This is a genomic window from Janthinobacterium breve (genome assembly GCF_051380895.1).
Taxonomy (GTDB): Bacteria; Pseudomonadota; Gammaproteobacteria; order Burkholderiales; family Burkholderiaceae_D; genus Janthinobacterium.
This window is the reverse complement of sequence record NZ_JBNYXY010000002.1, coordinates 1-57,671: the sequence shown is the minus strand read 5'-3', so window position 1 is coordinate 57,671 and position 57,671 is coordinate 1. Positions and strand designations below refer to the sequence as shown.

At 63.5% G+C, this 57,671-nt stretch carries 43 protein-coding genes, 1 tRNA gene and 1 pseudogene (1 of these 45 running past the window's edge); 43 read left to right on the top strand and 2 right to left on the bottom strand.

Annotation, left to right across the window (positions count from 1 at the left end; all coding sequences use genetic code 11):
- The 3 genes from ACQ4W0_RS03015 to ACQ4W0_RS03005 form a co-directional block, all read left to right on the top strand.
- On the top strand, positions 1 to 1,677 hold the 3' portion of the coding sequence (locus ACQ4W0_RS03015) for a sodium-translocating pyrophosphatase (RefSeq protein WP_436575434.1). The gene continues 447 nt to the left of window position 1, outside the view; the window shows 1,677 of its 2,124 coding nt (coding positions 448–2,124); its start codon lies beyond the left edge, outside the window; it ends in the stop codon at positions 1,675 to 1,677.
- 206 nt (positions 1,678 to 1,883) lie between these two features.
- Positions 1,884 to 2,264, top strand: a complete 381-nt coding sequence (locus ACQ4W0_RS03010; RefSeq protein WP_436575433.1) for a hypothetical protein — start codon at positions 1,884 to 1,886, stop codon at positions 2,262 to 2,264.
- Positions 2,265 to 2,279: 15 nt separating this feature from the next.
- Entirely contained in the window at positions 2,280 to 2,630 is a 351-nt protein-coding gene (locus ACQ4W0_RS03005) for a glycine zipper family protein (RefSeq protein ID WP_436575432.1), read from the top strand.
- Between the two features lie 3 nt (positions 2,631 to 2,633).
- Here the strand turns inward: ACQ4W0_RS03005 and ACQ4W0_RS03000 are convergent, their stop codons facing one another.
- Complete coding sequence (locus ACQ4W0_RS03000; protein ID WP_436575431.1) at positions 2,634 to 4,691, bottom strand: TonB-dependent receptor domain-containing protein; 2,058 nt, start codon at positions 4,689 to 4,691, stop codon at positions 2,634 to 2,636.
- A gap of 292 nt (positions 4,692 to 4,983) precedes the next feature.
- Between ACQ4W0_RS03000 and ACQ4W0_RS02995 the strand changes: the two genes are divergently transcribed.
- The 40 genes from ACQ4W0_RS02995 (at position 4,984) to ACQ4W0_RS02800 (ending at position 57,362) form a co-directional block, all read left to right on the top strand.
- Positions 4,984 to 5,427 carry a hypothetical protein gene (locus ACQ4W0_RS02995; protein WP_436575430.1) on the top strand — a complete coding sequence of 148 codons (444 nt, stop codon included), beginning with the start codon at positions 4,984 to 4,986 and terminating at the stop codon, positions 5,425 to 5,427.
- Positions 5,428 to 5,583: 156 nt separating this feature from the next.
- On the top strand, positions 5,584 to 6,342 hold the full coding sequence (locus ACQ4W0_RS02990; protein WP_071078915.1) for a 3-hydroxyacyl-CoA dehydrogenase: 759 nt from the start codon (positions 5,584 to 5,586) through the stop codon (positions 6,340 to 6,342).
- 84 nt (positions 6,343 to 6,426) lie between these two features.
- Positions 6,427 to 8,202 carry a gamma-glutamyltransferase gene (ggt, locus tag ACQ4W0_RS02985; RefSeq protein WP_436575429.1) on the top strand — a complete coding sequence of 592 codons (1,776 nt, stop codon included), beginning with the start codon at positions 6,427 to 6,429 and terminating at the stop codon, positions 8,200 to 8,202.
- A 51-nt stretch (positions 8,203 to 8,253) separates the two neighbouring features.
- Positions 8,254 to 9,423: a patatin-like phospholipase family protein gene (locus ACQ4W0_RS02980; protein WP_436575428.1), complete on the top strand. Its 1,170-nt coding sequence runs from the start codon at positions 8,254 to 8,256 to the stop codon at positions 9,421 to 9,423.
- 54 nt (positions 9,424 to 9,477) lie between these two features.
- Positions 9,478 to 13,710 carry a hybrid sensor histidine kinase/response regulator gene (locus ACQ4W0_RS02975; RefSeq protein WP_436575427.1) on the top strand — a complete coding sequence of 1,411 codons (4,233 nt, stop codon included), beginning with the start codon at positions 9,478 to 9,480 and terminating at the stop codon, positions 13,708 to 13,710.
- Between the two features lie 85 nt (positions 13,711 to 13,795).
- Complete coding sequence (locus tag ACQ4W0_RS02970) at positions 13,796 to 14,506, top strand: response regulator (protein ID WP_436575426.1); 711 nt, start codon at positions 13,796 to 13,798, stop codon at positions 14,504 to 14,506.
- Positions 14,507 to 14,599: 93 nt separating this feature from the next.
- A complete protein-coding gene (locus ACQ4W0_RS02965) occupies positions 14,600 to 16,219 on the top strand; it encodes an AMP-binding protein (protein ID WP_436575425.1) in 1,620 nt (539 codons plus the stop codon).
- Positions 16,216 to 18,597 (top strand): bifunctional salicylyl-CoA 5-hydroxylase/oxidoreductase, encoded by a 2,382-nt coding sequence (locus ACQ4W0_RS02960; RefSeq protein WP_436575424.1) that lies wholly within the window; start codon positions 16,216 to 16,218, stop codon positions 18,595 to 18,597. The genes ACQ4W0_RS02965 and ACQ4W0_RS02960 overlap by 4 nt, the downstream gene beginning before the upstream one ends.
- A 1-nt stretch (position 18,598) precedes the next feature.
- Positions 18,599 to 19,399, top strand: coding sequence for an SDR family NAD(P)-dependent oxidoreductase (locus ACQ4W0_RS02955; RefSeq protein ID WP_436575423.1), 801 nt, complete (start codon positions 18,599 to 18,601; stop codon positions 19,397 to 19,399).
- Between the two features lie 12 nt (positions 19,400 to 19,411).
- A complete protein-coding gene (locus tag ACQ4W0_RS02950; protein ID WP_436575422.1) occupies positions 19,412 to 19,924 on the top strand; it encodes a MarR family winged helix-turn-helix transcriptional regulator in 513 nt (170 codons plus the stop codon).
- 2 nt (positions 19,925 to 19,926) lie between these two features.
- Positions 19,927 to 20,781, top strand: a complete 855-nt coding sequence (locus ACQ4W0_RS02945) for an enoyl-CoA hydratase family protein (RefSeq protein WP_436575421.1) — start codon at positions 19,927 to 19,929, stop codon at positions 20,779 to 20,781.
- A gap of 4 nt (positions 20,782 to 20,785) precedes the next feature.
- Entirely contained in the window at positions 20,786 to 21,946 is a 1,161-nt protein-coding gene (locus tag ACQ4W0_RS02940; RefSeq protein ID WP_436575420.1) for an acyl-CoA dehydrogenase family protein, read from the top strand.
- A 35-nt stretch (positions 21,947 to 21,981) separates the two neighbouring features.
- Entirely contained in the window at positions 21,982 to 22,374 is a 393-nt protein-coding gene (locus ACQ4W0_RS02935; protein ID WP_436575828.1) for a RidA family protein, read from the top strand.
- A gap of 118 nt (positions 22,375 to 22,492) precedes the next feature.
- Positions 22,493 to 23,248 (top strand): PEP_CTERM-anchored TLD domain-containing protein, encoded by a 756-nt coding sequence (locus ACQ4W0_RS02930; protein WP_436575419.1) that lies wholly within the window; start codon positions 22,493 to 22,495, stop codon positions 23,246 to 23,248.
- A gap of 359 nt (positions 23,249 to 23,607) precedes the next feature.
- Positions 23,608 to 24,939, top strand: coding sequence for an MBOAT family O-acyltransferase (locus ACQ4W0_RS02925; RefSeq protein ID WP_436575418.1), 1,332 nt, complete (start codon positions 23,608 to 23,610; stop codon positions 24,937 to 24,939).
- 18 nt (positions 24,940 to 24,957) lie between these two features.
- Positions 24,958 to 26,001 (top strand): hypothetical protein, encoded by a 1,044-nt coding sequence (locus ACQ4W0_RS02920; RefSeq protein ID WP_436575417.1) that lies wholly within the window; start codon positions 24,958 to 24,960, stop codon positions 25,999 to 26,001.
- Positions 26,002 to 26,071: 70 nt separating this feature from the next.
- Positions 26,072 to 26,146 (top strand) — tRNA-Arg (locus ACQ4W0_RS02915).
- 172 nt (positions 26,147 to 26,318) lie between these two features.
- The gene (locus tag ACQ4W0_RS02910; RefSeq protein WP_436575416.1) at positions 26,319 to 28,211 is read left to right on the top strand and encodes an ATP-binding cassette domain-containing protein; all 1,893 of its coding nucleotides are present in this window, start codon (positions 26,319 to 26,321) and stop codon (positions 28,209 to 28,211) included.
- A 164-nt stretch (positions 28,212 to 28,375) separates the two neighbouring features.
- Complete coding sequence (locus ACQ4W0_RS02905) at positions 28,376 to 29,050, top strand: CAAX prenyl protease-related protein (protein WP_436575415.1); 675 nt, start codon at positions 28,376 to 28,378, stop codon at positions 29,048 to 29,050.
- Between the two features lie 40 nt (positions 29,051 to 29,090).
- Positions 29,091 to 30,329 carry an XrtB/PEP-CTERM-associated polysaccharide biosynthesis outer membrane protein EpsL gene (gene epsL, locus ACQ4W0_RS02900; protein WP_436575414.1) on the top strand — a complete coding sequence of 413 codons (1,239 nt, stop codon included), beginning with the start codon at positions 29,091 to 29,093 and terminating at the stop codon, positions 30,327 to 30,329.
- An 8-nt stretch (positions 30,330 to 30,337) separates the two neighbouring features.
- A complete protein-coding gene (locus ACQ4W0_RS02895) occupies positions 30,338 to 31,720 on the top strand; it encodes an undecaprenyl-phosphate glucose phosphotransferase (RefSeq protein WP_436575413.1) in 1,383 nt (460 codons plus the stop codon).
- Positions 31,721 to 32,286: 566 nt separating this feature from the next.
- Complete coding sequence (locus ACQ4W0_RS02890) at positions 32,287 to 33,243, top strand: EpsD family peptidyl-prolyl cis-trans isomerase (protein WP_436575412.1); 957 nt, start codon at positions 32,287 to 32,289, stop codon at positions 33,241 to 33,243.
- A 56-nt stretch (positions 33,244 to 33,299) separates the two neighbouring features.
- Entirely contained in the window at positions 33,300 to 34,088 is a 789-nt protein-coding gene (gene epsE, locus ACQ4W0_RS02885) for a polysaccharide export protein EpsE (protein WP_436575411.1), read from the top strand.
- Between the two features lie 41 nt (positions 34,089 to 34,129).
- Positions 34,130 to 35,527 (top strand): chain length determinant protein EpsF, encoded by a 1,398-nt coding sequence (gene epsF, locus ACQ4W0_RS02880; protein ID WP_436575410.1) that lies wholly within the window; start codon positions 34,130 to 34,132, stop codon positions 35,525 to 35,527.
- Positions 35,528 to 35,540: 13 nt separating this feature from the next.
- Complete coding sequence (gene epsG / locus ACQ4W0_RS02875) at positions 35,541 to 36,419, top strand: chain length determinant protein tyrosine kinase EpsG (RefSeq protein ID WP_436575409.1); 879 nt, start codon at positions 35,541 to 35,543, stop codon at positions 36,417 to 36,419.
- Positions 36,419 to 37,327, top strand: coding sequence for an exosortase B (gene xrtB / locus ACQ4W0_RS02870; protein WP_436575408.1), 909 nt, complete (start codon positions 36,419 to 36,421; stop codon positions 37,325 to 37,327). Before epsG ends, xrtB begins: the two co-directional genes overlap by 1 nt.
- Positions 37,324 to 38,010 carry an exosortase-associated protein EpsI, B-type gene (epsI, locus tag ACQ4W0_RS02865; RefSeq protein ID WP_436575407.1) on the top strand — a complete coding sequence of 229 codons (687 nt, stop codon included), beginning with the start codon at positions 37,324 to 37,326 and terminating at the stop codon, positions 38,008 to 38,010. The genes xrtB and epsI overlap by 4 nt, the downstream gene beginning before the upstream one ends.
- Before the next feature lie 49 nt (positions 38,011 to 38,059).
- Entirely contained in the window at positions 38,060 to 39,562 is a 1,503-nt protein-coding gene (locus ACQ4W0_RS02860; RefSeq protein WP_436575406.1) for a lipopolysaccharide biosynthesis protein, read from the top strand.
- A 76-nt stretch (positions 39,563 to 39,638) separates the two neighbouring features.
- Positions 39,639 to 41,054 (top strand): O-antigen ligase family protein, encoded by a 1,416-nt coding sequence (locus tag ACQ4W0_RS02855; protein WP_436575405.1) that lies wholly within the window; start codon positions 39,639 to 39,641, stop codon positions 41,052 to 41,054.
- Positions 41,054 to 41,998 carry a glycosyltransferase family 2 protein gene (locus ACQ4W0_RS02850; RefSeq protein WP_436575404.1) on the top strand — a complete coding sequence of 315 codons (945 nt, stop codon included), beginning with the start codon at positions 41,054 to 41,056 and terminating at the stop codon, positions 41,996 to 41,998. The genes ACQ4W0_RS02855 and ACQ4W0_RS02850 overlap by 1 nt, the downstream gene beginning before the upstream one ends.
- Positions 41,999 to 42,191: 193 nt before the next feature.
- Entirely contained in the window at positions 42,192 to 44,447 is a 2,256-nt protein-coding gene (locus tag ACQ4W0_RS02845) for a DUF4962 domain-containing protein (protein WP_436575403.1), read from the top strand.
- Positions 44,448 to 44,632: 185 nt separating this feature from the next.
- Complete coding sequence (locus tag ACQ4W0_RS02840) at positions 44,633 to 45,850, top strand: glycosyltransferase (protein WP_436575402.1); 1,218 nt, start codon at positions 44,633 to 44,635, stop codon at positions 45,848 to 45,850.
- Positions 45,851 to 46,022: 172 nt separating this feature from the next.
- On the top strand, positions 46,023 to 47,102 hold the full coding sequence (locus ACQ4W0_RS02835) for a glycosyltransferase family 4 protein (protein WP_436575401.1): 1,080 nt from the start codon (positions 46,023 to 46,025) through the stop codon (positions 47,100 to 47,102).
- Between the two features lie 26 nt (positions 47,103 to 47,128).
- Positions 47,129 to 49,003 (top strand): asparagine synthase (glutamine-hydrolyzing), encoded by a 1,875-nt coding sequence (gene asnB, locus ACQ4W0_RS02830; protein WP_436575400.1) that lies wholly within the window; start codon positions 47,129 to 47,131, stop codon positions 49,001 to 49,003.
- A gap of 7 nt (positions 49,004 to 49,010) precedes the next feature.
- Positions 49,011 to 51,026, top strand: coding sequence for a heparinase II/III family protein (locus ACQ4W0_RS02825; protein ID WP_436575399.1), 2,016 nt, complete (start codon positions 49,011 to 49,013; stop codon positions 51,024 to 51,026).
- A complete protein-coding gene (locus tag ACQ4W0_RS02820; protein WP_426072799.1) occupies positions 51,023 to 52,333 on the top strand; it encodes a nucleotide sugar dehydrogenase in 1,311 nt (436 codons plus the stop codon). The genes ACQ4W0_RS02825 and ACQ4W0_RS02820 overlap by 4 nt, the downstream gene beginning before the upstream one ends.
- A complete protein-coding gene (locus ACQ4W0_RS02815) occupies positions 52,314 to 53,576 on the top strand; it encodes a glycosyltransferase family 4 protein (RefSeq protein ID WP_436575398.1) in 1,263 nt (420 codons plus the stop codon). The genes ACQ4W0_RS02820 and ACQ4W0_RS02815 overlap by 20 nt, the downstream gene beginning before the upstream one ends.
- Positions 53,577 to 53,622: 46 nt before the next feature.
- A complete protein-coding gene (locus ACQ4W0_RS02810) occupies positions 53,623 to 54,777 on the top strand; it encodes a nucleotidyltransferase family protein (protein ID WP_436575397.1) in 1,155 nt (384 codons plus the stop codon).
- Between the two features lie 20 nt (positions 54,778 to 54,797).
- Positions 54,798 to 56,252: a mannose-1-phosphate guanylyltransferase/mannose-6-phosphate isomerase gene (locus ACQ4W0_RS02805; RefSeq protein ID WP_436575396.1), complete on the top strand. Its 1,455-nt coding sequence runs from the start codon at positions 54,798 to 54,800 to the stop codon at positions 56,250 to 56,252.
- A 72-nt stretch (positions 56,253 to 56,324) separates the two neighbouring features.
- On the top strand, positions 56,325 to 57,362 hold the full coding sequence (locus ACQ4W0_RS02800; protein ID WP_436575395.1) for a TIGR03790 family protein: 1,038 nt from the start codon (positions 56,325 to 56,327) through the stop codon (positions 57,360 to 57,362).
- 50 nt (positions 57,363 to 57,412) lie between these two features.
- On the opposite strand, the pseudogene ACQ4W0_RS02795 reads toward ACQ4W0_RS02800, so the two are convergent.
- Positions 57,413 to 57,671, bottom strand: a pseudogene (locus ACQ4W0_RS02795) (IS4 family transposase); the annotation flags it as partial.

Below are 57,671 nucleotides of genomic sequence, written 5' to 3'. Positions count from 1 at the left end.
ACGGGCGCGCCCGGCCTGACCCAGCATGACTTGATCAAGCCGCTGATCGGCCTGGCCTTCGGCGCCTCGCTCATTTCCATCTTCGCGCGGCTCGGTGGCGGCATCTTCACCAAGGGCGCCGACGTGGGCGCGGACCTGGTGGGCAAGGTCGAGGCGGGCATCCCCGAGGACGATCCGCGCAACCCGGCCGTCATCGCCGACAATGTGGGCGACAACGTGGGCGACTGCGCCGGCATGGCGGCCGACCTGTTCGAAACCTATGTCGTGACGCTGATCGCCACCATGCTGCTGGGCGCGTTGCTGATGGCCGAGGCCAGCAGCACGGCCATCATCTACCCGCTGCTGCTGGGCGCCGTCTCCATCCTTGCTTCCATCGTCGGCTGCTCGATGGTGAAAACCAAGCCGGGCGCGAAGATCATGTCGGCCCTGTACACGGGCCTGTGGTGGGCGGCTGGCCTGTCGCTGGTCGGCTTTGCCGTGGTGACGTGGCTGCTGTGGCCGGACGACGCCATGCGCTACAAGATGATGGGCGCCACCGTCGTCGGCATCGTCCTCACGGGCCTGATGGTCTACATCACCGAGTACTACACGGGCACGGACTTCAAGCCCGTGCGCCACATCGCCGAAGCGTCGACGACGGGCCACGGCACGAATATCATCGCCGGCCTGGGCGTGTCGATGAAGTCCACCGCCTACCCGGTGCTGGCCGTCTGCGTCGCCATCCTTGTGTCGTATCAGTTGGCCGGCCTGTATGGCATCGCCATCGCGGCGACCTCCATGCTGTCGATGGCGGGCATCATCGTCGCGCTCGACGCGTATGGCCCCATCACCGACAATGCGGGCGGCATCGCGGAAATGTCCGGCTTGCCCGATTCCGTGCGCGCCATCACCGACCCGCTCGACGCCGTCGGCAACACCACCAAGGCCGTCACCAAGGGCTATGCCATCGGCTCGGCCGGGCTGGCCGCGCTGGTGCTGTTTGCCGACTACACGCATGCGCTCGAATCGGTGGGGCAGCACATTACGTTCGATTTGTCGAACCCCATGGTCATCGTCGGCCTCTTCATCGGCGGCCTGATTCCTTACCTGTTCGGCGCCATGGCGATGGAAGCCGTGGGCCGCGCGGCGGGCGCCGTGGTGGTCGAGGTGCGCCGGCAGTTCCGCGACATCAAGGGCATCATGGAAGGCACGGCCAAGCCCGAATACGACAAGGCCGTTGATATGCTGACGGCGTCCGCCATCCGTGAAATGATCGTGCCGTCCCTGCTGCCCGTGGTGGTGCCCATCGTCGTGGGCATGCTGCTGGGGCCAGCGGCGCTCGGTGGCCTCTTGATGGGCACCATCGTCACGGGCCTGTTCGTGGCCATTTCCATGACCACGGGCGGCGGCGCCTGGGACAATGCCAAGAAATACATCGAGGATGGCCACTTCGGCGGCAAGGGTTCCGACGCGCACAAGGCGGCCGTCACGGGCGACACGGTGGGCGACCCGTACAAGGACACGGCGGGACCTGCCGTGAACCCCTTGATCAAGATCATCAATATCGTGGCCCTGCTGCTGGTGCCGCTGTTGCCGGCCACGGGTTGGCTGGCTGTCAAGGCGCCTGCGCCCATCCACGCGCCCGCACCGCCCATCCTGGCGCCAGCGACACCCGTGCAAAGCTTGCCCGCGCAATAAGACGGCGCCATCCCTGCAGCCCCGTGGCCCGCGCCGCGGGGCTGTTTGCGTTGTATGCAGGTGAAACTTGCCTGCTGTCCATATCCTTGGCGTATCAAAGGTGAGCAATTGTTACGGTGCCTTTTATTGCTCTGTATCTCTGCCAATAATGAATGGCGCTCCACGCTCGGGCAGGTGGGGTAAATACGGCTAGGTAGGAGGATGTCATGAACAGCATCAACAGGAAGGGCGGCGCATTGCTGGCGTTGCTGATATTGGTGGGCGCGGCAGGGTTGGTCCAGGCGGCGCCTGGCCGGCATGGCGGCTTTCACGGCGGGCATGGGAATTTTCATGGCCACTCGCATGTGGGCGTGTGGATAGGCTCGCCATGGTTGTATGGGTACGGGCCGGGCTGGTATGGCGACCCCTGGTACGGCTACCCGTACGGACGCACGGTCATCCTGCAGCAACCCCCGGTGTATGTAGAACAGGGCGGCGAACCGACGGCGCAGATGTGGTACTACTGCCGTAATCCGCAAGGCTATTATCCCTATGTGAAAAGTTGCGCGCTACCATGGCGCGCCGTGGCGCCTGTCAGCGTGCAATGATGAGCGAGGTGTGACATGAACACGATCTTATGGAGGCGGGCGGCATTGCTGGCGCCCCTCTTGCTGGCGGCGTGCACGGTGATGCCCGATGGGCCGTCGGCCACGGTCTTGCCTGGCACAGGCAAGAGTTTCGCGCAATTTCGCAGTGACGACATGCAGTGCCGCAGTTACGCGCAGGCGCAAATGGGAGACGGTACGGCGCAGCAGGCAGGGCTTGACAGTGGCATGCAGCGTCGCTACGACGGCGCCTATCAGCAATGCATGTATGCCAGCAGCCACAAGGTACCTATTGCGGGACAAATGCTGAGCGGCGTACCGGCGAATGCCGCCACGCCGCCGCCCGATACGCCGCCGCCCCGTTATTAAGGCTTAAAAACGCGAGGTCAGGCCGACAAACATGCGCCGTCCCGGCACGTAGTAATCGACCAGTCCATCGGCCATCGGCCCCTTCTTGAACAGGTTTTGCACGCCACCGCGCACGGTCCACTGGGGCGTGACCTTGTACGACACGACGGTGTCGACGATGGTGTAGGCCTTGTCGGCCAGCTTGCCCGCATCGAGTTCCTTGCCCGTGTACTGGGCCGATACTTCGCCGAACAGCTGGTCGTTGACTTGCCAGCCCAGCGCCGAGTACCACGACAGTTTTGGCGTCGACAGCAGGTTGGCGCCCGTGGTCAGGTTTTTCGCTTCCGCCATGTAGGTCACGTTGTTACGCCAGTTCAGGTTTTTCGTCAGCGGGATAGTGGCCGTCGCTTCCAGGCCACTGGTGCGCGCCTTCTGGATATTCGTCATCTTGGTCCACCAGCGCTGCTGGTAAAAACCCAGCGGCGCATAGTCGATCTTGTTCTTGAAGTCCGTGTGGAAGTAGGTCAGGCCCACATCCCAGCCATTCTGTTCCCACGCCACGCCGATTTCGCCGGCCGTGCTCGTTTCCGGCTTCAAGTCCGCATTGCCGGCCATGTAGCATGAGCCGGTGACGTAGCCCAGCGGTTTCAGGCTGCCGCAACCGCGTCCGCCCGAGTTGGTTGCTGCCGCCGGCGAGTTTTCCTTCAGGCTCGGGGCGCGGAAGCCTTGCGAGATGCCGCCCTTGATGGTCCAGGCGGGGGCAGGGTGGTACACCAGGTACAGGCGCGGGCTGTAGTGGTTACCGAACTTGCTGTGGTGATCGAGGCGCAGGCCGGCCGTGGCCGTCAAGTTCTCGCGCAGGAACAATTGATCTTCCGCAAACAGGGCCGAGGTGGTGCCCGACAAGGTCGCGCCGCTCACGGTGTTGCCCAGGTAATCGGTGGGCACGGTGCCGATGGTATTCGTGTTCGTCAGTTCCTGGTGCTTCCACTGGCCGCCCATCACCAGCATTTGCTCGATGCCGCCCCAGCCGACCCGTTTTTCCAGGCTGGCATCGAGCGTGCTGTCCTTGGATTTTGCTACCGAGCCGACGACTTCGTTATCGAAGTCGTTGTGATACAGGTTGACCGTGGTCTTGCCGAAGTCCCAGCGGCCTTCATAGCCGAGGCTGACGCTCTTGCGTATCAGTTTGTTGGCACCCCAGCTGTAGACCAGCGCCTCGCCATTCTCATCATGCGCACTCGAATCGCTGGCTTCCTGCCTGCCATAGCTGGCGTCCAGCGACAGGTTCTGTTTCTTGCCCAGCGCCCAGTTCAGCTGGCCCGAGACAGTCTGGTTGCGTTCGCCGCCCATGCCACCCGCCTTGTCGTATTTTTCATCGGGATTCTGGCGCGTCTGGCTCACGCCCAGGCGCATGCCCACCGTGTCCGACAGGGGACCCGCCAGGTTCACGCCCAGCTGGTGCGCCGTGCCGCGGTCGCTGTCCTGCGGTTGTGTGTAGTTGGCCATGGCCGAACCGTTCCACTTGCCAGGCACCTTGCGCGTGATGATGTTGATCACGCCGCCCATGGCATCGGAACCATACAGCGAGGACATGGGGCCCCGCACCACTTCGATGCGCTCGATCATGTCGGGCGAGATCCAGTTCAAGTCCTGGCGGCCCAGGTCGGGGCGGTAAGCCGTGTCGGCCGAGCTGCCCACGCGCTTGCCATCGACCAGGATCAAGGTGTATTTGTCGGGCAAGCCGCGCAGCTTGATCTTCGACGCCTCGCCTTCGGGGCCGGTGCCGCCCGTCACGCCGGGGATGCGGCGCAGCAGGGTGTTGAGGTCATACACGGGCTGGCGCTCGATTTCCTCGCGCGTGATGACGCTGATACTGGCCGGCGCATCCTTGATATCGATGGCCGTGCCGGACGCGGTGACGACCACCGTGTTCATGGTGGGATCAGCGGCCACATTGCCTTCTGCCCAGGCGTTGCTGACGGCCAGCGACAGCAGGCAGGGCAGCAGCAGGGCGGTGGAATGGATGGCACGGGCGGGAGTGGCGACGGGGGCTGCGATGGCGGGACTACGCTGGGTCATGGTGAACTTTCCGGATGTTGTTATTTCCTGGCTGCCTTCCGGGTGGCTCGGGTATAAATGAATGAAAAGAGAAGAAACTGCGCTCGAATTCCGCTAATGAGAATAAGAATCGTTCTTATTGTAATGCCATGCTGGCAAGAAGGAAAGTGCTGAAAGGAAATAAAACACTGTTGCAGCGTGCGCATCGGTGGTGTGCAGCAGGTGCAAACGTGAGAAATTGTTACTCACGCTGGCATCTGGCGCGGCGTGTGCCAATAATGAACGTTGTACGATGGGTACTGGGGGAGGCGGTATGACGAGGATGACAACAACGATACCTGCGCTGGCCTGCGGCATGTGGCTGCTGGCTGGCGGCCATGCCTGGGGGCAGGAGCAGGCGGCGCCCGCCGAGTCCTTGATTGAACCTTTGCCCGTCTGCCAGCTCGACCCGCGCGACAGCGGCAAGCTGGCGGTGGAACCTTGCCGTCCGGCGCCGCCCATGCAGCCGCGCCGTTCCGTGGCGCAAGTAATCGGCCGCATGCCCGTGCAGCGCACGGCGCCGCCTGTCGTGTCCATGCCTTCCTTGCCGCCCAGCCCGGCCGTGCCCATGCCCGGCGCGCCGCAGCCCATCGGTGCCTGCGACACAGGCGGTTGCCGCGACGCGGCCGGCGCGCGCTACAACGGCGCGGGCAATGCGACGCTCGATGCCAACGGCCGCATCTGCCATCGCAACGGCGCTTTCATGCAGTGTTTTTAGACCTGCCATTCGCTGCTGCTGCAAGTTTTCGCTCGGTGATCGCAAAAGTGGCTACAATTGTCGCCGACATTACGTTTACGTAAACGTAATGATGGCATCATGCATCATGCAACCATCGGGCGCCGGGAACACGGCCCTTATCACTCAGGAGATTTCATGCAGATTCAGGACAATGTATTCATCATCACGGGCGGCGCATCGGGTTTGGGCGCGGCCACGGCGCGCATGCTGACGGCCGCTGGCGGCAAGGTCGTGCTGGCCGATGTGCAGACGGAGGCGGGCCAGGCGCTGGCCGCTGAATTGAACGGCGTGTTCGTGCAGTGCGACGTGACGTCGGAAGAAGATGGCATGGCCGTGGTGGCGGCGGCAGGCAAGCTGGGTACCTTGCGCGGCCTGGTCAACTGCGCCGGCGTGGCGCCTGCCGTGAAAACCGTGGGCAAGGATGGTCCGCATCCGCTGGCCCTGTTCCAGAAAGTCGTCAACATCAACCTGGTGGGCACCTTCAATATGTGCCGCCTGGCGGCCGACGCCATGGCCAAGCAAGATGCCACCGCTGAAGGCGAGCGAGGCATCATCATCAACACGGCTTCCGTGGCGGCCTATGATGGCCAGATCGGCCAGGCGGCCTACGCTTCGTCGAAAGCGGCCGTGGTGGGACTGACCCTGCCGATGGCGCGCGACCTGTCGCGCAACGGCATCCGCGTGATGACTGTGGCGCCCGGCATTTTCGAAACGCCGATGCTGCTGGGCATGCCGGCCGAAGTGCAGGACGCGCTGGGCAAGATGGTGCCGTTCCCATCGCGCCTGGGCAAGCCCGGCGAATACGCGCAACTGGTGAAAGCCATCGTGGAAAACGTCATGCTCAATGGCGAAACGATTAGATTAGATGGAGCAATCCGCATGCAGCCGAAATAAGCCCGGCGTGATTTGATGTAGGATACCCCCGTATGGGGCGTACAGCCTTGCCTGGCTGTGCGCCCTTTTTTTATCGGAGAATCCATGATCACATTGAAGCCGCTGGCACTGAGCCTGACCTTGCTGGGAGCCCTGGCTGCCAGTCCCGTATTTGCCGAAGTGCCGCAAAAGGCGCCGGAAATCGCCACCGCGTATGCGGAAAAATCGGGTTGGGCGGCGCAGAAATTCATGGTGGCCGCCGCCAATCCGCTGGCCGCCGATGCCGGCTACCAGATGCTGAAAAAAGGCGGCAGCGCCATCGACGCGGCCATCGCCACGCAGCTCGTGCTCACGCTGGTCGAACCGCAATCGTCGGGCATCGGCGGCGGCGCCTTCCTGCTGTACTCTACGGCCAAGGGCGTGCAAGCGTTCGACGGGCGCGAAACGGCGCCCGCCGCTGCCGACGAACACCTGTTCCAGAATGCCGACGGCAGCCCCGTCTCGCGCGCCACGGGCGTGGTAGGTGGGCGTTCCGTGGGCGCGCCGGGCGTACTGCGCATGCTGGAACTGGCGCACAAGGAGCATGGCAAGCTGCCGTGGGCGACCCTGTTCGGCCCCGCCATCCGCCTGGCGCACGGCGGCTTTCCCGTCAGCCAGCGCCTCAACGGCCTGCTGAACTGGGACCAGGCCCTGAAGCGCGACCCCGTCGCCGCCGCGTATTTCTATGACCAGGAGGGCAAGGCCTGGCCCGTCGGCCATGTGCTGAAAAACCCGCAGCTGGCGCGCACCCTGCGCGAGATCGCCCGTGGCGGCGCCGACGCCTTTTACCAGGGCCGCATCGCGCGCGACATCGCCGCCAAGGTGGCGTCGCACCCGACCAATCCGGGCAAGCTGACGGCGGTCGATATCGCCGGCTACCAGGCCAAGGTGCGCGAGCCTGTCTGCAGCGACTACAAGGCATGGACCGTGTGCGGCATGCCGCCGCCATCGTCGGGTGGCATCGCCATCGCGCAAATGCTGGGCGTGCTGGAAGTGAAGGATATCCGGCCCTATGCGCCCGTCGACGGCGTGCTCGATGCGCAGGCCATCCACCTGTTCTCGGAAGCGGGGCGCCTGGCTTACGCGGACCGCAACCGCTACGTGGCCGACACGGATTTCGTGCCGCTGCCGGGCAAGGGCATCGCGTCGATGCTGGATAAAACCTATTTGGCGCAGCGCGCCTCCCTGATCGGCGAGAAATCCATGGGCCGTGCCTTGCCCGGCACGCCGCCCGGCATGCAGGTGGCGTGGGGCATGGACAATGCGCTGCAGCGCCCGTCCACGTCGCACCTGGTGGTGGTGGACGCCTTCGGCGGCGGCCTGTCGATGACCACCAGCGTGGAAGACGCCTTCGGTTCGCGCCAGATGGTTGACGGCTTTTTGCTGAATAACCAGCTGACGGATTTCTCGTTCGATTCGCGCGATGCGGATGGCCCCATCGCCAACCGCGTACAGGCTGGCAAGCGTCCGCGCAGCGCCATGTCGCCCACGCTGGTGTTCGAAAAGGGCACGCACAAGCTGGTGCTGGCGACGGGATCGCCGGGCGGCTCGTCCATCATCAATTATGTCGCCAAGGTGCTGGTCGGGACCATGGACTGGGGCCTGAACGTGCAGCAGGCCATCAACCTGCCGAACTTCGGCAGCCGCAATGGCCCGACGGAACTGGAAAAGGGCCGCGCGCCGGCAGCCCAGGTCGAGGCGCTGCAAGCCATGGGCCACGAGGTGCGCGTGATTGAACAGAATTCCGGCTTGCAGGGCATCATGCGCCTGAATGCGCACGGCAAGGATTTCTGGTTCGGCGGGGCCGATCCGCGGCGTGAGGGGATGGTCAGAGGTGATTGATTCACCCCGAAACTTTTCCACAAAGTATCAAGACCCTGCTAATCTGCCGGCATGGGAATGCAAAATAAAACAGGCTTGATACTTACGGGAGGAGGCGCCCGTGCCGCCTACCAGGTGGGCGTGCTGCAGGCGATTTCGGCGATACTGTGGGAAGCGGGCTGGGCGCCTGCGCGCAACCCGTTCGACATCATTTGCGGCACCTCGGCCGGCGCCATCAACGCCACGGCGCTGGCCTGCCGGGCCGACAACTTCGGCGAAGGCGTGCAAAAGCTGCTCGACGTGTGGCAGCACATCCAGGTCGAACAAGTCTACCGCGCCGATTCGCTGGGCGTGATCCGCTCGGGCGCGCGCTGGCTGTCGTTGCTGTCGTTCGGCTGGCTGCTGCGCCAGTGGCATGCCTCGCCGCCCAATTCCCTGCTCGACAATACTCCGCTGGTCAGCCTGCTGCACCGCATGCTCGACCTGCCGCGCCTGGACGCGGCGCTGGCCGATGGTTTGCTGCATGCGCTGGCCGTGACGGCGTCGTCGTATTCGGGCAGCCGCCACATGACGTTTTACCAGACGGCCGCCGAGATCGCGCCCTGGGTGCGCACGCAGCGCCTGGCCTTGCAAGACCAGATCGGCGTGGAACACTTGCTCGCCTCGGCCGCCATCCCTTTTATTTTCCCCGCCGTGCCCCTGTATATCGGTGGCCAGCGCGAATACTGCGGCGACGGATCGATGCGCCAGCTGGCGCCGATCTCGCCGGCCATCCACCTGGGTGCGAACAAGGTGCTGGTGGTGGGGGCGGGGCGCATGACGGAACCGGCGCCCGCCGCGTCTGAAGCGGCGCGCTACCCCAGCCTGGCGCAGATCGCCGGGCACGCGCTGTCGTCGATCTTCCTCGATGGCCTGGCCGTCGACATCGAACGCCTGAATCGCATCAACCTCACCTTGTCGATGCTGCCGCCTGAGTTGCTGGGCAAGACGGCCTTGCGGCCGGTGGAATTGCTGGTCATCGCGCCGTCCGAGCGGCTCGACGCCATCGCCAGCCGGCATATCGGCAGTTTGCCGCGTCCCATCCGCACCATGTTGTCGGGCATCGGCGCGGCTGAAGCGCGCGGCGCGGCGCTGGCATCGTATTTATTGTTCGAATCGACGTATACTAACGAACTGATCCGTCTTGGACAGCGCGATACGCAGGCCCGCAAGGACGATGTACTGGCGTTTTTTGGTTCTTGAGACGGCCCCCGGAACAGTAGCCGGAGTTTTCGCGTTTTTTTTGACAGGACGATTGTGCTGGTATTTCGACGTGCTTGCGAAGTGGTATTGCTGTTGTCTTTGCTGCTGCCGGGCAGCCCGGCCGCGGCGGCGCCTGCGCCCACCCTGCGTTTCGACCAGCTCAGCGTCGAACAGGGTCTGGCGCAGGAGTCGGTGCTGGCCATCGCCCAGGACCGGCAGGGCTATATGTGGTTCGGCAGCCAGTCTGGCCTGAGCCGTTACGATGGCTACCGCATGGTCGTCTACAAGAATATCGAGGGCGACAAGACCAGCCTGGCCGACAACTGGGTCGGCGAACTGCATGTCGATCGCCAGGGCCAGCTGTGGGTGGGCACCGACAACGGCCTTGACCGCTTCGATGCCGCCAGCCAGACCTTCATTCACTACGTCCCGGCCGAAAAGAGCAAGCGCGGCAACGGCAACCGGCATATCCACGCCATTCTTGACGATGGCGCGCGCGGCTTCTGGATCGCCACCTCGGACGGCTTGCAGCATTTCGACCCCGCCACGGGCGCTTTCCGTACCTGGCACCATGAAGAAGGCAATCCGCACAGCCTGGGCGACAATGAAATCAAGGCGCTGGTGCTGGACGCGCAACAGCGCCTGTGGATAGGCACCGTCACGGGCCTGGACATGCTGGCGCCGGGCAGTGACCGCTTCGAGCATTTCGCCGTCGACACGCAGCCCGGTTCGAAGTACAACGTGATCCAGTCGCTGCTGGTGGACCGCCAGCAGAATCTGTGGATCGGCACCATGGCCGGCGCCGAGCGCTGGCGCCTGGGCGGCGCCGGGCAGGCACCGCAGTCGCGCCTGCGCCTGAATGAAAAGCAGGGCTTTTCCGCCATCCGCGTCGCCAGCCTGTACCAGGATGTCGACGCCACCGTCTGGTTGGGCAGCAATGCCGATGGCCTGTTCCGCTGGCTGCCCGAGAGCGACACCTTCCTGCAGTACCGCCACCAGACGGGCGACAAATTCAGCGTCGCCGACAACCAGCTGTCGTCGCTGTACCGCGACCGCGCGGGTACCTTCTGGGTCGGCTCCTGGTACAACGGCGTGAGCCGGGTGGACCTGGGCAGCGGCGGCTTTTCGCGCATGGCGCGGGCGCCCGGCGATGTGGGCGCGCTGGCGGACAAGAAAGTGCGCGCCGTGGCAGACGCGGGCAATGGCAAGCTGTGGCTGGCCACCAAGGGCGGCCTGAAACTGTACGATACGCGCGACGGCAGCTCGCGCTTGTTCGACCTGCGCAGTTCTCCGGGCATGTCGCGCGACGAGCAGGTCACGACCCTGTACAAGGCGCCGGATGGCACTCTGTGGGTGGGCGGCTCGACGGGCTTGCACCGCTTCGATCCGGCACTCGGGCGCTTCTTTACCATGCGCTTTGCCGCCGGCGACCCGAACAGCGACACCATCCGCAATGTCGTGAGCGACCGCAGCGGCATGCTGTGGGTCTCGACGCGGGGCGGCGTGCACCGGTTCGACCCCGCTAGCCGGGCCTTTACTACCTACCGCCACGATCCGGCCAACCCGAACAGCCTGTCCGACAACATGGTGCGGCCCGTGCTGGAGGACGGCAAGGGGCGGCTGTGGATAGGCTCTTTCCATGGCCTGGATTTGCTGGACCGCGCCAGCGGCCACTTCCGGCATTTCCGCCATGATCCGCAAAACCCGCATAGCCTGAGCCACGACGAGGTGCACTATCTGCACGAGGACAAGCGCGGCGTGCTGTGGGTGGGCACGGCCAATGGTTTGAACCGCATGGACGTCGATGCGAACGGCGAGATCCGCTTCCGGCGCTTCGTGCGCAAGGATGGCATGGCCGACGATGCCGTCGCCAGCATCCTGGGCGACGATAACGAGCAGCTGTGGCTGAGCACGAATAGCGGCATCACGCGGCTCGACATGCGCAGCGGCCTGTTCCGCAACTACGACAGCGCCGATGGCACGGTGGAAGGCTCGTACTTCGACGGCGCGGCCCTGCGCGCCTCGGATGGGACCATGTATTTCGGCGGTTTTAACGGCATGACGGCGTTCGTGCCGCAGGATATCCACGACAACCGCGTGCCGCCGCTGGTGGCCATCACGGAGCTGCAGATTTTTAACAAGCCGGTGGCCATCGGCCGCGGCGAGTTCGCGCACGTGCTCAGGACGGCGATCGAGCATACGCGCCAGCTGGTGCTGACCAGCCGCGAAAGCGTCTTTTCGCTGGAATTTGCAGCCCTGCATTTCGCGGCACCCCAGCGCAACATGTTCGCCTACCGGCTCGAAGGCTTCGACCAGGACTGGGTCATGACGGATGCGGGGCGGCGCTTTGCCACCTACACCAACCTCGATGCGGGCAATTATGTGTTTCGCGTCAAGGCGGCCAACAAGGATGGCGTGTGGAACGAGAGCGGCGCCACGCTGGCCATCACGATCCTGCCGCCGTTCTGGAAAACCTGGTGGTTCCGCACCCTGATGGCGGCGCTGCTGCTGGGCGCGGTGTATGGCGCTTACCGCCAGCGCGTGCGCGCGCTGCGGCGCCAGCAGAACGAGCTGGAAAAGCAGGTCAGCGAACGCACGGCCGAGTTGCAGAGCAAGGAAATCGAAGTGCTGGCCCAGTCGGAAAAGCTGGCGCAAGTCAACAGTAGCCTGACGAAAAACGAGGAAAGCCTGCGCCAGGCCAAGCGCAAGGCCGAGGACGCGACGCGCCAGAAGTCGGAATTTTTGGCCAACATGAGCCACGAGATGCGCACGCCGCTGGCCGGCGTGATCGGCATGCTGGGCTTTGCACTGCGCGACGAGCAGTTGCACGACGCCACGCGCGAGCAGATTTTGCGGGGCCAGGCCAATGCCCAGTCGCTGCTGGTGATCATCAATGACTTGCTCGACTTTTCCAAGATCGAGGCAGGCAAGCTGAGTATAGAAAATATCGATTTTGCGCTCGGCGCGGCGATCGAGACGGTCGTCAGCCTGTTCGAGGAGCAGGCGGCCGCGCGCAGCATCGGTTTTGCCATCGATTTCGCGCCCGACCTGCCGCCCTTCGTGGTGGGCGACCCGACCCGTTTGCGCCAGGTACTTGTCAACCTGGTCGGCAATGCCTTCAAGTTCACCCAGCGCGGCGGCGTCAGCGTGTGCGTCGAGCGGGCTGGCGTGGCCAGCGGCAGCGGCGGACGCCGCGTCAACCTGATCCGTTTTACTGTCAGCGACAGCGGCATCGGCATCGATGCGGACGCGATGGCGCGCCTGTTCCAGAAGTTCGAGCAGGCCGATGCCAGCACCACGCGGCGCTACGGCGGCACGGGGCTGGGCCTGGCGATCTGCCGCCAGCTGGTCGAACTGATGCAGGGCGAGATCGAGGTGGCCAGTACGCCGGGGCAGGGCAGCACCTTTGCCTTCACCCTGCCGCTGGCCGATGGCGTGGCGCCTCCGCAGGTGCCACAGGTGGCGCTGGCGCCGCACAGCCACCAGTTGCGCGTGCTGTGCGCCGAAGACTTCCCCACCAACCAGATCATCATCCGCGTCATGCTCGAAGAATTGGGGCACCGCGTCGACGTGGTTGCCAACGGCGCGCTGGCGGTGGCCGCCTGCGTGCATACACGCTATGACCTGATCCTGATGGACGGGCGCATGCCGGAGATGGATGGCGCCACGGCGACGCGATTGATTCGCGTGGGCGGCTGGCCGGACCAGCCCGTGCGCGACCAGGAACTGATGATCGTGGCCCTGACGGCGAATGCCAGCGAAGAGGACCGCAGCCGTTATCTGGGCGTCGGCATGGATGATTTCCTCAGTAAACCAGTGGACGAGGCGGCGCTGCATGGTTTGCTGGCGCGCGCCATCGAGCGCCAGCTGCAGCGCGGTTTCATGTTGCCGCGCATGCCGTCGCACGTGCCGCGCGGCGTCTTGCGGGGGCAGGCCGAGCTCGATGCCTTGTTCGGCATCGCGCCGGCAGTCCCCGTCGCGGCGCCGTCCCCATCCGGCCGCAGCGGCGAACTGCAACGGCGCATCCGTGTTGCCTTCGTCGCCGACCTGGAGGGGCGCCTGCGTGAACTCGACGCCGCCCTGGCGGCGCAGGACAAGGATAACGCCGGGCGCCTGCTGCACGGCTTGAAGGGCAGCGCCGCCTATCTCGATGAAACGCAGCTGCACATGCTGTGCACGGAACTGGAAGAGGCGGCGGACGGCGGACGCTGGACGCAGGTGGCCTTGCATTTGCCGCAATTGCGCGCACTGTTGGCGCAAATAGCCGTTTCGGGCAAGGAAATGTAAAATAGGCAATGCCGGCCATCGAGCGCGCGGCGAAACTGGGTAGAATACGGCCAGGCCCCTGACGCTGCCGGCAATGGAGAAAGCAATGAAAGTACTGGTGGTTGACGATGATGTCGTGTCGCGCATGGTATTGATGCATCTGATCGACAGTTGCGGCGTGCACGATATCGTGGAAGCCGAAGATGGCGCAGCGGCGTGGGAGCAGCTCGAAGGTGGCTTGCGCCCGTCGCTGTGCTTCTGCGATTTGCGCATGCCGCGCCTGTCCGGCATGGAGCTGCTGCAGAAAATCCGCTCCGACAGCGCGCTCGATGCCATGCCGCTGGTGCTGGTGTCGTCGGCCAATGACCAGGACACGGTGCGTGACGCCGTGCAGGCCGGTGCTGCGGGCTATATCGTCAAACCCTTCCAGCCGGAGCAGGTGCGCCAGCATATCGATGCCTGCTTCGACGTCTCCGCATTGCCGGCCGAGGCGCCGCGCGACACACTGCAGCGCCTCGGCATCGACAGCGCACGCTTGCTGGCCTATCTGACGGGTTTCCAGGGGCAGGTCGGCGCCGCCAGCGAACAGGTCGACGCCTTGCTGGCGCGCGGCGAACCGGCCCAGGCGCGCCAGCAGTTCGAACGGCTGCACCTCGGTTGCCGCACCCTGGGTTTGCATGGCGCGGAGGCTGGCATGAGCGCACTACTGCAGTCGGCGGTGCTCGATGGCGGCCAGATACAGGCGGCGCTGGCCGCGCTGGCGCGCAGCGTGGCGCAGCAGATGCGCCGGTTGCGACAGCAGGACACCATCGACTGAATTTGCTGTTTTTCGCTTGCCGGGAAAATACTTTAGGTTTAAAGTATCTGCTTCCGGGCCTTGTGCACGCGCCCGCCACCAGCCAGGATGAGCATGAGCAGCGACCCTTCGCCTAGCACCGCATCTCCCCAGGACGACTTTGCGCGCGCGCACCTGCCGCCGCGCGCACTCTGGCCGCAACTGTGCCTGGACTTGCCCGAGCTGCAGTATCCGCCGCGCCTCAATTGCGTCGCCGTGCTGCTCGATGCCGCCGTCGCCAGTGGTGGCGGCGAGCGCACCGCCATCCTTGCTGACGGCCAGCGCTGGACTTACGCACAGCTGGCGCGGCAGGTCGACCGCATCGCCCACGTGCTGCGCAGCGACCTGCGCCTGATCCCCGGCAACCGCGTGCTGCTGCGTGGCGCGAATACCCCCATGATGGCTGCCTGCCTGCTGGCCGTGCTGAAGGCCGGCTGCATCGCCGTGCCCACCATGCCGCTGCTGCGCGCGCGCGAACTGTCGACCATCGTGGCCAAGGCGGAAGTGAACGCCGTGCTGTGCGCGCAGGGCTTGCGCGCGGAACTCGATGCCGTGCCGAAATGCCCGCCGATGCTGTGCTTTGGCGCCGACGGCGCTGAACTGGAACAGCGCATGGCCGCCCAAGATGCACCCTTTGCCGCATGTGACACGGCGGCCGACGATGTCTGCCTGATCAGCTTTACCTCGGGCACGACGGGTGTGCCCAAGGGGACCATGCACATGCACCGCGACCTGCTGGCCATTTGCGACTGCTTTCCCCGCTCCATGCTGCAGGTGCGCGCCGACGATATCTTCATCGGCACGCCGCCGCTGGCCTTCACCTTCGGCCTGGGCGGCCTGCTGCTGTTTCCCCTGCGCTTTGGCGCTTGCGCCGTGCTGCTGGAAAAAATCACGCCCGAGGCCCTGCTGCGCGCCATCGGGGCATACCAGGCCACGATCTGCTTCACGGCGCCCACCTTTTACCGCCAGATGGCGCCCCTGGCTGCGCAGCACGACCTGCGCAGCCTGCGCCTGTCCGTCTCGGCCGGCGAGGCGCTGCCGCTGGCCACGCGCGACGCCTGGCAGGCGGCGACGGGTCTGGCCATGACGGACGGCATCGGCGCCACCGAGATGCTGCACATCTTCATTTCCGCCACCGGCGAAGGCATACGCCGCGGCGCAATCGGCAAGGCCATTCCCGGCTACCAGGCCTGCATCGTCGACGACGCGGGCGTGCCGCAGCCGCCCGGCGTGACGGGCCGCCTGGCCGTGAAAGGCCCCACCGGTTGCCGCTACCTGTCCGACCCGCGTCAGCGCGAGTATGTGCAGAACGGCTGGAACCTGACGGGCGACACCTTCGAAATGGATGGCGACGGCTATTTCTATTACCGCTCGCGCAGCGATGACATGATCGTCTCGGCCGGCTACAACATCGCCGGCCCGGAAGTGGAAGAGGCGCTGCTGCGCCATCCGGCCGTGGCCGAATGCGGCGTGGTCGGGCGCGCCGATGCCGAGCGCGGCCAGATCGTCGAGGCGCACGTGGTGCTGAAGGACGGTTTCCAGCCCAGCGACCTGCTGGCGGCCGAACTGCAGGACTTCGTGCGCCAGCAGATCGCCCCGTATAAATATCCGCGCGCCGTCCGTTTCCTGCCCTCCCTGCCGCGCACGGAAACGGGCAAGCTGCAGCGCTTCAAACTTCGCACGGACACCCCATGAATATTGTCTGCATCGGCGGCGGCCCCGCCGGCCTGTATTTCAGCCTGCTCATCAAAAAGCAGAACCCCGCGCACCGCATCACCGTCATCGAGCGCAACCGCCCGTACGACACGTTTGGCTGGGGCGTGGTGTTTTCCGACCAGACACTAGGCAACCTGGCCGGCGCAGACGAGCCGACGGCGCGCGCCATCCTGCAGGCGTTCAACCACTGGGACGATATCGAGATCCACTTCAAGGGCGAGACCGTGCGTTCCGGTGGCCATGGCTTTTGCGGCATTGGCCGCAAGCGCCTGCTCAATATTCTGCAGGCGCGCTGCGAGGAACTCGGCGTGCAGCTGGTGTTCGAGACGGAAGTGCAGGACGACCAGACCATCGCGCGCCAGTACGGCGCCGACCTGGTGATCGCCAGCGATGGCTTGAACAGCCGCATCCGCACGCGTTATGCGGCCAGCTACCAGCCCGAGATCGACCAGCGTCATTGCCGCTTCGTCTGGTTGGGCACGCGCAAGAAATTCGAGGCCTTCACATTTGCCTTCCGCCAGACGCCATACGGCTGGTTCCAGGCGCATATCTATCAATATGACGGCGATACCTCGACCTTCATCGTCGAAACGCCGGAACACGTGTGGCGCGCGGCGGGACTCGATGCCATGAGCCAGGAAGAGGGCATCGCCTTTTGCGAAGCGCTGTTCGCCCAGGAACTCGATGGCCATGGCTTACTGAGCAATTCGCCGCACTTGCGCGGCTCGGCGCAGTGGATCACCTTCCCGCGCATCGTCTGCCGGCAATGGGTGCACCACCAGGATGGCGTGCCCGTCGTGCTGATGGGCGACGCGGCCCACACGGCGCATTACTCGATCGGTTCCGGCACCAAGCTGGCGCTGGAAGACGCCATCGAGCTGGCGCGCTGCTTCGGCCAGCATGCCGAGACGGCTGCGGCGCTGGCCGCCTACCAGCAGCTGCGCGCCATCGAGGTGCTGAAAATCCAGAGCGCGGCGCGCAATTCCATGGAATGGTTTGAGAACGTGGAGCGCTACAGCGCCATGGAAGCGCCGCAGTTCGCCTATTCCATGCTCACGCGCAGCCAGCGCATTTCGCATGAAAACCTGCGCCTGCGCGATCCCGCCTACGTGGCCGACTATGAACTGTGGCTGGCGCGGCGCGCGGGCGAACAGGCTGGCGTGGCGATGCGGGACGAGGCCCTGCCGCCCATGCTCACGCCGTTTCGCCTGCGCGGCGTGCTGCTGAAAAACCGCATCGCCGTCTCGCCGATGGCGCAATACAGCGCCGTCGATGGCGTGGCGGGCGACTATCATCTGATGCACCTGGGCGCGCGCGCCATGGGCGGCGCTGGTCTCGTGTTTGCCGAGATGACGTGCGTGTCGGCCGACGCGCGCATCACGCCCGCCTGCCCCGGCATGTACAGCGAAGCGCATACGCAGGCCTGGCGGCGCATCGTCGATTTCGTGCATGCCAACAGCGATGCGAAGATCGCCCTGCAGCTGGGCCACGCGGGGCCGAAAGGCTCGACGCGCCCCATGTGGGATGGCATCGACCTGCCTTTGAAAGAGGACAACTGGCCGCTGCTGGCCGCATCCAGCCAGCAATACCTGGCCGGCGTATCGCAGGTGGCGCGCGCGGCCACGGAAAGCGACCTGGCGCGCATCGAACAGGACTTCGTGCGCGCCACGCTGGCGGCAGCCGTCGCCGGCTTCGACTGGCTGGAACTGCATTGCGCGCATGGATATTTGCTGTCGAGTTTTATCTCGCCGCTGACCAACCATCGTACGGACGAGTATGGCGGCAGCCTGGAAAACCGCTGCCGTTATCCCTTGCGCGTGTTTCGCGCCATGCGCGCCGCCTGGCCTCAGGATAAGCCGATGAGTGTGCGCATCTCGGCCCACGACTGGGTCGAAGGCGGTATCACGCCCGACGATGCGGTCGACATCGCGCGCCTGTTCAAACAGGCCGGCGCCGACCTGATCGACTGTTCCTCGGGTCAGGTCAGCAAGCTGGAACAGCCCGTGTACGGGCGCATGTTCCAGGCGCCGTTCGCCGACCGCGTGCGCAATGAGGCGGGCATCGCCAGCATGGCCGTCGGCTCCATCTTCGAGGCCGACCACGCCAACAGTATCATCGCCGCCGGCCGCGCCGACCTGTGCGCCGTGGGCCGCCCGCACCTGGCCAACCCGGCCTGGACCCTGACGGAAACGGCGCGCATCGGCTACAGCGGCGCGGGAGCAGGCGCAATTTGGCCGAAACAGTACCGGCCGGGCCAGCAGCAGCTGGAACGCAATCTGCAGCGCGAGCGCCAGCTGGCCGCCGCCAACACGGGCTTGACCCCGCAACAGGTGGCCGCGCGGCTGCTGGAAGGATGACATGAGCAAGGAACAACTGGGCGGCGCCTTGGCCGACAAGCACGCGCTGGTGACGGGCGCCGGCAGCGGCATCGGCCTGGCGTGCGCGGGCGCCTTGCTGGACGCGGGCGCCCGGGTCACCCTGGCCGGGCGCGACGGCGCGCGGCTGGCGCGCGCGCGCATGCAGCTGGAAGAGGCGGGTCACGCGGGCAGGGTAGCCATCTGCATTCTTGACGTGAGCGTGGAAGCATCCGTGCAAGCGGGCTTCGCGCAGGCCGCCGCGCATTTCGGCCGCATCGATATATTGATCAATAACGCGGGGCAGGCGCATGCGGCACCGTTCGGCAAGACGGACGCCGCCATCTGGCAGCAGATGCTGGCCGTGAACCTGACGGGCGTGTTCCACTGCTGCCAGGCGGCCATGCCGGGCATGCTGGAGGCGGGCTGGGGGCGCATCGTCAATGTGGCGTCGACGGCGGGCCTGAAAGGCTATCGCTATGTCAGCGCCTATGTCGCCGCCAAGCACGGCGTGATCGGACTGACGCGCGCGCTGGCGCTGGAAGTGGCGCCGCGCGGCGTTACCGTCAACGCCGTTTGCCCCGGCTACACGGAAACAGAGATGGTGGCGCAGGCGGTGCAGAATATCGTGCGCAAGACGGGGCGCGGCGAAGACGCGGCGCGCGCGGAACTGGCCGCAGCCAATCCGCAGCAGCGTCTGGTGCAGCCACAGGAAGTGGCCGATGCGGTGGCCTGGCTATGCTTGCCCGCGTCGGCTGCCATGAATGGACAATCGATCGCCGTCGCCGGCGGTGAAGTCATGTAGACAATGGATAAAATGGACAATGAACGCGACCTCCCGCAGGCCGAACCGGTGCTGGACCTGGCCAGCCGCCTGACGCAGGACCACCACCAGTCGCTCAAGCTGTGGCTGCGCATGCTCTCGTGCACCGTGAAAATCGAAAACGAGGTGCGCACGCGCTTGCGCGCCAGCTTTGGCATTACCTTGCCCCGCTTTGATTTGATGGCGCAGCTCGAACGCTTTCCCGATGGCTTGCGCATGGGCGAACTGTCCAAGCGCATGATGGTCACGGGCGGCAATATCACGGGCATCACCGACCAGCTGGAGCAGGAAAAACTGGTGGTGCGCGTGGTCGACCCGAAAGATCGCCGCTCGTACAGCGTCAAGCTGACGCCAGCGGGCCGGCGCGCCTTCGACGAAATGGCCAGGGTGCACGAAGGCTGGATCGCCGAACTGCTGCAGGGCGTGACGCCGGACGACAAAACCCGATTGATCGACCTGCTGTCGCAGATGAAACAGCAGCTGAATGACATTTCCATAAAGGACTGACCATGCGCCATCTCCCCGGCCAGCCGCAAGACCTGCCAGGCAACCGCGCCAGCCTGGGCCATTACGCCGCGCGGCATTTCCTGTTTTCCGTCGATGCAGGCGTGGCCACATTGACCTTGCACCGGCCCGAGCGCAAGAATCCGCTCACCTTCGATTCGTATGCAGAATTGCGCGAGCTGTTTCGCGCGCTGGCGCATGCGGACGACGTCAAGGCCGTGGTGATCACTGGCAGCGGCGGCAATTTCTGCTCGGGCGGCGACGTGCACGACATCATCGGCCCGCTGACGCAGCTCGACATGCCCGGCTTGCTGGCGTTTACCCGCATGACGGGCGATGTGGTGAAAGCCATGCGCGCCTGCCCGCAGCCCATCATCGCCGCCATCGACGGCATCTGCGCGGGCGCCGGCGCCATGCTGGCGCTGGCTTCCGATATCCGCATCGGCACGGCGCGCAGCAAGACGGCCTTCTTGTTTACCCGCGTGGGCCTGGCCGGCTGCGACATGGGCGCCTGCGCCTTGCTGCCGCGCGTGATCGGCCAGGGCCGCGCCGCCGAACTGCTGTACACGGGCCGCTCCTTGCCGGGGGTGGAAGCCGAGCGCTGGGGTTGGTTCAACCGCCTGGTCGAACCGGAGGAATTGGGCGAAGCGGCGCAGCTGTTCGCCGCCGGCCTGGCCAGCGGCCCCACCTTCGCGCACGGCATGACAAAGAAAATGCTGCAGCAGGAGTGGAACATGGGCGTCGACGAAGCCATCGAGGCGGAAGCGCAGGCACAGGCCATTTGCATGGCCACCAACGATTTTCACCGCGCCTATCACGCCTTCGTAGCGAAGGAAAAACCGCAATTCGAGGGCGATTAAGACGATGAACAATACACGCGACACCACTTACCTGGACTGGCCGTTTTTCGAGGCGCGCCATGCCGAACTTGAACGCGATCTCGATGCCTGGGCAGCGCAGCACCTGAGCGATGCCCATGTCGCCGATGTCGATGCGGCTTGCCGCGCGCTGGTGGCCCAATTGGGGCAGGGCGGCTGGCTCGCGCATGCCACGGGTATCGACGGCAAGATCGACACGCGCGCCATTTGCCTGATGCGCGAAACCCTGGCACGCCATAACGGCCTGGCCGATTTCGCCTTTGCCATGCAGGGCCTGGGGTCGGGCGCCATCGGCCTGTTCGGCAGCGCGGAGAACAAGGCGCGCTATCTGCCGGACGTGGCCAGCGGCAAGCGCATCGCCGCCTTTGCCCTGTCCGAGCCGCAGGCCGGGTCGGACGTGGCGGCCATGGCATGCGCGGCGCGCCGCGACGGCGACGCGTATGTGCTTGACGGCGAAAAGACGTGGATCTCGAACGGCGGTATCGCCGACTTTTACGTGGTGTTCGCCCGCACGGGCGAGGCGCCCGGCGCGCGCGGCATCAGCGCCTTCATCGTCGACGCCGACAATCCCGGGCTGGAGATCGCCGAGCGCATCGCCGTGATCGCCCCCCATCCGCTGGCGCGCCTGCGTTTCAATAACTGCCGCGTTTCCGTGTCGCAGCGTCTGGGCGAGGCGGGGCAGGGCTTCAAGGTGGCGATGGCGACACTGGACGTGTTCCGCACGTCGGTGGCCGCCGCCGCGCTGGGCTTTGCGCGGCGCGCCTTCGATGAAGCGCTGCGCCACGCGACAAAGCGCCAGATGTTCGGCCAGACCCTGGCGGACTTCCAGCTGACGCAGGCCAAGCTGGCGCAGATGGCCACCGGCATCGACGCCGCCGCGCTGCTCACCTACCGCGCCGCTTGGCAGCGCGACCATGGCCGCAAGGTAACGAAGGAAGCGGCCATGGCCAAGCTGACGGCCACCGAGACGGCGCAGCAGGTGATCGACGCGGCCGTGCAACTGTTCGGCGGCATGGGCGTGGTCAGTGGACACCCGGTCGAGTGCCTGTACCGGGAAATTCGCGCCTTGCGCATCTACGAGGGGGCCAGCGAGGTACAGCAATTGATCATCGCGCGCGAACTGCTGCGCGAGGCGGCGGGCGCATGAACGGCATGAAGCGCATGAACAACGAGGAGAGCAAGATGCAAGTGCTGCAACCACCGGGATGGGCCAGGCCGCGCGGCTATGCGAATGGCGTGGCCGCCAGCGGACGCACGGTGTACGTCAGCGGCATGATAGGCTGGGATGCACAGGGCCAGTTCCACACGGACGACTTCGCGGGGCAGGTGCGCCAGGCGCTGCACAACATCGTCGCCGTGCTGGCCGAGGCGGGCGCCTTGCCCGAGCACATCGTGCGCATGAACTGGTATGTGCTCGACAAGAAGGAATATGTGGCGGCGTATCCGCAAATCGGCGTGGCCTATCGGGAAATTATCGGCAAGCACTATCCCGCCATGACGGCGGTGCAGGTCGCCGGCCTGATCGAGGATCGCGCACGTGTGGAAATCGAGGTGACGGCCGTGCTACCGCCATGATGGCTGTATAAAATATTGCATTAACAGCATTTCAATTAAAATAAATTAATGCAATTAATATATTACTCTGTGCTATATTGATATGCCGAAAATTCGCGGCAACCACACAGGGGGAGCGATGCAACAACAAATTATGCTGAAAATCAAGGCGGTGCGGCCCGCTACCTTGCTCGCTGGTGCCTTGCTGTGCATCGGTATCGTTCCTGTCGCCATGGCGCAGTCCTTGCTCAACGGCACGCAGGAAGCGCAGCTGTCCGCCTGGCTGGGCGAAGGGCCGCTGGCACTGACCTCCATCTACACGAAGTCGGCGGGCGACACTTCGTTTGACTTTCACCAGGCCGCCGATGGCAAGGGGCGCACGTTTTCCGTGATGCAGGCGAGCAACGCCGCCGGCCAGACCTGGCTGGTGGGCGGCTACAACCCGCAAAGCTGGAATTCGTCAGGTACTTACAACATGACGCCGGAAGCCCGTGACCGCACGGCCTTCATCTTCAACCTGACGTCGGGCCAGCATTTCCTGCAGACGCCGAAAACCTATGCGCTGGACACCGTGGGGTCGTATCAAACCTTCAATGATATCAACGCCGGGCCCACGTTTGGCATAGGCGCCGACCTGGGTATGTCGGCCGACCTGAGTACCAATGGTATTTCTTCGCGCTACTCGTACATCGATCCAGTCAATGGCATCTTTGGCGCCAGTTTGCTCGATGGCGCGCCGTATGGCTCCTATCCGAATGTCACATTTGGCGCCATGCAAGTGTTTAGCATCAGCGCCGTGCCCGAGCCGGCAAGCTACGCCATGATGGCTGTCGGTCTGCTCCTGCTGGGTAGCGTCCGGGGGCGCCGACGCCCGCAGCGTAGTCAACAAGCCTGAGTCCGCAGCATCGCGCCGTCCAGCCGGCGCAGCTGGCCGTGTTCATGCATGGCCGGCCCGTTGCGGCTATTGACGACGAGACAATATCGGTAGACGATGCTGACGAGATGGAAAATTTCCACTATGCATGTTTGTCTTTGCTGTTAATGCTTTGTAATAATGCTATTGTGAAATTAGACTGTCTTTCATGAGTCACCTTCCTCTTTCGGGCTCGCGCTGTGTTATTTAACTCATTTCCTTTTTTCCTGGTATTTTTGCCACTGGCGCTGCTCGGCTATTTTTTGCTGTCAAAATATTCCTTACGCCTTTCCATCATTTTCCTGTTGTTTGCCTCGGTCGCTTTTTATAGTTACTGGAATGTGTCTTACCTGCCTTTGCTGGCGTTGTCCGTCTGTTGCAACTTCGCCGTTGGCCGGGGCATATCGCAGCGCAAGGAGCAGGGCAGGGCGCGCAGCGCCAAGGCCTGGCTGATCGCCGGCCTGGCGTTCAACCTGTCGCTGCTGGTCTTTTTCAAATATTTTGATTTCCTGCTCAGTAATATAGCGGCGGTGACGGGCGCCCCGATCGCCGCCATGGGCATCACATTGCCCATCGGCATATCTTTTTTTACGTTTACCCAAATTGCTTACCTGGTCGATTGTCACGCAGGCAAGGTCAAAGATTATCAGCCTGAAAGTTACGGCTTGTTTGTCACGTATTTCCCGCACCTGATTGCCGGCCCCATCCTGCATCACAAGGAAATGATGCCGCAGTTCGTCGCGCCGGAATCGCACGTGTTCAGCCGTGGGCGGCTGGTCGTGGGGCTGGCGTTCTTCACCATCGGCCTGTTCAAGAAAGTGATCCTGGCCGATGGCGTGGCGCGCTATGTGGCGCCCGTGTTTGACCTCCATCATCAGCACCTGAGCATGCTGGAGGCGTGGGCCGGCACCCTGGCCTATACTTTCCAGCTGTACTTTGATTTCTCTGCCTATTGCGACATGGCTTACGGACTGTCCTACATGTTCGGCATTATTCTGCCGATCAATTTCAATTCGCCGTACAAGGCTGCATCGATCATCGATTTCTGGCGCCGCTGGCACATCACCCTGTCCAACTTCCTGCGCGACTATCTGTATATCCCCCTTGGCGGCAACCGCCAGGGGGCTTTTCAGCGCTACCGTAACCTCTTGCTGACCATGTTGTTGGGCGGACTCTGGCATGGCGCCAACTGGACCTTCCTCGTATGGGGTGCGCTGCACGGCGTCTACCTGATTATTAATCATGCACTGCGACATCTTCTGGGTGAGCGCAACAATCTGGCGCTTCGCCTGGCTGGCGGCGTCGTGACCTTTCTTGCGGTCGTGCTGGCCTGGGTTTTCTTCCGTGCCAGTTCGGTGACGGTGGCGTTCGATCTGCTGCGCGCCATGCTGGGCGGCACGCTGACGTTGCCCATGCAGGCAGGGGCGCTGGGCATGAACCGCATCATGGAGCTGGGGAGCTGCCTGTGGTGGCTGAGCGCCTGCGCGGCGATTGCCTTCTGCCTGCCGAATGCCTACCAGTTGCTGGGACGCGGCTTGCTGCGCCAGCGGGAGGCAGGATTGCATGGCACCCGTGGCGCCTTCCTGCTGGGCGCCATGTTGACGTTGTGCATGTTATTGCTGGCGATCAGCGAGACACGCGGCGTTTCCGAATTCTTGTACTTTAATTTCTAACTCATTCAACTCATTCCTATGCGCCCATTATTCGCAATCGGCCTCGGTGTCTTGGCCACGGCGCTGGTGCTGGAAGTCGTCCTGCAGTGCCTGCCCGTGGTGTCCGGCCTGCGCATGGAAGATAGCAGCGCCGCCGTGCCGTTCAACCGCTATTTGCCCCGGCAGCCATATGTGTATTCGCATGGCTGGGCGCTGGCCAATGCCCGGCGCGGCATGACGAACGCGCAGGGCTACAGTAATTCGGCCGACTTCCAGGACGGTGCTGCTGTGCTGGTGGCGGGCGACAGCTTTATTGAAAGCCTGATGCTCGACTATGCCGACACCGTGCAAGGCAATCTGGATCTGGCCCTGGGCGGCAAGGTCTATGCCGCGGCCGGTTCCGGCAACGGCCTGGCGGATGGCCTGGCAATGCTGCGCTATTACCAGCCGCGCCTGCATCCGCGCACGGTGGTACTGTTTGTCGATGCAGGCAACCTGAACGAACTGCTGGCGCCGGCACAGCGCGGACACAGCTATTTTGTCGTGAGCGGGCAGGCGGTGTCGGTCGTGCACAATCCGTATGTCGAATCGAAGGTCAAGCGCCTGGTGGCCCATTCGGCGCTGGCGCGCTACGTGTATTACAACCTGAAGCTGTCCGACTGGCTCCTGTCCAAGTTGCAGAACAGCAAACCGGCTGGCGCCGCCGGGGCTGTCCCGGCCGGCGCGCGCGAAGCGGCGCTGGAGTTTTATCTGACGCAGCTGCGCCAGGCGGGCGGCGCGGCGACGCGCATCATTTTTCTCGTCGACGGCGAGCGCAATGTGCTGTACGAGCCAGGCCGCGCCCAGCCGCAGTGGCATGGCGACAACCGCAGTGTCTTCATGGAACGGGCCAGGCAGCATGGCTACGCGCTGGTCGACATGCAGCCCGTCTTTGCGCAGCACTGGGCCGTGCGGCGCGAACGCATGGATTTCCTGCCCATGGATGGACACTGGAACAAGGTGGCGCATGGCCTGGCGGCGCAGCAACTGCTGCCTTTGCTCGCAACGGCCCCGACGCCATCGCCTGCCGCTGCGGGAAACTGAGCCTTCCGATAAGGTACGGCTTGCCAGACTATTAATGGACGGCTGCAGGCTGTATAATCCCGCTTCGCGTGTCGCCATCGTACAATGGATAGTACAAGGTCCTCCTAAGACTTAAATGCAGGTTCGATTCCTGCTGGCGACACCACATTCCACGCAGCGCGCGTCGGCGGCCCGAGTCCATGCGGGTAGCAATTTACTGATCGATGGCGATTGAAGTCCGAGTTATCGGTACAATGCGTGCTTCATTCATCTAATCGGCGGCTGTTTTGCACACCACGTGGTGTGCGCGAGACGGCGCCCGAGCACTCTTACTCATTATGGCTGTCATTTCTCTTTCATCGGCGCAACTTGCGTTCGGTCACGTCGCGCTGCTCGATCACGCGGAATTTTCACTGGAAACCACGGAGCGGGTCGGCTTGATCGGCCGCAACGGCACGGGTAAATCGTCGCTGTTGAAGGTTATTTCGGGCAAGTTCAAGCTCGATGACGGCTTGTTGGTAATGCAGCAAGGCATCAAGATCGCGTATGTGGAGCAGGAACCGCAATTCGATCCGGACATGTCCGTGTTCGACGCCGTCGCTTCCGGCATGGGCGAATCGCAGGCGTGGCTGAAGGAATACGATGCGCTGACGGGCCAGTTTGGCCAGGGCAATGACGACGAACTGATGGAGCGCATGCACGACATCCAGGTGAAACTCGATGCGGCCGATGCGTGGAGCTTGCCGAACAAGGTGGAAACCGTGCTCGACCGTTTGAACCTGACGGGCGACATGCTGATGAAAACCCTGTCGGGCGGGATGCAAAAGCGCGTGGCGCTGGCGCGCGCGCTGGTGTCGGCACCCGACGTGCTGCTGCTCGATGAGCCCACCAACCATCTGGACTTCAGCTCCATCCTGTGGCTGGAAGGCTTGCTGCGCGACTTCAAGGGCAGCGTGCTGTTCATTACCCATGACCGCTCCTTCCTCGACAATGTCGCTACGCGCATCATCGAGCTCGACCGTGGCCGCTTGCTGTCGTATCCGGGCAACTTCACGGCTTACCAGACCCGCAAGGCGGAGCAGCTGGAAATCGAAGAAGTGGAAAACGCCAAGTTCGACAAGTTCCTGGCTCAGGAAGAAGTATGGATACGCAAGGGCGTCAAGGCTCGCCGCGTGCGCGACGAAGGCCGCGTGCGCCGCCTGGAAGCGCTGCGCCTGACGCGCAATGCGCGCCGCGACCAGCAGGGACAAGTCAAGCTGGACGTGTCGGCCGGCGAACGCTCGGGCAAGATCGTGGCGGACCTGGAAAACGTCTCGAAGATCTATGGCGACAAGGTCATCGTCAAGGATTTCAGCGCCACCATCTTGCGCGGCGACAAGGTCGGCCTGATCGGCGCCAACGGCGCCGGCAAGACCACCTTGCTGAAGATGATCCTGGGCCAGGAAGAGTCGGACACGGGCACCATCCGCCTGGGCACCAAGCTGCAAGTGGCGTATTTCGACCAGATGCGCACGCAGCTGAACGAAGAAGCCAATCTGATGGAAACCATTGCGCCGGGTAGCGACTGGGTCGAGATCAATGGCCAGCGTCGCCACGTGATGACCTATTTGAACGACTTCCTGTTTGCGCCGGAACGCGCCCGTTCGCCCGTCAAGTCGCTGTCCGGCGGCGAGCGCAACCGTTTGCTGCTGGCGCGTTTGTTCGCCAAGCCGGCCAACGTGCTGGTGCTCGATGAGCCGACCAATGACCTGGATATCGACACACTGGAATTGCTGGAAGAGTTGCTGGAAGAATACACGGGCACCGTTTTCCTGGTCAGCCATGACCGCACCTTCCTCGACAACGTGGTCACGCAAGTGATCGTCGCCGAAGGCGAGGGCAAGTGGCGCGAATTCGTCGGCGGCTACACGGACTGGGAGCGCGTGCGCACCTTGCCGATCGCTACGGCGCCAGCCAGCAAGCCGGCCGTGAAGGTCGACGCCGCCACACCGGCCGCCAAGCAGAAAAAGCTCAGCTACAAGGAACAGCGCGAGCTGGAAGAGTTGCCGAAGCTGATCGCCAAGCTGGAAGACGAACAATCGGTGCTGGCTGCCGAGCTGTCGCACCCGGACTTCTACAAGAAGACGCCGGCCGAAGGCAAGCGCCTGAACGCGCGCGTGGCCGAGATCGAAGGCCAACTGCTGGAAGCGCTGGAAAAGTGGGAGCAAATCGAGGCACGCGCCAACGGCTGATGCTTTTTTGCATACCCTGTTGTAATTAAGTCAGGATTATTTGCCACGGCAACAGTCCCGCTTGATATAATTATATAATTATATTTATTACATCGGGGGATGCATGTTTGTCATGAAAAACACGCGCTCCGGACCACCGCGTCCGGCGCGTGGCTCTTCCTCCGATGCGCGGCACTATGTTTGACCGCGCCGCCTTGCCCCGGGTAGCGCCATTTCTGGCCTATCTCTCCTTCATTTTCATTGCCGACATGCTCGGTCGCCTGGGCATTGCCGCGCAGGAGTTGCGCTGGCTGTATGCCGTCAAGATCGGCGTCGTGCTGGGCATGTTGTTGTACTGGCGCCGCAGTTACACTGAATTGATGTGGACGCCGTTGGGCGCGCGTGCCATTCTCGGGGCGCTGATAACAGGTCTTGTTGTTTTTCTGCTCTGGATCAATCTCGACGCAAGCTGGATGCGCATTGGCAACCCCGACGGCTTCGATCCCCGTACCGATGGCCGTATCGAATGGAGCCTGGTCGTGTTGCGCATCGCCGGCGCGGCGCTGGTGGTGCCCGTGATGGAAGAGCTGTTCTGGCGCTCCTTCCTGTTGCGCTGGATCGACAAGGCGGATTTTTTGCGGGCCGATCCGCGCCTGGCCAGCACCAAGGCCTTCGCCATCAGCGTGCTGCTGTTTGGCTTTGAACATAATTTATGGCTGGCCGGCATGGTGGCCGGTGCGGCATATAGTTTGTTGTACATGCGTAGCCAGTCCCTGTGGTCACCTGTCCTCGCGCATGGCGTGACGAACGGCGTGCTAGGGCTCTGGATTATTTCTGGTGGGCACTGGATTTACTGGTAGTATTGTCTATCAACTGTGTGATCTTTCAAAGACAAAATCCATGTTGAATTCCTTGCGTAAAAAAGCAATTGCCGCCGCCATGTCGGCAGCTCCACGTCTGCACGGTGCGCTGCTGGTGGCGGGGACTCTGGCCAGTGGCGCCGCGCTGGCCGATATCAGCGACACCATCAAGCCGTTTGTCGCCACGACCTATTCCTACGATGACAACCTGATGCGCTTGCCGGACAACACGCCGGGTTTTTCCGGCCCCCGTTCGGACACCTCGACGATGCTGCAGGCCGGTTTCCTGTTCAACCGTCCCATCGGCCGCCAGATACTGACGGGCCAGGCCAAATGGTCGAAGGTGAGCTTCAACCGCTTCAACCAGTTCGACTACGACGGCAAGGACTTTCTGGCCGACCTGGAGTGGCATATCGCCAATCACCTCGAAGGCCATGCGGGCGCCAGCTATGCGCAGACGCTGACGCCGTTCAGTGACTTCCAGAGCACGGCGCGCAATTTGCGCACGCAGCGGCGCGAATACCTGAACGGCGCCTGGCGCTTCCACCCCAGCTGGCGCGTGCGCGGCGGCCTGTCGCGCGACCGCTATTCGTATGATTTGCCGTCGCAGGCCTTTTCCAACTGGACGGAAGACGCTACCGAGCTGGGCGTGGACTATCTGGCACCCAGCAACAGCCGCATCGGCGTGCAATTGCGCCACCTGAACGGCAAGTATCCGAACCGTAGCGCGCTTGAATCGAACGTGTACGGCAGCGGCTACCGCCAGGACGAGATCAAGGCGAACATCTACTGGGCGCTGAGCGGCATCACGCAGCTGGAGTTTCTCGGTGGCTGGGTACGTCACCGCAACAACCTGTTGTCCGGGCGCGATGTCAGCGGCACCAACGGGCGCCTGAGCATGTACTGGCAGCCGCTGGGCAAGGTGAATTTCACGGGCATGGTCTGGCGCGAATTCGGCTCGGTCGACAATTCGCTGGTGACGAGCAGCCTGAACACGGGCGCCAGCGTATCGGCAGCCTGGACGGCGACGTCGAAGGTGCGCGTCGATGCGCTGCTGCGCCAGGAGCGGCGCGATTTCTCCGCCATCAGCGGCCTGGTGCTGCCGGGCGATGGCCGCGATACCACCCGCACAGCCTCGCTGGGCGTCACGTACGCGCCATATCAGAAAATCCAGCTTGGCGTGCGCCTGTTCCAGGAGCGGCGCGAAGGCGTCGCCATCATCGATAGCGGCAGCTATCGGGCCAAGGGTATTTCCTTCAATGGCAGCGTCCAGTTTTAAAGATCAACATGACTGTCAATGATATACCCCTGATTTCGTTCTTTCAGCGCGTCCTCGACCCGATCATCATCATGGGCTTGCTGTACCTGATGACGGTTTTGTCGGGTTCGCCTTTTACCGGCTATACGCTGGTGCTGATGATACTGGCCGTCTTCATTTCGTCGACGGTGTTCCAGCATGTCGATCCCTATCGCACCTGGCGCAGCGGTCGCATGCTGGCCTATGCGCGCGATATCCTGGTGGGCTGGACGATCGTCGCGCTGATCCTTGTCTTCCTGGGCTCGGCCACGGGTCTGGCCTATCATTTCGATACCGAAGTGGTGCTGGCCTGGCTTGTCCTCACGCCCTTCGTGCTGCTGGCCGGGCACCTGGCCGGGCGCAAGTTCAGTCTGCATCCGGACGGCGACAGCGAGGTGCGCTCGGTGGTCATCATCGGCGCCAATGACGCCAGCCTGAAGTTTGCCGCCACCATCGAGCGCAATGCCAACCTGTTCATGCACGTGCACGGTTTCTTTGACGACCGCACGGACGACCGCTGGCCGGAAAAGATGCGCGAACCCATGCTGGGGCGCATGGATGATATCGCCAGCTATGTGCGCGAACACAATATCAAGATGATCTTCATCAGCCAGCCTATTTCGGCCCAGCCGCGCATCCGCAAGATGCTCGACGAGCTTGAAGATACGACGGCTTCCGTGTATTTTTTGCCCGATATCTATATCTTTGACCTGATGCAGGCGCGTTTCGACAACGTGGGCGGCATGCCCGTCATCGCCATCCGCGAATCGCCATTCACGGGCTTTAACAGCATGGTCAAGCGGGGCAGCGATATCGTGCTGGGCCTGGTGATCCAGGTGCTGCTGCTGCCGGTGATGCTGGTGATTGCTATCGCCGTCAAGAGCACCTCGAAAGGCCCTGTGATTTTCCGCCAGCGCCGCTATGGCCTGTATGGCGAAGAGATCGTGGTCTACAAGTTTCGCTCCATGACGGTGGGCGAAGATGGCGACAATGTCGTGCAGGCCACCAAGAACGACCAGCGGGTGACGCGGGTGGGCGCCTTTTTGCGCCGCAGTTCGCTCGATGAGCTGCCGCAATTTCTCAACGTCCTGCAGGGACGCATGAGCATCGTCGGGCCGCGCCCCCATGCGGTGGTGCACAACGAGCAGTACCGCAAGCTGATCAAGGGCTACATGCTGCGCCACAAGGTCAAGCCCGGTATTACGGGCTGGGCCCAGGTCAACGGTTTACGGGGCGAGACGGAAACGCTCGACAAGATGGAGGCGCGCATCCATTTCGACCTCGATTACCTGCGCAACTGGTCGCTGTGGCTGGACCTGTGGATTATCGCGCGCACGGTGAAAGTGGTGCTGGCGCGCGAGAACGCGCATTGAGCATACGCCCGGTGCGAGCAGGAAAAAATAGCGTTTGAATATACTTTGCACGGAGTCAATACGCGTTAAAATGGAGCATCTTCCAGAGCACCTGCGCATCGTGCGACCGCTGCGCTCTCACCCAGCCGTGAGTCGTGCCGGCCATGCCGCCACAGGCAAGCGATGATGTCACCGTGTTGCGGCACATTACTTTCCTCTTGGAAAGGGTTTGCGCTGTGTGCAGTATCCGGCCTTGCCCCTGCCGGTCGTTGCGTCCTCCTGACGGGCAGTCGTCGGGACGGCACGCGCCAACTATCATGTTTAAAGTCAGTCTGAACCACGCAATACATGATTTTTTGCAATCAAGTAGACTGCGGAAATAGTTGTTTTTATGTCTTATTAGTAGATTTTTAAGCAAATATTTCCCTTGTCGTCGTGCATTATGTGTATTATGTTTACAATATTGTTAATTATTTGACGAATAACTATTTTCGGGGAAATTTGTGCCGTGCCGTGCCATCTGGCCTTGGGCCGCTACACTGTGCCGGATTTTCCACCCGTCATACCCGTCATCCGAAGGAGCACGCTTGAATCACTATATTCACTCCCGTCGCGCGCCGCGTTTGCTGTGCGCCGCCCTGATCCTGCTGGCCGCTGCCGGCCTGTCCGCCTGCGGCAACAAGGAAAAAAAAGCTGGCCAGGCGCTGGCCAGCGTGAATGGCGAAGAAATCACCGTCTTGCAGTTGAATGAAGAGTTGCAGCGCGCCGGCGTGCAGGCACCGCAGCAGGCTGCGGCCAGCAAGCAGTTGCTCGAGTCGCTGATCGACCGCCAGTTGCTGCAGAATGAAGCGACCAAGGAAAAGGTCGACCGCGATCCGAAAGTCATGCAGGCCATCGAGCGCGCCAAGGCACTGATCGTTGCCCAGGCATACATGCAAAAGCGCATCGGCGCGGCGACCCGTCCCAGCAAGGCGGAAGTGGACGAGTATTTCGCGAAAAATCCCCTGTTTTTCAGCCAGCGCAAGCAGTTCGATTTGCGCGAGCTGGTGATTCCGACGGCGGCGCTGAACGATGAGCTCAAGGCCGTGATGGACCGCGCCAAGTCACTGGAAGAAGTGGCGCAATGGCTCGATGAACACAAGATCGCGTATGGCCGCAGCCAGGTGTCGCGCACCAGCGCCGACCTGGCCCCCGAACTGAGCAGCAAACTGCAGTCCATGCCCAAGGGCCAGCTGTTCATCGTGCGCGAAGGCGAGCGCAGCCTGCTGATCGCACTGGCCGATATCAAGGACAGCCCGGTGGGCCTGGACGCGGCGGCGCCGCAAATCGAACAGTTCCTGGCCAGTAAAAAGAACAAGGATGCTGCCGAGGCGGAACTGAAACGTTTGCGCGCCAGCGCCAAGATCGAGTATTTCAACAAGGACGCCCCGGCGGCGGCATCGGCCAGCGCATCGGCAGCGGCCCCGGCCCCGGCGCCTGCGGCAGCGGCGCCGGCGAACAGCGCGCATGAAGCCAATGAGCGCGGCGTCGCGGGATTGAAATAAGTGACGTATCGACAAGTAGTTCAACATCAGCAATCTACCAACGGGAATCTGTAATCATGAAACGACTCGCAAACTGGATGATGGCGGCCTTTCTGGCCCTCGCCGCAGGCATGGCCGGTGCAGCCGATGTCCCCCTTGGGGCTGGTGACGTGCTGAAAATTTCCGTCTACGGCAACCCCGACCTGGGCCTGGAGACGCGCGTCAGCGAAGCGGGGGAAATCACCTTCCCGCTGGTGGGGGCGGTAGCCGTCGGCGGTTTGTCCACGTCGGCAGCGGAAAAGAAACTGGGTGGCCTGCTCGAGAGCGGCGGCTTCCTGCGCAAGGCGCAAGTAAACATCATCGTCACCAGCCTGCAAAGCCAGCAGGCGTCCGTGCTGGGCCAGGTGAACCGCCCGGGCCGCTACCCGGTGGAAGGCAAGCGCAGCGTGATGGACATGCTGGCCATGGCCGGCGGCGTGAGTCCTGACGGCGCCGACCAGATCACCGTGATCCGCAAGCGCGGCGGCAATGCCACGCGCGAGGTGGCTGATATCCTCGACATCGTGCGCAACGGCGACCTGAAGGGCGACACGGAGGTGGGCGGCAACGACATCATTTACGTGGAACGCGCGCCGCGCTTCTACATCTACGGTGAAGTGCAGCGCCCGGGCGCATTCCGCCTGGAACGCAATATGACCGTCCTGCAAGCCTTGTCCGTGGGCGGCGGCCTGACGGTGCGCGGCACCGAGCGCGGCGTGCGCGTCAAGCGTCGCAATGCGGAAGGCCAGATGGAAGTGCTGTCGGTCAAGCATGATGACCTGCTGCGCGTCGACGATGTCGTGTATGTCCAGGAAAGCCTGTTCTAAGAGCAACTGGCTCCCTATCTTTTTGTATTGAAAGTTTCCAAATGAACCTCACCCAACTATTGCTGATCCTTCGGGCGCGCAAGAAGATTGTGCTGCTGACCTTGATGATCACCGTGGCACTGGCCCTGGGCGTCAGCCTGGTGCTGCCGAAGACCTACAAGGCCACCAGCACCTTGCTGCTGAACTACAAGGGGGTCGATCCCCTGACCGGCATGACCATGCCAGGACAGTTGCTGCCCGGCTACATGGCCACCCAGGTCGATATTATCGGCAGCAAGAACGTTGCCTTGCGCGTCGTCGACCAGCTGGAACTGGCGCGTAGCCCCGCCGTGATCGCCCAGTTCAATGAAGCGGCACAAGGCAAGGGCACGGTGCGCGACTGGCTGGCCGACTTGCTGCTGAAGAAACTTGAAGTGATGCCGTCGCGCGAAAGCAGCGTGGTCGATGTCAGCTTCAAGGGCGCCGATCCGCAATTCGTGGCGGCCGTGTCGAATGCCTTTGCGGAACAGTATCAAAAGGTCAGCATCCAGCTGAAGGTCGACCCGATGCGCAAGGCGACGACGTACTTCGATGACCAGACAAAATTGCTGCGCGATAACGTCGAGCGCGCGCAAAGCCGCCTCTCGAAATACCAGCAGGACAATGGCATCGTCAGCGTCGATAACCGTCTCGATGTGGAATCGAACCGCCTGAACGACCTGTCGGCGCAGCTGGTGCTGGCGCAAGGCCAGGCCATGGAAGCCAATTCGCGCCAGCGTATGGCGCAGGGCGGCAACCTGTCCGAATCGCCCGATGTGGCCTCGAATCCGCTGATCCAGAGCCTGAAACTGGGCCTGGGCAACGCTGAGGGTAAATTGGCCGAACTGGGCCAGCGCCTGGACCGCAATCACCCGCAATATCAAAGCGCCAAGGCAGAAGTGGACAAGCTGCGCCGCGACCTGGCCGAACAGACGCGTTCGACCTCGCAAAGCGTCGGCAACAATGCGCAAATCCTGCAGCAGCGCGAAGGCGCGATCCGTGCCGCACTGGCGGCGCAAAAAGCCAAGGTGCTGGAACTGAACCGGACGCGCGATGAAATGGGCGTGCTGAGCAAGGATGTGGAAAGCGCCCAGCGCGCCTTCGACGTGACCTCGCAGCGCCTGTCGCAGACGCGTATCGAAGGCCAGGCGGAGCAATCCGATATCGCCATGCTGAACCCGGCCACCGCGCCGATCGAGCCGGACAGCCCGAAGATTCCCCGCAACGTGCTGCTGTCGATCTTCCTCGGCCTCATGCTGGGCTGCGGCATCGCGCTGCTGGCCGAATTGCTGGACCGCCGTATCCGTTCCGACCTGGACCTGAGCGAAGTGCTGCAGATTCCCGTGTTCGGCGTGGTCGACTGGAAACCTAAACAGCGTCGCATGCGCGGCATGCTGCCGCGCCGTTTGCGCCTGAACTGAGATGGAACCTATCATGACTTCAAGTCCACCCCTCCTCAATAGCACGACGCCGCTGGTGCGCGGCGCCGATTCCAGCATTGGCGGCCTGTTGCTCGAATCGGGCAAGATCACACCGGAAAACGCCGAACGCGTGCTGCGCATGCAAAAGGAACTGGGCATCCGCTTCGGCGAAGCGGCCGTGCGCCTGGGCCTGATCACGGAAGCCGATATCGAGCAAGTGCTGGCACGCCAGTTCGACTATCCCTACCTGCAGCCGGGTGCCGGCAAGTATCCGCAGGAACTGGTGGCCGCCTACCAGCCATTCAGCCACCAGGTGGAAACCCTGCGCGCCGTGCGCAGCCAGCTGATGCTGCGCTGGTTCGCCCGCGGCAGCAAGTCGCTGGTGGTGCTGGGCATGGAGCCGGGCGACGGCGCCAGCCTGTTCGCGGCCAACCTGGCGGTGGTGTTTTCCCAGCTGGGCGAGCATACGCTGCTGGTTGACGCCAACCTGCGCGCGCCGCGCCAGCATGAAATCTTCGACTTGAAAACGCGCCAGGGCCTGTCCGACGTGCTGGCCGGCCGCGCCGAACTCGATATCATCGCCAAGGTGGAATCGTTTGTCGCGCTGTCGGTGCTGGCCGCCGGCACCTTGCCGCCGAATCCGCAGGAATTGCTCAGCCGTAGCTCCTTCGTCACGCTCAACAAGCAGTTGGAAAGCCGCTACGACGTGGTGCTCTACGACGTGCCGGCGTATGCCACCGGTTCCGATGCGCTCGCCGTGGCGGCGCGTGCCGGCGGCGTGCTGCTGGTCGCCCGCAAGAACAAGACGCCGATGGCGGAGGTGGCGGCCATGACCGAGCAAATGACGCATAGCGGTGCCCAGGTGGTCGGTTCCGTGATGGTCGACTTTTGATGGCTGCGCCTGGCCATGCCATGCCGCCGGAGCGGGTCGGCCGGTCCGCCGTGCCGGACTGGCTGCCGCTGGCGCTGGGCTTCCTGGCGATGCTGGTGCCCAGCCTGGTCGGGCTGTTTCGCGGCATCTGGTCCACCGAAGAGCAGGCGCACGGCCCCATCATCCTGGCCCTGTCGCTGTGGCTGATCTACCGCAAATGGCCCGAGATGCTGGCGCAGAGCGCCGGCGCCCGTTCGGCGCGGACCGGCTGGCCGCTGCTGGTCGTCGCGCTGCTGCTGTATGTGCTGGGCCGTTCGCAGCAAATCCTGTCGCTGGAAATCCTCGCCCTGATCGGCACCGGCCTGGCGCTGCTGCTGCTCAAGCGCGGCTGGGTTGCCGCGCGCATCCTGTGGTTCCCCTTCTTCTTCATGCTGTTCATGGTGCCGCTGCCGCTGCCGCTGGTGACGACCCTGACCATGCCGATGAAGATGGCTGTTTCCTATGTCACCGAACACCTGCTTTTCATGGCCGGCTATCCGATAGCGCGCAACGGCGTGATCCTGCAGATCGGCCAGTACCAGCTGCTGGTGGCCGACGCCTGCGCCGGTTTGCAGACCTTGCTGACGCTCGAAGCGCTGGGCCTGTTCTACCTGAACCTGGTGCGGCACACTTCGCCGTTCCGCAACATCGTGCTGGCCCTGCTGATCGTGCCGATTTCCTTTACCGCCAACGTCATCCGCGTGATGGTGCTGACCCTGATCACATATTACTTCGGCGATGCGGCCGGGCAGGGCTTCCTGCATGGCTTTGCCGGCATGGTGCTGTTCATTTCCGCGCTGTTGCTGATCCTCAGCGTCGATAGCTTGCTGCAGTGGATCGTGCGCAAACGCCAGGCACGCCGTGCGCCAACCATGGGAGCGTCGACATGAACGCGGCATTGCGCATGAATGTCCTGCTGGGCGCCTTGTTGCTGGGCGCGGCCATTCTCAGCCATGGCATTGCGCCGGGCGTGAAACTGGCCGACCAGCGGCCCAGTTTTTCGCTGGAGGCGGCGATTCCGCAAGCCTTCGGCGAGTGGCGCGTCGACAGTTCGATCGTGCCGCTGCAGGTGGACCCGGACACCCAGGCGCGCCTGAACAAGATCTACAACCAGACCCTGTCGCGCACCTACATCAATACACAAGGCGAACGGGTGATGCTGTCGATCGCGTACGGCGGCGACCAGAGCGACAACATGGGCGTGCACAAGCCGGAAGTGTGCTACGCGGCGCAGGGCTTCCAGGTCGAGCGCGACGAGTATGGCGAGCTGGCCTCGGCCTATGGCAGCCTGCCCGTGAAGCGTTTACTGGCCGTGAATGGCAATCGCAGCGAGCCCATCACGTACTGGATCACCATCGGCGACAAGATCAGCAAAGTGGGCATGCAGCAGCGCCTGGCACAATTGCGCTACGGCCTGACGGGCACCGTCGCCGACGCCATGCTGTTCCGCGTGTCGAGCATCGATACGGATTTGCCGCGCGCGTATCGCTTGCAGGCCAGCTTCGTCAACGGCTTGCTGGCCAGCATGCCGGCGGCGGACCGGGGACGCCTGATCGGCGCGCCGCCCGGATGAGGCATGGCTTGAAAGATGAGACAGCGCCAGGTGGCAGATAGCGGGAATCATGAGCAGCGACATCAATAAGAAAAGCGTCAGCGCCGTGAAGTGGGCGGCGATGGGAACGGTCCTCATGTTTGGCCTGCAGCTGGTCACGCAAGTGGTGCTGGCGCGCCTGCTGGGGCCGGAAAACTACGGCTTGTTCGCCATGGGACTGATTGTGCTGACATTTAGCAACTTTCTGGCCGATTTCGGTTTTTCCTGGGGGCTGGTGCAAAACCGCACGCTCAGCGAGGAGGACGTGCGCTTCACCGTGACGTGGCAGGCGCTGACGGGCCTGGCGGCCATGACCTTGCTGTTTTTCATGGCGCCCTGGATCGCCGCGTACTTCAAGGAGCCGCGCATCGCGCCCGTGATCGCCTGGATGAGCCTGACTTGCCTGCTGAACGCGCTGACGGCGCCGGGCAGCAGCCTGCTGCGGCGCGCGCTCGATTTCCGCTGGCTCAACATCATCCAGGTGAGCAGCTACAGCGTCGGCTATCTGCTGGTGGGCTTGCCGCTCGCGTATGCGGGCGCCGGCGTGTGGACGCTCGTGTGCGCCTGGCTGGGGCAGTCGGCCACGGCGCTGGTGCTGACATATGCGCGCACGCGTTTCTCGCTCAGGCCGCTGTTTTGGTACGAAGGCGCGCGGCGTTCGACGAATGTGGGCGTGACGGTATTCGTGACGAATCTGTGCAACTGGTGCCTGAATAATATGGACCGCGTGTTCCTGGGCCGCTTCCTCAACGCCCACGCGGTGGGCGTGTATGCGGTCGGCTACAACCTGGCCAATACGCCCAATTCGCTGTTCCTGAGCGCCTTGCAGCCGGCGTTCCTGGCCACGGGCGCCAAGCTGCAGGACGACTTGCCGCGCCTGCGCGACACCTATCTGTCGGTGCTGGCGACCATCTGGATCGTCATCCTGCCGCTGTTCGTGTTGCTGGCGATGACGGCGCCGGACCTGATCGGCGTGTTGTACGGCAGGGTGTGGCAAGAGTCGGGCATCGTGCTGAGCATCCTGGCACTGGCCATGCCCGCGTATATCACGTGGGGCATGTCGACGCCGATTTTATGGAATACGGGCGGCAAGCACCTGGAAAGCCTGCTGCAGATGCCGCTGATCGGGCTGGCCGGCGCGGCGCTGTACCTGTGGGCGGGGCAGGGCGTGGCGGTGGTCGCTATGATCGCCGCCGGCACCCTGCTGGCGCGCGCGCTGGTGGTGGGTACGGTGGCGTGCGCGCGCTTGGGCGTGCGTGCCGGGGAACTGGCGCCGCTGGCCGCGCGTGGCCTGGCCATGGGCTTGCTGGCCGCAGCCGGCAGCTGGGGCGGCGCGGTACTGGGCGGTCTGGCTGGCAGCCATCCGCTGCCGGCATTTTTGGGTGGCGCGCTGTTCGGCGGCCTGACCCTGCTGCTGGCAGTGCTGGCCTGGCCGGGCTTGCTGGGCACGCGCGTGGTGGGCATGCTGGCACGCTTCAGTCCGCCCCTGCCGGCGCGCGTGGGCAGTTATCTGCGCGAGCGCTGCAGCGCCTGAGGCGGAGCAGGGCAGGGAAATACCGATCAAGCGGCGCGTTGCGCCTGCGACAATTTACTGGATACGCGAGAATCACATGAGTGAAATACTGTTTGGCCTGTTTGCTCTGATCAGCGCGCTGCTGGTGGTGTTCGTCATCGCCTTGAGCATTCATTGGGGGAATAAACGCGAGACGGGCCTGGTGCCCTATGTGTTTTACTTCGTCATGCTGTCGATCGCGGTGACGGCCATCCTGTCAAACCGCGATATCTCCGGCAGTGAAGTCTTGCTGACGGTGAAAACGGTGCGCCATCCGCTCGGCGTCTGGTTTGGACGGCTGACCTCGCTGTTCGTGATCTTTGCGTGCGGCGAGCGCATCCTGCACCGCCTGGTGACGCGCGAAGTACAGAAACCGATGCCGATGCTGCTGTTCTGGGCCCTGCTGATCTATTTCCTGACGAATATTGTCAGTCCCGCTTTCCTGGGCAGCCATGTCGACGTATCGCATGAATACCTGTACATGTTCCTGGCCGGCTATGCGGGATTGCTGATGACGCCGCGCGAGGTCGACAGGAGCATCGTGTCGATGCGCAATGCGACGCTGCTGTTCCTGGTGCTCAGCGCGGCCGTCGTGGCCTGGAACCCGAACATGGTGCTCAACAAGAACTACCATGGCCTGCTGCCCTTCCTCAGCGTGCGTTATGCGGGCCTGGCCAGCCATGCGAACAGCCTGGCGCCGATGGTGGTCGCTTTCTTGCTGTGCCTGTGGCGCAAGCCCTATGCCTGGCGGTCGCTGAATCTGTTTGCCTGGGGGTTGGGACTGTCCAGTCTGCTGCTGACGCAATCGAAAACCAACTGGATCGCCTGCATCCTGTGCTTTGCCTGCATCGCGTATTTCGGTTTCCGCGAGCAGATCAAGGAACGGCTGTTCGATTACCGCCGGCCGCAGCTGTCGATCATCGGTATTTTCGGTTTCATCCTGCTGTGCGTGTTGGGCATGTTGTTGGTGATGTTTGGTAATATCGACGCCAAATTGGCGCGCTTCGCCTCGAGCAATGAAGGCTTTGAACTGCTCAGCTTGACGGGGCGTGACGTGATCTGGCAGGTGGCAGTGCAGGAGTGGCACAAGAGCCCCGTGTTCGGCTACGGTTTGCCGCTCTGGGATGACGCTTTCCGCCTGAGCATCGGCATGCCGTATGCCACGCATGCGCACAGCCAGTTCTACCAGAGCCTCGCCAGCGCCGGCACCATCGGCGCCGTCGGCCTGGTGCTGTACGTGATCGTGCTGCTGTACGGTGCGGCACGCACGGCTACGGCCAGCGGTGGCATGTCGATGGCCTTGTTCGTGCTCATCGCCAGTCGCTCGTTCAGTGAAGTGCCCCTGTCGCTGGCCGGTTTCGCCGCCGAGGCGCTGACGCATCTGCTGCTGCTCATCATCGTGGCCGCCTACTATCCGACGGCCGACAGGCAGGCTGTCCGGGCGCGCAAGGTCCGCGTGCCGGGAATGGCGTAATGCTGTGTTCGGTCATCATCCCGCTGTATAACAAGGGCCCGTATGTCGAAGCGACCCTGGCGTCGGTGCTGGCGCAGACGCACGGCGATTGGGAAGTGCTGGTAGTCGACGACGGTTCCAGCGACGATGGCGCGCAGCGCGTGCTGGCCTGCCCGGATGCGCGCGTGCGCCTGATCCGCCAGGCGAATGGCGGCGTGTCGCGCGCGCGCAACCACGGCATCGCCGAGGCGCGGGGCGAACTCGTGTGTTTTCTCGACGCGGACGACCTGTATGCGCCCGATTACCTGCGCACGCAGGTGGACCTGGCGCAAGCCTTTCCCGACGACTGTTTTTTTGCCACCGGCTACACCAGTTTCGCCCCCGGCAGCACGCCGGACATGGCCGCAGCACCGGTCGCGCCCGCGCAGGCGCAGCGCATCGATGAATTCTTTACGCATTTCAACCACCACTGGCCCTTCTTCTGCACCAATTCCGTCGCCGTGCGGCGCGCGGCGCTGGCCGCGCTGCAGCCGTGTTTTCCGGAAGGCGAGCAATTTGGCGAAGACCTCGACTTGTGGTTTCGCCTGGCCGAGCGCCATCGCCTGATCCTGGCGGCGGCGCCCCTGGTGGCCTACCGGCGCGAAGTGGGCGGCAGCCTGACGGCTATCCTGGGGCGCGACGTGGTCTTGCCCGTGTTTCTGCGACTCGAAGCACGCGCGCGTGCCTGGCCTGCCAGCAATGGGGCTCGCCGGCCCGCCTTGCTGCTGGCGTCGAATGCGCGCGTGGCCGTGGTGCGCGAATTGCTCGAAAATGGCCGGCGCGGCGCGGCCCTGGCCGAACTGGCGCGCGCTGCACGCCATGGCGTGACGCGCCACTGGTGGACGTCGGCCGCCATGTGCGTGTTGTTTACGCCGGGCATGACACGGCGCTGGTCCTTGTGGCGTAAATCACGCACCCCCGCTTAATTCCAGCGTTACGGCTGGGCATTTCGGTATAATTGCGACGTGCGTCCGAGTTCTTCGGGCGCAGAATCTCCCCCCACCAGTGTACGAAAGAACCGTACTGTTTGCGTTACGGTAATGTTTTACAAGTTAAATAGTAACCAAAAGTCATTTTTATCGACGCTTAACCTGCCCCCCGGCAAAGGAAGCCCCCGCCATGAAATCTAGCAAACGTCCACTGCTGCGCGCCGCCTGGCTATTGTTGTTGCCACTGTGCGGACTGGCCCAGGCCGACTGGGTCCAGTCGAGCGAAGCGCTTGCCGTTCGTCCGCTGCCCGACAATATGCAGTCGCAGCCGCAAAATCCCCCCACCTTTACCTGGTCGCGGCATGCCACCTTGCCGCCAGCCTACGTCATCCAGGTGATGCAGGGCGGGGCGGTGTATAAAACCTTCAATGCGTCGCGCAATTGGTATTTGCCGCCGAAATCATTTCCTGCAGGCAACTATACGTGGCGCGTGCGGCCATCCACCTCGCAAGAGTGGTCGAGTCCCCGTAACTTTGTAATCGGTAGCAACTCGCAGTTGTTCGAAGTGCCGGAAAATGTGACTTTACGTAACACTATCCTGAACAAGCCACGTCCGCGCGCATTGCCGAGCGGCACCAAACTGTTTTCCGCGTGGACGGCAGCCATGCGCACGGACCGCACGCCCGCATTGAATGGCCTGACGAGCGAAGTGAAATATTACATGACGGGACTCAAGACGGTGGCTGACAGCGAATGGCCACTGGTGCCGGGCGCGATCCGCACGGCCGCGGTGGTGGCGCAGGCGGCCAACATCATGACGCGCGTCAATCCGAATGCACGCCAACTGGAAAGTGCGGCACTGCTGTACCGCCTGACGGGCCAGCAGGCCTACCTCGATGAGGCGATCCGCCGCGGCGACCAGTTTGCCGCGCTGAACCTGACCGGCCCCACCAGCTATGTGAACCAGGACATGGCCAGCCGCGTCATGGCGCAAAGCCTGATCAAGGCCATCGACTACCTGGGCACGGCGCTGGTCGTCAATGGCGATGCCACGCGGCGCAACAAGTGGTTGTCCGTCGTCTCGGCGCGCACGAATGCGCTGTACAAGGACTTGTCGGCGAATGGCGGCCGCCTCGACCAGTATCCCTACGATTCTCACGCGGCCACCAGCATGGCCTACCTGACCCTGACCTCGACTTTGGCGCTGGGCGACATTCCCGAGGCGCAGACCTGGTTTGACTTTGCCTTCCGCGCGTTTGTCAGTTCCTTCAGCATCTGGAGCGGTCCGGAGGGCGGTTTCGCCAACGGCACGGCGTATGCGGAATACGAGGCCGACTTCGCCCTGCAGATCTGGCCCGCGCTGGCCCAGGCCACGGGCGTGAATATGTTCGACAAGCCCTGGTCGCGCGGTTTCGCGCAATTCCTCATGCATTTCGTGCCGCCGGGCCAGCAAACCCACGTCTTTGGCGATGGCCACGAGACGGCGCCCGAGTTCCGCTTCATGAAAGGCTTCGCCTCGCGCTATGCCACGCCGCAGGCGGCCTGGTATGTGAAGAACCTGACGCGTCCCGACGACGTGCTGACCACCTTGCAGTCGCCTTACCCGATGCCCGTCAACACCGTGACGGCGGCCGCCACGCCGCCGGCCAACGCCGCCTATTACCCGAGCATCGGCTGGACTGCCATGCACAGCAACCTGGCCGACAGTGGCCGCACCTCGCTGTACTTCAAGTCCAGCCAGTATGGCTCGTTCAATCACAGCCATGGCGACCAGAACGGCTTCGTGCTGTTCAGCGGCGGCGTGCCGCTGCTGACGGAGACGGGCTGGTATGACTGGTACGATTCGCCGCTGTGGAATTCCTGGTACCGCCCGTCGAAGTCGCACAATGCGCTGACCTTCGACGGCGGCGTGGGGCAAAACGTGGACGGCTATGAAGAGCCGCTGGCGCGCAATGGCCGCATCACGGCGTTTTCCACCACCCCGGCCGTCGACTACGTCGAGGGCGACGCCACCCTGGCGTACGCGGGGCTGCTGAAATCGGCCGTGCGCAAGATCTGGTATGTGCGCGGCACGGACACGGCGGTGATCCTGGATCAGTATGCCTCGGCCACGCCGCGCGTGTTCGAATGGAACTTCCACGGTTATGCGCCTATCGTCGCCGATGCGGCCGGCAAGATATCGATCACCAACCAGGGCCGCAAGGTGTGCATCGTGCCACTGACCACCACGGCGCAGCGTTTCGAGCGCCGCGTGGGGCCGCCGCCGCAAAGCGGCACCTATGAAGACCATGGCGTGTTCGTCAAGGCGGCCGCGGCCACCAGCGGCGAATTCCTGACCGTGCTCGACGTGGGCTGCAAGAACACCGCCGTCAAGCTCGACACCAGCGGCGGCTTGCGCAAGGTGATCGTCGGCACCCAAACGTTGACGTTGCCGCTGCCCAAGTAAAGGTAGCGCGCACCACACGAGAAAAGCAATGCCAACCCTGGCATTGCTTTTTTTTTGCGCCGCAGCATGTCGCGGTCATGCTGTTTCTCATGTAACATAGATAATAAATTCATATGGGTATCGGGCCGTGCAGACTGTGCCCGAACCTTGTTCCCCTCTGACGCGCCAGGTAGACGATTTCCCCCATGCCCTTGAAGATTCTGCAATTTGTACCGGAAAGCCTGCCCACCTTCCGCGCCGACGTCGCCGTGCTGTTCGGCAAATACCTGCCGCGCCACGGTGTCGAATGCGACATCGTCGGCATGCCTTCGCCCGATGCGCCCGCAGCGCCGCAGCCGGCGCAGGGTTTTCGCTCCGTGCGCAGCGGGCGCTTCCGGCACAAGCGCATCGCGCGCGAACTGGCGTTTCAATGGACTTGCGTGCGCGCCTTGCTGGCGGCCAGACGCGGCAACTGCGATGCGATCCAGGTGCGCGACATGGTGCCCACGGGGCTGATGGCCCTGCTGGTGGCGCGCCTGAAGGGCATCCCCTTTTATTACTGGGTCTCGTTCCTGATCAGCGAAGGGCGCATCGAGCGGGCGCGCAGCAGCCTGGCGCAGCGCCGCACCTTGCGCGCGCGCCTGGTGTTGTGCAAGGGCCTGGTCGAGCGCTGGCTGTTGTACCGGGTCGTGCTGCCGCGCGCCGACCATGTCTTCGTGCAAAGCGATGCGATGCTCGAACTGATGCGCGGGCACGGCATCGCGGCGCAGCGCATGAGCGCCGTGCCGATGGGCGTGGATACGGAAGTGCTGGGCCAGCAATCGATCGTGGCATGCCGGCCTGAGGGCTGGGAAAGCGTGCCGCTGCTGGGCTACCTGGGCACCCTGGACCAGTCGCGCCAGCTCGAACGCCTGCTCGACGCCTTGCTGATCGTGCGCCAGCAGGTGCCCGACGCCTGCCTGCTGCTGATTGGCGCCTCGGACACGCCGTCCGACGTGGATGAATTGCTGGCTTACGCGCAGCGCGCCGGCCTGGCCGACGCCGTGCGCGTGACGGGCTGGCTGCCATCGAGCCAGGCCTGGCCCTTGCTGGCGGGAACCGATGCGGCGCTGTCTTACTTTCCCCGGGGCACTATCGGCGACGTTTGCTCACCCACCAAGCTGCTGGAATACCTGGCCCTGTGCCTGCCGGCCGTGGGCAATGACAATCCCGACCAGGTGCGCGTGCTGTCAGACAGCCAGGCGGGTTGGCTGACGGCCAGCAATCCGGCGGCGATGGCCGTGGCGATGACGGCGATCTTGCGCGATGTGCCGGCGGCGCGCGCGCGCGCCCAGGCCGGCGCCCCCTATATCGAAGCGCAGCGCAGCTACCGCGTGCTGGCGGCCGAACTGGCGCAGCGCTACCGGGCGCTGGCTGGCGCCTGATGGTATGTGTACAGCCAGCAAGTATTTGTTGCCGATTCAAGCCGTGGCGCGCAGAATGAAGCTGGCCATGCTGCGTGGAAGCAACTGATGTGTGGCCTGATCAGTGTGAAAATAGGTGCGCCCATAGCTAAATTACAAATTTATAACATATAATGTCAATATGACTACTGTAATGTTGCTTGGACCCGCGCTCAATGCGGTCAGCGGGGTGACTACCCATTTGAATCAACTATTTTCCTGCTCCCTGTCGCGCGACTTTCAACTGGTGCATTTCCAGGTGGGAAGTGAGGGCCGGCAAGAGTCGCGCTTGCGCAAGCTGCTGCGTTTTGCCTGGAGTCCCGTGCAGTTCGTGCGCGCCTTGCGCGTGCACCGGCCACAGATCGTGCATATCAATACGTCGATGGAAATGAAAAGCTATTGGCGCGACCTCGTGTACTTGCTGCTGGCCAAGGCCATGGGCAAGCGCGTGCTGTATCAGGTGCATGGCGGCGCCTTGCCGCAGGTATTTTTCGGCGGCAAGGGCTTGTTGACGGGTCTGCTGCGGCGCGTGCTGCGCCTGCCCGATGCGCTGGTATTGCTGGCGCAGTGCGAATTGCTTGGCTACCGCCGCTTCGATGCGGCGCTGGCCCCGGAAGTGATACCGAACGCCATCGACGCGGGCACGGATGCGGGCGCCAAGCCGTTTGCGCCGCTGCGTCCGCTGTCACTCGTGTATGTGGGCCGCCTGGCCGACAGCAAGGGATTGTTCGAGCTGGTCGAGGCGATGCGCCTGGTGCGCGGCGCCGGCGTGGCGGCCACCCTGGCGCTGGTGGGCAGCGGCCCGGCCGATGCGGCCCTGCGCGAGCGGGTGGCGGCGCTGGGCTTGCAGCGGGAAGTAACGTTCCTGGGACAAAAATTTGGTGCGGAGAAAGACGCGGCGTGGCGCGATGCCGACCTGTTCGGCTTCCCCACGCACCACGAGGGCTTGCCGTACGCCTTGCTGGAAAGCATGGCTGCACGCACACCGGCGCTGGTGTGCCCTGTGGGCGCGATTCCCGACGTGATGCAAGACGGCGTGCATGGCGTGTTCGTGCCGCCGCGCAATGCGCAGGCGCTGGCTGATGCCATCGTGCGCCTCGATGGCGACCGCGCCTTGCTTGCGCGCATGGGCCAGGCTTGCCGTGAGCGCATCGAGCGCCACTACACGGTCGAACGCCTGGCGCAGGATTTTCGCCGCGTCTACCGCGCCTTGCTGGCGCCGCCGGCGATCTAGTCTGACTCTTTTTTAAGCGAGCCTATATGTGCGGTATTGCCGGTTTGATTTTCCCCTCGTCCGTTGCCGGCCTGCCTGCCGCGCTCGACGCCATGGGGCGTGCCATCGCGCACCGCGGCCCCGATGACACGGGCGTGCTGCAGGCAAGCACGGCCGACGGCGCCTGGCAGGTGGGCTTGCTGCACCGCCGCCTGTCCATCATCGATATCGCCACGGGCCACCAGCCGCTGGGCAACGCGGCGGGCGACGTGCAGATCATCTTCAATGGCGAAATCTACAATTTCCAGCCCCTGCGCGACGAGCTGATCGCGCTGGGCCACCATTTCCGTACGGCCTCCGACACGGAAACCATCGTGCATGCCTACGTGCAATGGGGCGAAGAGTGCGTGCAGCACTTCCGGGGTATGTTTGCGTTTGCCATCTGGGATGCGCGCCATGAGCGTTTGTTCATGGCGCGCGACCCGTTCGGCAAGAAACCCCTGTTCCTGTGGCAGCACGAAGGCAAGCTGGCTTTCGGCTCGGAAATCAAGGCGCTGCTGGCCTTGCCGGACATGGCGCCGCAAGCGGACCAGGCCGCCATCTGGGATTATTTCGCCTACCGTTACGTGCCGGGCCCGGCTACTTTATTCCAGGGCATCCGCAAGCTGGCACCCGGTTCCACGGCCACGTGGGAAAACGGCGTGCTGCGCGAGCGCGTGTATTACACGCCGCCCGACAGCCGGCCCCGCGCAGCCACGCCTGCCCCGTTGCCGGCCGACCCCGTCGCCACCTTCCTCGACAAGCTCGATGAATCGGTGCGCATCCGCATGATTTCCGATGTGCCTTTTGGCGCTTTCTTGTCCGGCGGCATCGACTCGTCGGCCGTGGTAGCGCTGATGTCGCGCCATGCGGGTGTGCCCGTGAAAACCTTTTCCGTCGGCTTCAAGGAGGGCGGCTTCAGCGAGCTGGCGTATGCGGCCGATATCGCGCGGCAATTTTCCACGGAACACCATGAGCTGGAAGTATCTGTCGACCAGGTCATCGCCTTGCTGCCCGACCTCGTGCGCTTCCGCGACGCCCCCGTGGCCGAGCCGTCCGACATTCCCATCTACCTGCTGGCGAAGGAATCGCGCAAGACGGTGAAGATGGTCTTGACGGGCGAAGGCTCCGATGAAATCCTCGGTGGCTATCCCAAGCATGTGTACGAGCGCTATGCGGGCAATTACCAGATGCTGCCAGGCTTGCTGCGCCACGGCCTGATCGAGCCGGCCATCGGCGCCTTGCCCTACCGTTTCCGCCGCGCCAAGACGGCCATCGTCAACCTGGGCCTGGAAGCGTTCGACGAACGCATGCCGCGCTGGTTCGGCATGATGTCCGACCAGGAACGCGCACGCCTGGTGGCCATGCCGGCGCCGTCGCGCCAGCGCGATCCCTCCCTGGGCTGCGGCAGTGCCGGCAACAGCGCCTTGCGCCGCATCCTGTGCTTCGATCAGCTGAGCTGGCTGCCCGACAATCTGCTCGAGCGGGGCGACCGCATGACCATGGCCGCCTCGCTGGAAGCGCGCATGCCCTTCATGGACCACGAACTGGCCGCGTATGTGTCGAGCCTGCCGGACGAGTACCGCGTGCGCGGGCGCACCACCAAGTGGATCTTGCGCGAAGCCATGAAGCAACTGCTGCCGCAAGCCATCCTGGAACGGCCGAAAGTGGGCTTCCGCGTGCCCGTCAACGAATGGTTCCGCGGCCCCATGAAGGATTATCTGTACGAGCATCTGACGGGCGCCGAGTCGCGCACGCGCCACTACTACCATGCGGCAGCGCTGCAGCAGGTGCTGGCCGAGCATGTGGCGGGGCGGCAAAATCACGAGAAGCTGCTATGGAGCTTGCTCACCCTGGAAATCTGGCACCGCCAGTATCTGTGAGATGCCCATGCTGAGCAACCTCTCCTGGAAACTGAACCGCTTGCGCGCCATGGGGGCGCCCGAGGTGGCGCACCGCGTGCGCGATGCGGTGCAGCAACGGTTGCAGGCGCGCGGCTACGGCCTGGCGCATGTACCGCCGCCCGCCGCGCGCCAGCGTTTCGGCGCGCCATGGCTGGGCCTGCCCATTGATCCTGCGCCGCACCTGGCGGCCGCCGAACGCATCCTGGCGGGCCGTTTCGACGTCTTCGCCCTGCGTGATGTGGACCTGGGTTTCCCGCCCGAATGGAACCGCGATCCGAAGACGGGCACCGTGGTGCCGCTGGGCTTTGGCAAGACGCTCAATTACCGCGATGAAGCGGTGGTGGGCGACATCAAATGCCTGTGGGAACCGAACCGTCACCTGGCCGTGGCCGACCTGGCGATGGCATATCGCCTGGGCGGCGACCTGCGCCATGCGCAGGGTGTACAAGTCCTGCTGGAAGCGTGGTGGCAGCAGTGTCCGTATCCGCTGGGGCCGAACTGGAGCAGCGCGCTGGAACTGGCCTTGCGTCTGGTCAGCTGGTCGCATGCGTGGCACTTGCTCGGTGGCATCAACAGCCCCCTGTTCGATGGCGCGCCAGGGCAGGTGTTCCTGCAGCGCTGGCTCGACAGCATCTACCAGCATTGCCACTTCATCGCCGGCCACTTTTCGCGCCACTCATCGGCCAACAACCACCTGTTCGGCGAATTGACGGGCTTGCATATCGCCGCGCTCACATGGCCGTGCTGGCCGGAAAGTGCCGGCTGGCTGGCACAGACGGAAGGCGAACTGGAAGCGCAGGCGCTGCAACAGAACGGCGCGGATGGTGTGAACCGCGAACAAGCCATTTATTATCAACATACGGTGGCCGACGAAATGCTGCTGTGCGTGCTGGCGGGCCGCGCCAATGGCCGGCCCCGCTCGGCCGCCTTTTTGCAGCGCCTGGAAGCCATGCTGGCGTTTATCGCCGCCATGATGAACGTGGCGGGCGAGGTGCCGATGATCGGCGACGCCGACGATGCGCTGCTGGCGCACTGGGACAAGGCGCCCGCTGCGAACCCCTACAGCTCGCTGCTGGCCAGCGGCGCGGCCCTGTTCGGCCGCGCCGACTTCAAGGCCAAGGCGCGCGTCTTCGACGAGAAAAGCGCCTGGCTGCTGGGCGAGGCGGGGCGCCAGGCCTTCGATGCCTTGGCGGACACTGCGCCCGATACCTTGCCGCGCGCCTTCCCCGACGGCGGCTATTACGTGATGGGCGCGCGTTTCGATACGTCGTCCGAAGTACGGCTGATTGCCGACGCCGGCCCGCTGGGCTACCTGGGCATTGCCGCGCACGGCCACGCCGATGCGCTGGCGCTGACCTTATCTGTGGCGGGCCAGATGGTGCTGGTCGACCCGGGCACCTATGCCTACCATACGCAACAGCAGTGGCGCGATTATTTCCGCGGCACCAGCGCGCACAACACCGTGCGCATCGATGGCCGCGACCAGTCCGAGTCCGGCGGCAACTTCCTGTGGCTGCGCAAGGCCAGGGCAGAATGCCTGGCGTGGCGTGATGATGCCGACGGGCAATTCTGGAGCGCCAGCCATGACGGCTACCTGGGCTTGAAAGATGGCGTGCTGCACCGGCGCGACGTGCGCGTGGCGCCCGGCGCCGCGCTGATCGTGGTCGATGACGTGCTCGAATGCCAGGGAACGCATGAGGTGGAGCTGTTCTGGCACTTCGATCCCCGCTGCCGCTTGCAGCTCGATGGCCACGTGCTGCGCGTGGCGGGCGACGTTTTTTCGCTGGAAATGCATGTGCCGCGCTCACCGGATGCCTGCGTGCAACTGGTGTGCGGCCGCGACGATCCGCCGCTGGGCTGGATTTCGCACCGCTTCGATGAAAAACAGGCTACGCCTGTGTTGGTCTGGCGCGGGCGGCTGCAAGGCGCGGCCACCTTGCGCACGGAGTTTCACCTGAGTTTGGCTACCCCTGATCTGTCAGAAAATACGAGGAAAACATGAAAATTAGCATATTTGGTTTGGGTTATGTGGGTGCCGTCTCGGCTGGTTGCCTGGCAACGGATGGACATGAAGTGATCGGCGTCGATCCGAACAGGACCAAGGTGGAGCTGATCAACCAGGGCACCACGCCCATCATTGAAAAAGACATCGGCGAGATGATCGCCGCCACCGTGAAAAGCGGCCATTTGCGCGCCACCTTCGATGTGCGTGACGCCGTCTTCGGCTCGGATATGTCGCTCATCTGCGTGGGCACGCCCTCGCAGCTGAATGGCAACCTGGACCTGAGCCACGTGCGCAAGGTGTGCCAGGAAATCGGCGCGGCGATTGCCGAAAAGGATAGCTTCCACGTCGTCGTGGCGCGCTCGACCATGCTGCCCGGCTCCATGCGTTCGCTGGTGATCCCGACCCTGGAAGCGGCGTCGGGCAAGGTGGCCGGCGTCGACTTTGGCGTGTGCAACAACCCGGAATTCCTGCGCGAAGGCACGGCTGTCTACGATTACTACCATCCGCCGAAGACGGTCATCGGCGAATCGGACGAAAAGGCGGGCGCCTTGCTGGTGCAATTGTATGAAAAGATGGACGCGCCGCTGGTGCGTACGGACGTTGAGACGGCCGAGATGGTCAAGTACACAGACAACACCTGGCACGCCGTCAAAGTGGCTTTCGCGAATGAAATCGGCAACATCTGCAAGGCCGTCGGCATCGATGGCCACAAGGTGATGGAAATCTTTTGCCAGGACACCAAGCTGAACCTGTCGCCGTACTACATGAAGCCGGGCTTTGCCTTCGGTGGCTCGTGCCTGCCGAAAGACGTGCGGGCGCTGACCTACAAGGCGCGCAGCCTGGACCTCGATTTGCCCTTGCTGAACTCTATCCTGCCGTCGAACCAGCGGCAAGTGGAAAAGGGCATCAAGATGATCGTCGACAAGGGTGCGCGCAAGGTGGGCATCCTTGGCTTCTCGTTCAAGGCCGGCACGGACGACTTGCGCGAGTCGCCGCTGGTCGATGTCATCGAGTATCTGCTGGGCAAGGGCTACGAGCTGAAGCTGTACGACAAGAACGTCAACCTGGCCGCCCTGACGGGCGCCAACCAGGATTACATCCTGAATCACATCCCGCACATTTCCAAGCTGATGGTGACGAACATGCAGGACGTGCTGGACTTCGCCGACACCATTGTCATCGGCAACGGCGCGGCTGAATTCAAGACCGTGCCCGCCAGCCTGCAGCCGCACCAGCACATCGTCGACCTGGTGCGTATCAGCAAAGAACAAAGTGGAGAGCAATATGACGGCATCTGCTGGTAATCAGGTGGCAGGACAGCCGCGCCGCGTGCTGATCCTGGTGGAAAACCTGCCTTCGCCATTCGACCGGCGCGTGTGGCAGGAAGCGACCACCCTGCATGCGAATGGCTATGCAGTGTCGATCATCTGCCCCACAGGCAAGGGCTATGAAGCGCGCTACGAAGCCATCGACGGCATCCATATCTACCGCTACAACCTGCCGCTGGAAGCGGAAGGGGCCAAGGGTTACCTGGTGGAGTATTCATTGGCGCTGTTCCACACTTTCCGCCTGGCATGGAAAGTCCATTTTGCCCATGGCTTCGACGTGATTCACGCCTGCAATCCTCCCGATTTGCTGTTCCTCATCGGCGGCTTCTTCAAGTTGACGATGGGCAAGCGTTTCCTGTTCGACCACCATGACATCAACCCCGAGCTGTACGAAGCCAAGTTCGGCCGGCGCGATTTCTTTTACAAGCTGATGGTGCTGTTCGAACGCTGGTCGTTCCAGAGCGCCGACGTGTCGATCGCCACCAACGAGTCATACAAGAAGATCGCCATCGAGCGGGGCGGCATGAAGCCCGAGGATGTCTACGTGGTGCGCAGCGGACCCAAGCTGGACCGCTTGCGCGTGCTGCCGCCCGTGCCGGCACTCAAGAAGGGCCGCGCCTACCTGGTCGGCTACGTGGGCGTGATGGGCGCGCAGGAAGGCATCGACCTGCTGCTGCAGGCGGCGCAATACATCGTGCAGACCTTGCAGCGCGAGGATGTGCAGTTCGGCCTGGTGGGCGGCGGCACCTCGCTGGAGCAGATGAAAAAGATGGCGCAGGACCTGGGTATCGCCGACTACGTGACCTTCACGGGGCGCGTGCCGGACCAGCAATTGCTGGAAATGCTCAACACGTCCGATGTGTGCGTGAACCCGGACGTGGCCAACGACATGAACGACAAGTCGACCATGAACAAGATCATGGAATACATGGCCCTGGGCAAACCGATCGTGCAGTTTGATCTGGTCGAGGGCAAGGTTTCCGCACAGCAGGCATCCTTGTATGCCTTGAAGAACGATCCAGTCGACATGGCGCGCAAGATCGTCGAATTGCTGGACGACCCTGCCCGTCGCGAGCAGATGGGGGCGTTCGGCCGCCATCGCGTGGTCAACGAGCTGGAGTGGGAATATGAAGCGCCCAAGCTGCTGGCCGCGTATGCGCGCCTGTTTCCCGCCGCCGCGCCCGCCGCTCCGGTGACCTTGAGCAAGGACGGCCGTTGAAATGCGCCGCCTGGCCAGCCAGCCCCAATCCTGATGGAGCATGTCGATGAAAGCAATGATACTGGCGGCAGGCAAGGGCACGCGCGTGCAGCCCCTGACCTATGATTTGCCCAAGCCGATGATCCCCATCCTGGGTAAACCCGTGATGGCTTACCTGGTGGAGCACCTGGCGCAGCATGGCGTGACCGACATCATGGTCAACGTCAGCTACCTGCATGAAAAGATCGAGGAGTATTTCGGCGAAGGCCACCAGTTCGGCGTGCGCATCGGCTATTCCTTCGAAGGCTATACGAACGATGCGGGCGAGGTCGTGCCGGAGCCGCTGGGCTCGGCCGGCGGCATGAAGAAGATCCAGGAGTTTGGCGGCTTCTTCGATGAGACGACGATCGTGCTGTGCGGCGATGCCTTGATCGACCTCGACCTGGAGGCGGCCCTGCGCGAGCATCGCCGCGTGGGGGCGCTGGCCTCCGTCATCACCCTGGAAGTGCCGTGGGACAAGGTGTCGAGCTATGGCGTGGTGGTCAGCGACGACGATGGGCGCATCCGCGCCTTCCAGGAAAAACCGGCGCAGGCCGATGCGCTGTCCAATTGCGTCAGCACGGGCATTTATATTTTCGAGCCGGCCGTGCTGGACCTGATTCCCCCCGGCCAGTCTTTCGATATCGGCTCGGAACTGTTTCCCTTGCTGGTCGAGCGGGGCTTGCCCTTCTATGCGCAAAAGCGCCAGTACAACTGGATCGATATCGGCAGCGTCAAGGATTACTGGGAAGTGTTGCAAAGCGTGCTGATGGGTGAAGTTGCTCATATGCATGTGCCTGGCACCCAGATCGCCGATGGCGTGTGGGCCGGCCTTAACACGCGCATCGACTGGAGCGGCGGCACGCGCATCGAGGGCCCCGTTTACATCGGCTCGGGCTGTCGCATCGACGCGGGAGCTACCATCGTCGGGCCCACCTGGATCGGCCACGGCAGCCATGTCTGCAGCGGCACCGAGGTGGTGCGCAGCGTGCTGTTCGAATACACGCGCGTGCTGCCTGGCGTGGTACTTGATGAAATGATCGTCTTCAAGGATTATAGTGTCGACCGTGCCGGCCAGATGCGCCATGTCTCCGAGTATGACACTGATGCCTGGGGCAATGCGCGCGACCGGCGCAGCCTGCGCCGCGCGGAAACGCCGCCGGCCCTGTATGCTGCCAAATAAACTGTTTTTGAAATGAAACCATGAAAATTTATCCAGTCATCCTGTCCGGCGGTTCGGGCACCCGTCTATGGCCGCTGTCGCGCGCCGTGCTGCCCAAGCAGTTGCTGCCGCTGGTCACGGACCAGACCATGCTGCAGGAAACGGCGCTGCGCGTGCTCAGCCTGCCCAACCGCCGTGCCGGCGATAGCGGACTGGCCGATGTCGACGTCATGCCGCCGCTGGTGGTGTGCGGCAATGAGCACCGCTTCATGGTGGCCGAGCAGCTGCGCGAAATCGGCTTGCCTCCGCTGGGCATCCTGCTGGAACCCGTGGGGCGCAACACGGCGCCGGCCGTGGCCGTGGCCGCGCAATACCTGCTAGCCATCGACCCGCAGGCGCTGATGCTGGTCTTGCCGGCCGACCATGTCATCACCGATGTGGCTGCGTTTCACCAGGCCATCGCCCAGGCGGCGCTGCTGGCGGCCGATGGCGCGCTGGCCACCTTCGGCATCGTGCCGATGGCGCCGGAAACAGGGTATGGCTACATCCGCAGCGGCGCGCCCGTGAGTCCGGGCGCCGTGGGCCGCAAGGTCGAGCGCTTCGTGGAAAAGCCGGACCTGGCCACGGCGCAATCGTTCCTTGCCGCCGGTAATTATTTCTGGAACAGCGGCATGTTCATGTTCCGCGCCGAACGCTATCTGAGCGAGCTGGGGCAATTCCAGCCGGCCATGCTGGCCGCCTGCGAGGCGGCAGTGCGCGACGGCTACCGCGACCTCGATTTCTGCCGCCTGGAAGAGAAGGCCTTCGCCTCTTGCCCATCCGATTCGATCGACTATGCCGTCATGGAGCATACGGCGCATGCGGTGGTGCTGCCGGCCGCCATCGGCTGGAGCGATGTCGGTTCCTGGTCGGCCCTGTGGGAAGTGCAGCAGGGTGACGCCAACGGCAACGTGGTGCGCGGCGACGTGTATCTCGATGGCGTCAGCAATTGCCTGGTGCGCGCCGAGCGCCGCATGGTGGCCGTGCTGGGCGTGCAAGACTTGATCGTGGTGGAAACGGACGACGCCGTCCTGGTGGCGCACAAGGACCAGGTGCAGCGCGTGAAACAGGTGGTCGATCACTTGAAGCAGGCGGGACGCAGCGAGCACGTGCAGCACCGCAAGGTGTACCGCCCGTGGGGCAGCTATGAAGGCATCGATATCGGCGAACGCTTCCAGGTCAAGCGCATCACCGTCAATCCGGGCGGCAAGCTGTCCCTGCAAATGCACCATCACCGCGCCGAGCACTGGGTGGTGGTCAGCGGCACGGCGCAAGTCACGTGCGGCGAAAAGGTGACTTTGCTGACGGAAAACGAATCGACCTACATCCCCATCGGCATGACGCACCGGCTGGAAAACCCGGGCAAGCTGCCCCTGCACCTGATCGAAGTGCAATCGGGCAGCTATCTGGGTGAAGACGACATCGTGCGCCTGGAGGATGTCTACCAGCGCGCCTGATGGCGCTACAAGCGGCGGGCAGCCCCACCCTGGCCGCCTGCTTCCGATTTCCCCTTACCGGTACACCGACCCTTGCGCAACTTCCTTTGTCTTTCGCTGGCGCTGGCCGCCGGCGCCGCCCATGCCGACGCCCCTGCCGCAGCCGTGGCCGTGACTGCGCCCGGATTGCAAGCGTCGCAGCTGGCCATCGTCATCAATGACGCCGAACCGAACAGTGTCGAAGTAGGCGAGTATTACCGCAAGGCGCACGGCATCCCGTCCGCCAATGTGGCGCATGTCAACATCCCCAATCGCCCCCGCAAACTCAGCGTCGATCAGTTCACGCAATTGAAAGAGCGCATCAATGCGCAGCTGAAACCCGAGATCCAGGCTGTGCTGATGGTGTGGAGCGCGCCGTATGCCGTCGAATGCAATGCCATCACTGCCGCTTTCACACTCGGCTTTGATGCGGATCAATGCGCGAAGACCTGCGACCCCGGCAAGCCCAGTACGTATTTCAACAGCGATGTGGCGCAGCCCTACACGCAGCTGGGCTTGCGCCTGTCGATGCTGCTGCCCATCGATTTCGTGGAAGAGGCCAAGGCCGTGGTGGACCGCGGCGCCGTCAGCGCCTTTTCCGTGCCCGCCGCCAGCGCGTATTACCTGAGCACCAGCGACACGGCGCGCAACAGCCGCGCCGCTTTCTTTCCGCCCGCCGGCGTGGTGCGCCAACGCAAGCTGACCATCAAGAACCTCAAGGCGGACAGCCTGGAAGGGGCGCAAGACATCATGGTGTACCAGACGGGGCTGGCCAAGGTGGCCAAGCTGGAGACCCTGCATTTCCTGCCCGGCGCCCTGGCCGACCACCTGACCTCGTTTGGCGGCGATTTGCAGGGCAGTAGCCAGATGAGCAGCCAGCGCTGGCTGGAAGCGGGTGCGACGGCCAGCTATGGCACCGTCAGCGAGCCGTGCAGCTATTGGCAGAAATTTCCCAATCCGACCGTGCTGCTGCGCCGCTACCTGTCCGGCAGTACGGCACTGGAAGCGTACTGGGGCAGTGTGCTGTGGCCGGCCCAGGGCCTGTTCATCGGCGACCCGCTGGCGGCCCCGTACGCTGGCTTCCGGCGTTGAAGCCTGATTCTTGCAGACAATAAAAAAGGCCCTCGCGGGCCTAATGCCGTTCAGTTAAGGTCTCGTTTCAAGACCCGGACAGTGTAACGCTGAGGCACGGCTTTGACGGCCCGGTCGAATTTTCGACCGGGCCGTTCTTCATTCAGGAGGTCGGTTAGTCGCTGACGCAAGCGTTGCATCAAGGCTGGCAACTTGCCGTAGGAACGCACGATGGCAGCCCAGTGCAGCTCATATTGGATGACGTGGAAGGCTCGTACAAAGCTGATTTCGGTGGGTTCGCATTTCACCGCCAATGCTGCTTTCGCCATT

Excerpts from the sequence above, each read along its gene's own strand:
- ACQ4W0_RS02845 (WP_436575403.1), top strand. The coding sequence starts at position 42,192 with ATGAAATCTAGCAAACGTCCACTGCTGCGCGCCGCCTGGCTATTGTTG.
- ACQ4W0_RS02970 (WP_436575426.1), top strand. The coding sequence starts at position 13,796 with ATGAAAGTACTGGTGGTTGACGATGATGTCGTGTCGCGCATGGTATTG.
- asnB (WP_436575400.1), top strand. The coding sequence starts at position 47,129 with ATGTGCGGTATTGCCGGTTTGATTTTCCCCTCGTCCGTTGCCGGCCTG.
- epsF (WP_436575410.1), top strand. The coding sequence starts at position 34,130 with ATGAACCTCACCCAACTATTGCTGATCCTTCGGGCGCGCAAGAAGATT.
- ACQ4W0_RS02965 (WP_436575425.1), top strand. The coding sequence starts at position 14,600 with ATGAGCAGCGACCCTTCGCCTAGCACCGCATCTCCCCAGGACGACTTT.
- ACQ4W0_RS02945 (WP_436575421.1), top strand. The coding sequence starts at position 19,927 with ATGCGCCATCTCCCCGGCCAGCCGCAAGACCTGCCAGGCAACCGCGCC.
- ACQ4W0_RS02810 (WP_436575397.1), top strand. The coding sequence starts at position 53,623 with ATGAAAGCAATGATACTGGCGGCAGGCAAGGGCACGCGCGTGCAGCCC.
- ACQ4W0_RS02860 (WP_436575406.1), top strand. The coding sequence starts at position 38,060 with ATGAGCAGCGACATCAATAAGAAAAGCGTCAGCGCCGTGAAGTGGGCG.
- ACQ4W0_RS02940 (WP_436575420.1), top strand. The coding sequence starts at position 20,786 with ATGAACAATACACGCGACACCACTTACCTGGACTGGCCGTTTTTCGAG.
- epsG (WP_436575409.1), top strand. The coding sequence starts at position 35,541 with ATGACTTCAAGTCCACCCCTCCTCAATAGCACGACGCCGCTGGTGCGC.
- ACQ4W0_RS02910 (WP_436575416.1), top strand. The coding sequence starts at position 26,319 with ATGGCTGTCATTTCTCTTTCATCGGCGCAACTTGCGTTCGGTCACGTC.
- ACQ4W0_RS03010 (WP_436575433.1), top strand. The coding sequence starts at position 1,884 with ATGAACAGCATCAACAGGAAGGGCGGCGCATTGCTGGCGTTGCTGATA.
- ACQ4W0_RS02855 (WP_436575405.1), top strand. The coding sequence starts at position 39,639 with ATGAGTGAAATACTGTTTGGCCTGTTTGCTCTGATCAGCGCGCTGCTG.
- ACQ4W0_RS02905 (WP_436575415.1), top strand. The coding sequence starts at position 28,376 with ATGCGCGGCACTATGTTTGACCGCGCCGCCTTGCCCCGGGTAGCGCCA.
- ACQ4W0_RS02895 (WP_436575413.1), top strand. The coding sequence starts at position 30,338 with ATGACTGTCAATGATATACCCCTGATTTCGTTCTTTCAGCGCGTCCTC.
- ACQ4W0_RS03005 (WP_436575432.1), top strand. The coding sequence starts at position 2,280 with ATGAACACGATCTTATGGAGGCGGGCGGCATTGCTGGCGCCCCTCTTG.
- ACQ4W0_RS02920 (WP_436575417.1), top strand. The coding sequence starts at position 24,958 with ATGCGCCCATTATTCGCAATCGGCCTCGGTGTCTTGGCCACGGCGCTG.
- ACQ4W0_RS02950 (WP_436575422.1), top strand. The coding sequence starts at position 19,412 with ATGGACAATGAACGCGACCTCCCGCAGGCCGAACCGGTGCTGGACCTG.
- ACQ4W0_RS02955 (WP_436575423.1), top strand. The coding sequence starts at position 18,599 with ATGAGCAAGGAACAACTGGGCGGCGCCTTGGCCGACAAGCACGCGCTG.
- epsL (WP_436575414.1), top strand. The coding sequence starts at position 29,091 with ATGTTGAATTCCTTGCGTAAAAAAGCAATTGCCGCCGCCATGTCGGCA.
- ACQ4W0_RS02805 (WP_436575396.1), top strand. The coding sequence starts at position 54,798 with ATGAAAATTTATCCAGTCATCCTGTCCGGCGGTTCGGGCACCCGTCTA.
- ACQ4W0_RS02980 (WP_436575428.1), top strand. The coding sequence starts at position 8,254 with ATGGGAATGCAAAATAAAACAGGCTTGATACTTACGGGAGGAGGCGCC.
- ACQ4W0_RS02840 (WP_436575402.1), top strand. The coding sequence starts at position 44,633 with ATGCCCTTGAAGATTCTGCAATTTGTACCGGAAAGCCTGCCCACCTTC.
- ACQ4W0_RS02935 (WP_436575828.1), top strand. The coding sequence starts at position 21,982 with ATGCAAGTGCTGCAACCACCGGGATGGGCCAGGCCGCGCGGCTATGCG.
- ACQ4W0_RS02850 (WP_436575404.1), top strand. The coding sequence starts at position 41,054 with ATGCTGTGTTCGGTCATCATCCCGCTGTATAACAAGGGCCCGTATGTC.
- ACQ4W0_RS02995 (WP_436575430.1), top strand. The coding sequence starts at position 4,984 with ATGACGAGGATGACAACAACGATACCTGCGCTGGCCTGCGGCATGTGG.
- ACQ4W0_RS02960 (WP_436575424.1), top strand. The coding sequence starts at position 16,216 with ATGAATATTGTCTGCATCGGCGGCGGCCCCGCCGGCCTGTATTTCAGC.
- epsI (WP_436575407.1), top strand. The coding sequence starts at position 37,324 with ATGAACGCGGCATTGCGCATGAATGTCCTGCTGGGCGCCTTGTTGCTG.
- ACQ4W0_RS02930 (WP_436575419.1), top strand. The coding sequence starts at position 22,493 with ATGCAACAACAAATTATGCTGAAAATCAAGGCGGTGCGGCCCGCTACC.
- ACQ4W0_RS02835 (WP_436575401.1), top strand. The coding sequence starts at position 46,023 with ATGTTGCTTGGACCCGCGCTCAATGCGGTCAGCGGGGTGACTACCCAT.
- ACQ4W0_RS03000 (WP_436575431.1), bottom strand. The coding sequence starts at position 4,691 with ATGACCCAGCGTAGTCCCGCCATCGCAGCCCCCGTCGCCACTCCCGCC.
- ACQ4W0_RS02815 (WP_436575398.1), top strand. The coding sequence starts at position 52,314 with ATGACGGCATCTGCTGGTAATCAGGTGGCAGGACAGCCGCGCCGCGTG.
- ACQ4W0_RS02825 (WP_436575399.1), top strand. The coding sequence starts at position 49,011 with ATGCTGAGCAACCTCTCCTGGAAACTGAACCGCTTGCGCGCCATGGGG.
- ACQ4W0_RS02820 (WP_426072799.1), top strand. The coding sequence starts at position 51,023 with ATGAAAATTAGCATATTTGGTTTGGGTTATGTGGGTGCCGTCTCGGCT.
- epsE (WP_436575411.1), top strand. The coding sequence starts at position 33,300 with ATGAAACGACTCGCAAACTGGATGATGGCGGCCTTTCTGGCCCTCGCC.
- xrtB (WP_436575408.1), top strand. The coding sequence starts at position 36,419 with ATGGCTGCGCCTGGCCATGCCATGCCGCCGGAGCGGGTCGGCCGGTCC.
- ggt (WP_436575429.1), top strand. The coding sequence starts at position 6,427 with ATGATCACATTGAAGCCGCTGGCACTGAGCCTGACCTTGCTGGGAGCC.
- ACQ4W0_RS02990 (WP_071078915.1), top strand. The coding sequence starts at position 5,584 with ATGCAGATTCAGGACAATGTATTCATCATCACGGGCGGCGCATCGGGT.